This window comes from Streptomyces alfalfae (assembly GCF_004127445.1).
GTDB lineage: Bacteria > Actinomycetota > Actinomycetes > Streptomycetales > Streptomycetaceae > Streptomyces > Streptomyces alfalfae.
Genome location: NZ_QEXM01000033.1, coordinates 113,034 through 167,908 on the forward strand (window position 1 = coordinate 113,034; position 54,875 = coordinate 167,908).

The 54,875-nt window shown below is 73.4% G+C and carries 53 protein-coding genes and 1 pseudogene (2 of these 54 cut by a window edge); 28 read left to right on the forward strand and 26 right to left on the reverse strand.

The genetic code is table 11. The features are described from left to right. A protein-coding gene (locus DCW30_RS13640) for a LacI family DNA-binding transcriptional regulator (protein WP_062771212.1) crosses the window boundary here: on the forward strand, window positions 1–124 show its end. The gene continues 944 nt to the left of window position 1, outside the view; only the last 124 of its 1,068 coding nucleotides appear in the window; the start codon falls outside the window, past its left edge; it ends in the stop codon at window positions 122–124. 15 nt (window positions 125–139) lie between these two features. Here the strand turns inward: DCW30_RS13640 and DCW30_RS13645 are convergent, their stop codons facing one another. Continuing rightward, window positions 140–1,909, reverse strand: coding sequence for a serine/threonine protein kinase (locus DCW30_RS13645; RefSeq protein ID WP_076687300.1), 1,770 nt, complete (start codon window positions 1,907–1,909; stop codon window positions 140–142). A gap of 97 nt (window positions 1,910–2,006) precedes the next feature. Continuing rightward, entirely contained in the window at window positions 2,007–3,293 is a 1,287-nt protein-coding gene (locus tag DCW30_RS13650) for a DUF6986 family protein (protein WP_062771172.1), read from the reverse strand. Window positions 3,294–3,535: 242 nt separating this feature from the next. Here DCW30_RS13650 and DCW30_RS13655 point away from each other — a divergent pair, with 242 nt between their 5' ends. Next, window positions 3,536–4,453 (forward strand): endonuclease/exonuclease/phosphatase family protein, encoded by a 918-nt coding sequence (locus DCW30_RS13655; RefSeq protein WP_076687299.1) that lies wholly within the window; start codon window positions 3,536–3,538, stop codon window positions 4,451–4,453. 60 nt (window positions 4,454–4,513) lie between these two features. Here DCW30_RS13655 and DCW30_RS13660 read toward each other — a convergent pair whose 3' ends face one another. The 4 genes from DCW30_RS13660 to DCW30_RS13675 all read right to left on the reverse strand — a co-directional run bounded on the left by DCW30_RS13660 (window position 4,514) and on the right by DCW30_RS13675 (window position 7,587). Then, window positions 4,514–5,476, reverse strand: coding sequence for an electron transfer flavoprotein subunit alpha/FixB family protein (locus DCW30_RS13660; protein WP_062771170.1), 963 nt, complete (start codon window positions 5,474–5,476; stop codon window positions 4,514–4,516). Between the two features lie 103 nt (window positions 5,477–5,579). Beyond that, window positions 5,580–6,365: an electron transfer flavoprotein subunit beta/FixA family protein gene (locus DCW30_RS13665; protein ID WP_062771169.1), complete on the reverse strand. Its 786-nt coding sequence runs from the start codon at window positions 6,363–6,365 to the stop codon at window positions 5,580–5,582. A gap of 231 nt (window positions 6,366–6,596) precedes the next feature. Next, window positions 6,597–7,103 (reverse strand): flavin reductase family protein, encoded by a 507-nt coding sequence (locus DCW30_RS13670; protein ID WP_076687298.1) that lies wholly within the window; start codon window positions 7,101–7,103, stop codon window positions 6,597–6,599. A gap of 157 nt (window positions 7,104–7,260) precedes the next feature. Continuing rightward, entirely contained in the window at window positions 7,261–7,587 is a 327-nt protein-coding gene (locus tag DCW30_RS13675; protein WP_062771167.1) for a thioredoxin family protein, read from the reverse strand. 228 nt (window positions 7,588–7,815) lie between these two features. Here DCW30_RS13675 and DCW30_RS13680 point away from each other — a divergent pair, with 228 nt between their 5' ends. After that, complete coding sequence (locus DCW30_RS13680; protein ID WP_076687297.1) at window positions 7,816–8,544, forward strand: lysophospholipid acyltransferase family protein; 729 nt, start codon at window positions 7,816–7,818, stop codon at window positions 8,542–8,544. 1 nt (window position 8,545) lies between these two features. On the opposite strand, the gene DCW30_RS13685 is transcribed toward DCW30_RS13680, so the two are convergent. From DCW30_RS13685 to DCW30_RS13705, 5 genes are all read right to left on the reverse strand, one after another. Beyond that, window positions 8,546–9,151 carry a transglutaminase domain-containing protein gene (locus DCW30_RS13685; RefSeq protein WP_076687296.1) on the reverse strand — a complete coding sequence of 202 codons (606 nt, stop codon included), beginning with the start codon at window positions 9,149–9,151 and terminating at the stop codon, window positions 8,546–8,548. A gap of 96 nt (window positions 9,152–9,247) precedes the next feature. After that, window positions 9,248–10,318, reverse strand: coding sequence for a threonine aldolase family protein (locus DCW30_RS13690; protein ID WP_062771211.1), 1,071 nt, complete (start codon window positions 10,316–10,318; stop codon window positions 9,248–9,250). Between the two features lie 32 nt (window positions 10,319–10,350). Continuing rightward, a complete protein-coding gene (locus DCW30_RS13695) occupies window positions 10,351–11,091 on the reverse strand; it encodes an SDR family NAD(P)-dependent oxidoreductase (RefSeq protein ID WP_076687295.1) in 741 nt (246 codons plus the stop codon). Window positions 11,092–11,117: 26 nt separating this feature from the next. Then, window positions 11,118–12,521: a DUF6421 family protein gene (locus DCW30_RS13700; protein WP_076687294.1), complete on the reverse strand. Its 1,404-nt coding sequence runs from the start codon at window positions 12,519–12,521 to the stop codon at window positions 11,118–11,120. Between the two features lie 195 nt (window positions 12,522–12,716). Continuing rightward, a complete protein-coding gene (locus DCW30_RS13705; RefSeq protein WP_079250210.1) occupies window positions 12,717–13,130 on the reverse strand; it encodes an ATP-binding protein in 414 nt (137 codons plus the stop codon). A 260-nt stretch (window positions 13,131–13,390) separates the two neighbouring features. Here DCW30_RS13705 and DCW30_RS13710 point away from each other — a divergent pair, with 260 nt between their 5' ends. Then, window positions 13,391–14,272 carry an RNA polymerase sigma factor SigF gene (locus DCW30_RS13710; protein WP_079250209.1) on the forward strand — a complete coding sequence of 294 codons (882 nt, stop codon included), beginning with the start codon at window positions 13,391–13,393 and terminating at the stop codon, window positions 14,270–14,272. Window positions 14,273–14,294: 22 nt separating this feature from the next. On the opposite strand, the gene DCW30_RS13715 is transcribed toward DCW30_RS13710, so the two are convergent. Next, window positions 14,295–15,461 carry a PP2C family protein-serine/threonine phosphatase gene (locus DCW30_RS13715; RefSeq protein WP_076687293.1) on the reverse strand — a complete coding sequence of 389 codons (1,167 nt, stop codon included), beginning with the start codon at window positions 15,459–15,461 and terminating at the stop codon, window positions 14,295–14,297. A 102-nt stretch (window positions 15,462–15,563) separates the two neighbouring features. On the opposite strand from DCW30_RS13715, the gene DCW30_RS13720 reads away from it, so the two are divergent. From DCW30_RS13720 to DCW30_RS13750, 7 genes are all read left to right on the forward strand, one after another. After that, on the forward strand, window positions 15,564–16,130 hold the full coding sequence (locus DCW30_RS13720) for a MarR family winged helix-turn-helix transcriptional regulator (protein WP_076687292.1): 567 nt from the start codon (window positions 15,564–15,566) through the stop codon (window positions 16,128–16,130). 116 nt (window positions 16,131–16,246) lie between these two features. Then, on the forward strand, window positions 16,247–17,125 hold the full coding sequence (locus DCW30_RS13725) for an STAS domain-containing protein (RefSeq protein WP_076687291.1): 879 nt from the start codon (window positions 16,247–16,249) through the stop codon (window positions 17,123–17,125). Next, window positions 17,122–17,523, forward strand: a complete 402-nt coding sequence (locus DCW30_RS13730; RefSeq protein WP_062771160.1) for an STAS domain-containing protein — start codon at window positions 17,122–17,124, stop codon at window positions 17,521–17,523. The genes DCW30_RS13725 and DCW30_RS13730 overlap by 4 nt, the downstream gene beginning before the upstream one ends. Window positions 17,524–17,525: 2 nt before the next feature. Then, window positions 17,526–17,975 (forward strand): anti-sigma regulatory factor, encoded by a 450-nt coding sequence (locus DCW30_RS13735; RefSeq protein WP_232627098.1) that lies wholly within the window; start codon window positions 17,526–17,528, stop codon window positions 17,973–17,975. Then, window positions 17,972–18,997 (forward strand): SpoIIE family protein phosphatase, encoded by a 1,026-nt coding sequence (locus DCW30_RS13740; RefSeq protein WP_076687290.1) that lies wholly within the window; start codon window positions 17,972–17,974, stop codon window positions 18,995–18,997. Before DCW30_RS13735 ends, DCW30_RS13740 begins: the two co-directional genes overlap by 4 nt. Beyond that, window positions 18,994–20,256 (forward strand): PP2C family protein-serine/threonine phosphatase, encoded by a 1,263-nt coding sequence (locus DCW30_RS13745; protein WP_076687289.1) that lies wholly within the window; start codon window positions 18,994–18,996, stop codon window positions 20,254–20,256. The genes DCW30_RS13740 and DCW30_RS13745 overlap by 4 nt, the downstream gene beginning before the upstream one ends. Before the next feature lie 90 nt (window positions 20,257–20,346). Continuing rightward, window positions 20,347–21,441 carry a baeRF3 domain-containing protein gene (locus tag DCW30_RS13750; protein WP_076687288.1) on the forward strand — a complete coding sequence of 365 codons (1,095 nt, stop codon included), beginning with the start codon at window positions 20,347–20,349 and terminating at the stop codon, window positions 21,439–21,441. Between the two features lie 31 nt (window positions 21,442–21,472). On the opposite strand, the gene DCW30_RS13755 is transcribed toward DCW30_RS13750, so the two are convergent. Beyond that, entirely contained in the window at window positions 21,473–22,024 is a 552-nt protein-coding gene (locus DCW30_RS13755; RefSeq protein WP_076687287.1) for a heme-binding beta-barrel domain-containing protein, read from the reverse strand. A gap of 133 nt (window positions 22,025–22,157) precedes the next feature. Here DCW30_RS13755 and DCW30_RS13760 point away from each other — a divergent pair, with 133 nt between their 5' ends. Then, complete coding sequence (locus DCW30_RS13760) at window positions 22,158–22,658, forward strand: hemerythrin domain-containing protein (protein WP_062771155.1); 501 nt, start codon at window positions 22,158–22,160, stop codon at window positions 22,656–22,658. A gap of 38 nt (window positions 22,659–22,696) precedes the next feature. On the opposite strand, the gene DCW30_RS13765 is transcribed toward DCW30_RS13760, so the two are convergent. The 3 genes from DCW30_RS13765 to DCW30_RS13775 form a co-directional block, all read right to left on the reverse strand. Beyond that, entirely contained in the window at window positions 22,697–23,440 is a 744-nt protein-coding gene (locus DCW30_RS13765; RefSeq protein ID WP_079250207.1) for a helix-turn-helix domain-containing protein, read from the reverse strand. A 75-nt stretch (window positions 23,441–23,515) separates the two neighbouring features. Beyond that, window positions 23,516–24,388 carry a SigB/SigF/SigG family RNA polymerase sigma factor gene (locus tag DCW30_RS13770; RefSeq protein WP_079250206.1) on the reverse strand — a complete coding sequence of 291 codons (873 nt, stop codon included), beginning with the start codon at window positions 24,386–24,388 and terminating at the stop codon, window positions 23,516–23,518. Between the two features lie 115 nt (window positions 24,389–24,503). Next, the gene (locus DCW30_RS13775) at window positions 24,504–24,911 is read right to left on the reverse strand and encodes an STAS domain-containing protein (RefSeq protein ID WP_076687285.1); all 408 of its coding nucleotides are present in this window, start codon (window positions 24,909–24,911) and stop codon (window positions 24,504–24,506) included. Window positions 24,912–25,226: 315 nt separating this feature from the next. Between DCW30_RS13775 and DCW30_RS37905 the strand changes: the two genes are divergently transcribed. The 3 genes from DCW30_RS37905 (at window position 25,227) to DCW30_RS13790 (ending at window position 32,189) form a co-directional block, all read left to right on the forward strand. Next, on the forward strand, window positions 25,227–28,448 hold the full coding sequence (locus tag DCW30_RS37905) for an NACHT domain-containing protein (protein ID WP_076687284.1): 3,222 nt from the start codon (window positions 25,227–25,229) through the stop codon (window positions 28,446–28,448). 96 nt (window positions 28,449–28,544) lie between these two features. Then, window positions 28,545–30,587, forward strand: a complete 2,043-nt coding sequence (locus DCW30_RS13785; RefSeq protein WP_076687283.1) for a P-loop NTPase family protein — start codon at window positions 28,545–28,547, stop codon at window positions 30,585–30,587. Window positions 30,588–30,593: 6 nt separating this feature from the next. Further along, a complete protein-coding gene (locus DCW30_RS13790) occupies window positions 30,594–32,189 on the forward strand; it encodes an ABC transporter substrate-binding protein (protein ID WP_079250205.1) in 1,596 nt (531 codons plus the stop codon). A gap of 16 nt (window positions 32,190–32,205) precedes the next feature. On the opposite strand, the gene DCW30_RS13795 is transcribed toward DCW30_RS13790, so the two are convergent. After that, the gene (locus tag DCW30_RS13795; RefSeq protein WP_076687282.1) at window positions 32,206–33,111 is read right to left on the reverse strand and encodes a bifunctional helix-turn-helix transcriptional regulator/GNAT family N-acetyltransferase; all 906 of its coding nucleotides are present in this window, start codon (window positions 33,109–33,111) and stop codon (window positions 32,206–32,208) included. A gap of 48 nt (window positions 33,112–33,159) precedes the next feature. Then, window positions 33,160–34,884, reverse strand: coding sequence for a dihydroxyacetone kinase subunit DhaK (locus tag DCW30_RS38220; RefSeq protein ID WP_076687281.1), 1,725 nt, complete (start codon window positions 34,882–34,884; stop codon window positions 33,160–33,162). A gap of 279 nt (window positions 34,885–35,163) precedes the next feature. On the opposite strand from DCW30_RS38220, the gene DCW30_RS13805 reads away from it, so the two are divergent. Beyond that, window positions 35,164–35,961 (forward strand): MmyB family transcriptional regulator, encoded by a 798-nt coding sequence (locus DCW30_RS13805; protein ID WP_119271293.1) that lies wholly within the window; start codon window positions 35,164–35,166, stop codon window positions 35,959–35,961. 19 nt (window positions 35,962–35,980) lie between these two features. Here DCW30_RS13805 and DCW30_RS13810 read toward each other — a convergent pair whose 3' ends face one another. The 3 genes from DCW30_RS13810 to DCW30_RS13820 all read right to left on the reverse strand — a co-directional run bounded on the left by DCW30_RS13810 (window position 35,981) and on the right by DCW30_RS13820 (window position 38,978). Continuing rightward, window positions 35,981–37,420, reverse strand: coding sequence for a bifunctional phosphatase PAP2/diacylglycerol kinase family protein (locus DCW30_RS13810; protein WP_079250204.1), 1,440 nt, complete (start codon window positions 37,418–37,420; stop codon window positions 35,981–35,983). Between the two features lie 80 nt (window positions 37,421–37,500). Beyond that, complete coding sequence (locus tag DCW30_RS13815; RefSeq protein ID WP_076687279.1) at window positions 37,501–38,493, reverse strand: alpha/beta fold hydrolase; 993 nt, start codon at window positions 38,491–38,493, stop codon at window positions 37,501–37,503. A 113-nt stretch (window positions 38,494–38,606) separates the two neighbouring features. Then, window positions 38,607–38,978 (reverse strand): DUF488 domain-containing protein, encoded by a 372-nt coding sequence (locus DCW30_RS13820; RefSeq protein WP_076687278.1) that lies wholly within the window; start codon window positions 38,976–38,978, stop codon window positions 38,607–38,609. 122 nt (window positions 38,979–39,100) lie between these two features. Here DCW30_RS13820 and DCW30_RS13825 point away from each other — a divergent pair, with 122 nt between their 5' ends. The 3 genes from DCW30_RS13825 to DCW30_RS13830 all read left to right on the forward strand — a co-directional run bounded on the left by DCW30_RS13825 (window position 39,101) and on the right by DCW30_RS13830 (window position 41,609). After that, window positions 39,101–40,588, forward strand: a complete 1,488-nt coding sequence (locus DCW30_RS13825; protein ID WP_076687277.1) for a bifunctional phosphatase PAP2/diacylglycerol kinase family protein — start codon at window positions 39,101–39,103, stop codon at window positions 40,586–40,588. 147 nt (window positions 40,589–40,735) lie between these two features. Then, a complete protein-coding gene (locus tag DCW30_RS37910) occupies window positions 40,736–40,861 on the forward strand; it encodes a hypothetical protein (protein WP_257788623.1) in 126 nt (41 codons plus the stop codon). Window positions 40,862–40,925: 64 nt separating this feature from the next. Beyond that, entirely contained in the window at window positions 40,926–41,609 is a 684-nt protein-coding gene (locus DCW30_RS13830; RefSeq protein WP_062771144.1) for a glycerophosphodiester phosphodiesterase, read from the forward strand. Here the strand turns inward: DCW30_RS13830 and DCW30_RS13835 are convergent. Further along, window positions 41,606–42,184, reverse strand: coding sequence for a GNAT family N-acetyltransferase (locus tag DCW30_RS13835; RefSeq protein WP_076687276.1), 579 nt, complete (start codon window positions 42,182–42,184; stop codon window positions 41,606–41,608). The genes DCW30_RS13830 and DCW30_RS13835 overlap by 4 nt on opposite strands. Window positions 42,185–42,254: 70 nt before the next feature. Between DCW30_RS13835 and DCW30_RS13840 the strand changes: the two genes are divergently transcribed. Both DCW30_RS13840 and DCW30_RS13845 read left to right on the forward strand, forming a co-directional pair. Beyond that, on the forward strand, window positions 42,255–42,647 hold the full coding sequence (locus DCW30_RS13840; RefSeq protein ID WP_076687275.1) for a VOC family protein: 393 nt from the start codon (window positions 42,255–42,257) through the stop codon (window positions 42,645–42,647). Between the two features lie 203 nt (window positions 42,648–42,850). After that, the gene (locus DCW30_RS13845; protein ID WP_076687274.1) at window positions 42,851–44,197 is read left to right on the forward strand and encodes an NAD(P)/FAD-dependent oxidoreductase; all 1,347 of its coding nucleotides are present in this window, start codon (window positions 42,851–42,853) and stop codon (window positions 44,195–44,197) included. A 19-nt stretch (window positions 44,198–44,216) separates the two neighbouring features. On the opposite strand, the gene DCW30_RS13850 is transcribed toward DCW30_RS13845, so the two are convergent. Continuing rightward, window positions 44,217–44,753: a MarR family winged helix-turn-helix transcriptional regulator gene (locus DCW30_RS13850; RefSeq protein ID WP_076687273.1), complete on the reverse strand. Its 537-nt coding sequence runs from the start codon at window positions 44,751–44,753 to the stop codon at window positions 44,217–44,219. Next, entirely contained in the window at window positions 44,750–46,480 is a 1,731-nt protein-coding gene (locus DCW30_RS13855) for an FUSC family protein (RefSeq protein ID WP_103557534.1), read from the reverse strand. The genes DCW30_RS13850 and DCW30_RS13855 overlap by 4 nt, the downstream gene beginning before the upstream one ends. 192 nt (window positions 46,481–46,672) lie before the next feature. On the opposite strand from DCW30_RS13855, the gene DCW30_RS13860 reads away from it, so the two are divergent. Continuing rightward, window positions 46,673–47,251: a DUF5134 domain-containing protein gene (locus DCW30_RS13860; RefSeq protein WP_076687272.1), complete on the forward strand. Its 579-nt coding sequence runs from the start codon at window positions 46,673–46,675 to the stop codon at window positions 47,249–47,251. On the opposite strand, the gene DCW30_RS13865 is transcribed toward DCW30_RS13860, so the two are convergent. Next, window positions 47,241–47,903 (reverse strand): HAD family hydrolase, encoded by a 663-nt coding sequence (locus DCW30_RS13865; protein WP_062771139.1) that lies wholly within the window; start codon window positions 47,901–47,903, stop codon window positions 47,241–47,243. The two genes, DCW30_RS13860 and DCW30_RS13865, sit on opposite strands and share 11 nt — an antisense overlap. A 214-nt stretch (window positions 47,904–48,117) precedes the next feature. Between DCW30_RS13865 and DCW30_RS13870 the strand changes: the two genes are divergently transcribed. The 4 genes and pseudogenes from DCW30_RS13870 to DCW30_RS13885 all read left to right on the forward strand — a co-directional run bounded on the left by DCW30_RS13870 (window position 48,118) and on the right by DCW30_RS13885 (window position 51,433). Then, complete coding sequence (locus DCW30_RS13870) at window positions 48,118–49,053, forward strand: M56 family metallopeptidase (RefSeq protein ID WP_076687271.1); 936 nt, start codon at window positions 48,118–48,120, stop codon at window positions 49,051–49,053. A gap of 111 nt (window positions 49,054–49,164) precedes the next feature. After that, window positions 49,165–49,851, forward strand: a complete 687-nt coding sequence (locus DCW30_RS13875; RefSeq protein WP_076687270.1) for a phosphatase PAP2 family protein — start codon at window positions 49,165–49,167, stop codon at window positions 49,849–49,851. Window positions 49,852–49,909: 58 nt separating this feature from the next. Further along, window positions 49,910–50,602 (forward strand): annotated as a pseudogene (locus DCW30_RS13880) (HAD family hydrolase); the annotation flags it as partial. Window positions 50,603–50,767: 165 nt separating this feature from the next. After that, window positions 50,768–51,433, forward strand: a complete 666-nt coding sequence (locus DCW30_RS13885; protein WP_062771136.1) for a TetR/AcrR family transcriptional regulator — start codon at window positions 50,768–50,770, stop codon at window positions 51,431–51,433. Here the strand turns inward: DCW30_RS13885 and DCW30_RS13890 are convergent. Further along, a complete protein-coding gene (locus DCW30_RS13890) occupies window positions 51,421–52,926 on the reverse strand; it encodes an LVIVD repeat-containing protein (protein ID WP_076687269.1) in 1,506 nt (501 codons plus the stop codon). The two genes, DCW30_RS13885 and DCW30_RS13890, sit on opposite strands and share 13 nt — an antisense overlap. Window positions 52,927–53,103: 177 nt before the next feature. Between DCW30_RS13890 and DCW30_RS13895 the strand changes: the two genes are divergently transcribed. Then, window positions 53,104–53,754 (forward strand): DUF305 domain-containing protein, encoded by a 651-nt coding sequence (locus DCW30_RS13895; RefSeq protein ID WP_076687268.1) that lies wholly within the window; start codon window positions 53,104–53,106, stop codon window positions 53,752–53,754. Window positions 53,755–53,861: 107 nt separating this feature from the next. Next, window positions 53,862–54,875, forward strand: partial view of an FAD-dependent oxidoreductase gene (locus tag DCW30_RS13900; RefSeq protein ID WP_076687267.1) — the 5' portion only. It continues 357 nt past the right edge of the window; the window shows 1,014 of its 1,371 coding nt (coding positions 1–1,014); it begins with the start codon at window positions 53,862–53,864; its stop codon lies off the right edge, out of view.

The following is a 54,875-nucleotide window of genomic DNA, read 5'->3' on the forward strand; positions in this document are numbered from 1 at the left end:
CGGCAGGACGGCGGCGGAGCGGCTGTTCCGGCAGCTCGACGGCGCGTCCGGGGCTCCGGAGCGGGTCGAGCTGCCGACGCGGCTCATCCAGCGCGGCTCGGGCGAGCTGCCGCCGGCGGGCTGACGGGCCCGGGGGCGGTCAGCAGGTGGGCAGGCCGGGCAGCGGCTCGTCGTTGTCGCCGCCCTTGATGTAGACGTCGCTGACGAAGACGCCGGTGTTGCCGCTGTCGTCGTCGGTCTTGGCCCACCAGACGTTCGTCCACTCGCCGTACGTCTCGCGGCGGCCCAGGTTCTGCTGGCAGTAGAAGTAGTTGGTGCCGGCCTTCAGCGTGCCCGCCGCGGCCCCCGCCGCGGTGTACGACGTCGCGGTGCGCCACACCGCGCAGTGGTACTTGCCGCCGCCCACCGGATGGCAGACAGGGGCCGCGCCGCCGCCGGACCCGTCCTTGTCGTCCCTGTCGTCGGGCCCTGCGGTGGAGCCGTCCTGGCGCGACGCGGGCCCATCCTCGCCCGACCCCTTCTCGCCGCCGCGTTCCTCGCCCTCGCCCGCCGCCTTGTCCCCGTCCTTGCCCTTGTCGCGTCCTGTCACCTCGTCGCCACCGCCGTCGGGGTGCTTCGCGTCCGGTTCGCGCGACTCCTCCTTGTCCCGCTTCGACGCCTCGGTGTCCCTCGCACCGCCGCCCAGCGGACCCCTGCTCCCGTCGTCGGCCACGCCGGAACCGTCCGCGGCCGTGTCCTGCCGCCCCTGGCCGCCGTCGTCCCTGCCGCCCAGGTACGCCGCGGTCGCCCCGGTCGCCGCGAGGACCACCGCGACAGCGGCGGCGGCGAGCAGGGCCCGGCCTCCGCGCGGGCGTCGCGCGCTCCGGGTCTCCGCCCGGCCCGAGGAGGCCGAGGTCACGACGGAAGGCGGTGGCCCGAACCCCTGCGGGGGGCCGTCGGGAATGCTGCGCCGCGTGCTCTCGTACGCCCGCGGCACGGCTTCGCGCTGCCCCTGCGGCCCGCTCCCGGGAGCGCCGCCCGCCGCCACGTCGGCGAGGAGCCGCCCCGCCGCCCCGGCGTCGGGGCGCGCCTGCGGCTCCTTGTGCAGGAGCTGCTTGAGGACGGGCGCCAGCGGGCCCGAGCGCTGCGGCTCGGGCAGCGGGTCGGCGACGATCGCGGTGAGCGTCGACCACGTCGACGTACGGCGGAAGGGCGAGGAGCCCTCGACCGCGGCGTACAGCGTGGCGCCGAGTGCCCAGACGTCGGACGCGGGGCCCGGGTCGTGGCCCTGGGCGCGCTCGGGCGCGAGGTAGTCCAGGGAGCCGACCAGTTCGCCGCTGCGGGTCAGCCGGGTGGCCGAGCCGTCGTTCGGGTCCTCCATCGTGGCGATGCCGAAGTCGGTGAGGACGACGCGTCCGACCGGGACCTCTCCCGCCCCGGCAGAACCGTGGGCCCGAGGCGTCTCCAGGAGGATGTTGCCCGGCTTGACGTCGCGGTGCAGGACGCCGACGCGGTGGGCGGCGGACAGGGCCTCCATGACCTTGGCGCCGATGGCCGCGGCCTCCCGGGGTGTGAGGGCGCCGCGCTCGCGCAGCACATCGTCCAGGGACGGCCCGTCCACCAGCTCCATGACGATGAGGGGCCGCCCCTCGACCTCCGCGACGTCGTGCACGGCGACGACGCCGGGGTGGCGGACCCGGGCCGCCGCGCGCGCCTCGCGCTGCATGCGCAGGCGCAGGTCGTCCAGCTCGGGCCCCGCCGCGTCCGTGTACGTGCGCAGTTCCTTGACCGCGACTTCGCGGTGCAGCACCTCGTCGACGGCGCGCCATACGACGCCCATCCCGCCGCGCCCGAGCTGCGCGGTCACGCGATAGCGCCCCGCGAGGAGTCTGCCCGCGCCGCCCGTATGTCCCTGATCCCCCGACAACACCGCTGCCCCGTCCCTGCGACACCACGCTCTGTGGCGTACAGACTACGGGGCGGCGGTGACAGGAGAGGTCGGCCGTCACCTGTACGGGTCGGCGTGCCTACTTGCCCGTCAGGTCCCCGCGGCGCGGGCCCGCGAAGCCCTGGAGCCGGGCCAGGGTCAGGCCGGTGAGCCGGGTGACCTCGCCCGCGTCGAGGGCGCCGCAGTCCAGGCCGCGCAGCAGGTATCCGGCGAGGGCCTTGGCGGTGGCGGGCTCGTCGGCGACGGCGCCGCCCGCGTGGTGGCCCGCGTAGGCGGCAAGGCGCGCGGCGGCTGCCTCGAAGCCTTCGCGGTAGAAGGCGAACACGGCGGCGTAGCGCGTGGGGATGTGGCCGGGGTGCATGTCCCAGCCCTGGTAGTAGGCGCGGGCCAGGGCGCGCCGGGTGAGGCCGTAGTGCAGCCGCATGGCGTCGTGGACCTGCTCGGTGGTGCCGACGGGCAGGACGTTGGTGGAGCCGTCGGACACGCGCACCCCGGTGCCCGCGGCGGCGACCTGCATGACGGCCTTGGCGTGGTCGGCGGCCGGGTGGTCGCTCGCCTGGTAGGCGGCGCTGACGCCGAGGCAGGCGCTGTAGTCGAAGGTGCCGTAGTGCAGTCCCGTGGCGCGGCCGTCGGCGGCCTGGATCATGCGGGCGACGGCGGCGGTGCCGTCGGTGGCGAGGATGGACTGGCTGGTCTCGATCTGTATCTCGAAGCCGATGCGGCCCTGTTCGAGGCCGCGGGCCTTCTCGAACTCCTCCAGCAGGCGCACCATCGCGGTGACCTGCTCGGGGTAGGTCACCTTGGGCAGCGTGAGGACGAGGCCGTCGGGGAGGCCGCCCGCCTCCATGAGGCCGGAGAGGAAGACGTCGAGCGTGCGGATGGCGCGGTCGCGTACGGCCGCCTCCATGCACTTCATGCGGATGCCCATGTACGGGGCGGCCGTGCCGTTCCGGTAGGCCTCGGCCACCAGGCGGGCCGCGCGGGCGGCGTCCTGGTCCTCGTCGGCGCCCTTGTAGCCGTCCTCGAAGTCGATGCGCAGGTCCTCGACCGGCTCGCGCTCCAGCTTGGCGCGCACGCGCGTGTGGACGGCGTCGGCGAGGTCGTCGTCCAGGCCGAGCACCGAGGCGAAGGCGGCGGCGTCCGGGGCGTGTTCGTCGAGCATGGCGAGGGCCTTCTCGCCCCAGGAGCGGATGGTCCCCGCGGTGAACTGCTCACCGGGGACGTAGACGGTGTGGACGGGCTGGCGGGTGCCGGGGTCTCCGGGGTAGCGGCGGTCGAGCTCCGCGTCCACGGGGGCGAGGGAAGCGCTGATGCCCTCGCTGACCGCGCCGGCGAGGCTCGTCGCGACCTGCTCTTGCTGACCCATTGCTGCATCCTCCACACAGTCGACGCCGCGCCCGGCGTTTCCGCTTCACGGAATCAGTAATCCGTATAGCGAAGTTATCCGTGACCTTCACGCTGGTCAACACCCTTCCGTGTCCTGCATCCGTAGCGGACCACGGCGGTTCACGCGTGTCCCGGGCCGTGCGGGCGGCCCTCTTGGTCAGTGTGGGCCCATCCCCGCGCGCCCACGCCCCGGACCGCGCGGCCCCGACCGAAGGAGACCGTGTGCCGATCGACTCCCGCTTCTCGCGCCGTACCGGCCTGCGCGCCGCGCTCGCCGCGACGGCGGCGCTGCCCGTGTTCGGCGGGGCCCTGTCCGGCGGTCCGGCGTACGCGGCGCCGGCACGGCCCGGCGCCCGGGCGCCGGAGGCCCGCCTGGAGGTCATGACGTTCAACCTCCGCTTCGCGAGCGACAAGCCGCCGCACACCTGGGCCCAGCGCCGCCCGGTGACCAAGGAGCTGCTGCTCCGCGCCAAGCCGCACGTCATCGGCACCCAGGAGGGCCTGTACTCGCAGCTGCGGGACATCGAGTCCGACCTCGGCGCGGACTACGACTGGATCGGCACGGGCAGCGGAGGCGGCAGCCGCGACGAGTTCATGGCCGTCTTCTACGACACCAAGCGGCTCGCCCCGCTGGAGTACGACCACTTCTGGCTCTCGGACACCCCGGACGTCATCGCGTCCAACACCTGGGGCGCCCGCTCGATCCGCATGGCCACCTGGGTCCGCTTCAAGGACCTGGACACCGGCGGCGAGCTGTACGTCCTCGACACGCACCTGGACCACATCAGCCAGAACGCGCGGGCCCGCTCGGCGACGCTGATCGCCGAGCGCGTCGGCCGCCTCGACAAGGCCAAGCCGCTCGTCGTCACGGGCGACTTCAACGCCACCGCCCACAAGAACGTCGTCTACGACACGCTCCTGGGCGCCGGTCTCGTCGACACCTGGGACGCGGCGGAGCGGCGCGGCAAGGCGTACGCCACGTACCACGGGTACAAGCCGCTCACGCCGGACGGCAACCGCATCGACTGGATCCTGACGCGGCCCACGGCGCGGGTCCACGCGGCCTCGATGAACACGTTCTCGCTCGGCGGCCAGTACCCGAGCGATCACCTGCCGGTGCAGGCGACCCTGACGCTGTGACGCACGAAGGCCCCCGTACCGCCACACGGGCGGCACGGGGGCCTCGTACGCACGACGGGGTCAGCCCTTGCGGGCCTTGACCTCTTCGGTGAGCGCGGGGACGACCTCGAAGAGGTCGCCGACCACGCCGTAGTCGACCAGGTCGAAGATCGGGGCCTCGGCGTCCTTGTTGATGGCCACGATGGTCTTCGACGTCTGCATGCCCGCGCGGTGCTGGATCGCGCCGGAGATGCCGGAGGCGATGTAGAGCTGCGGGGAGACCGACTTGCCGGTCTGGCCCACCTGGTTGGAGTGCGGGTACCAGCCGGCGTCGACGGCGGCGCGGGAGGCGCCGACGGCGGCGCCGAGCGAGTCGGCGAGGTTCTCGATGATCGAGAAGTTCTCGGCGCCGTTGACGCCGCGGCCGCCGGAGACCACGATCGCGGCCTCGGTCAGCTCCGGGCGGCCCGTCGACTCGCGCGGCGTGCGCGAGACGACCTTGGTGCCGGTGGCCTTCTCGGAGAACGAGACGCTGAGCGCCTCGACGGCGCCCGCGGCGGGGGCGGCCTCCACGGCGGCCGAGTTCGGCTTGACCGTGATGACCGGGGTGCCCTGCGAGATGCGGGACTTGGTGGTGTACGAGGCGGCGAACACGGACTGCGTGGCCACCGGGCCCTCGTCGCCGGCCTCGATGTCGACGGCGTCGGTGATGATGCCGGACTTGATGCGGACCGCGAGGCGGGCCGCGATCTCCTTGGCCTCGGCCGAGGAGGGCACGAGCACGGCGACCGGGGAGACGGCCTCGTACGCGGCCTGGAGCGCGTCCACCTTCGGCACGACGAGGTAGTCGGCGAACTCGGGGGCGTCGGCAGTGAGGACCTTGACCGCGCCGTGCTCGGCGAGCGTGGCGGCGGTGGCCTCGGCGCCGGCGCCCAGGGCGACGGCGACGGGCTCGCCGACGCGGCGGGCCAGGGTCAGCAGCTCAAGGGTGGGCTTGCGGACGGCGCCGTCCACGTGGTCGACGTAGACGAGAACTTCAGCCATGGGACTTCAATCTCCTGCGAGTGCGAAGAATCTGGGAGGCGGTTGCGGGGCTCTTCGAGCCTCTGGGCGGCCCCGGGACGCTCCCCCGGGCCCGCCGGTGGGGCTAGATGAACTTCTGGCCCGCGAGGTACTCGGCGAGCTGCTTGCCGCCCTCGCCCTCGTCCTTGACGATCGTGCCGGCCGTGCGGGCCGGACGCTCGGTGGCGGACTCGACCTTGGTCCAGGCGCCCTCGAGGCCGACCTCTTCGGCCTCGATGTCCAGGTCGCCGAGGTCCAGCGACTCCACCGGCTTCTTCTTGGCGGCCATGATGCCCTTGAAGGACGGGTAGCGGGCCTCGCCCGACTGGTCCGTCACGGACACGACGGCCGGCAAGGACGCCTCCAGCTGCTCGGAGGCGGCGTCGCCGTCCCGGCGGCCCTTCACGACGCCGTCCTCGACGGAGACCTCGGAGAGCAGGGTGACCTGCGGGACGCCCAGGCGCTCGGCGAGGATCGCCGGCAGCACGCCCATGGTGCCGTCGGTCGAGGCCATACCGGTGATGACCAGGTCGTAACCGGTCTTCTCGATCGCCTTGGCGAGCACCAGCGAGGTGCCCATGACGTCGGTGCCGTGCAGGTCGTCGTCCTCGACGTGGACGGCCTTGTCGGCGCCCATGGAGAGCGCCTTGCGCAGCGCGTCCTTGGCGTCCTCCGGGCCGACGGTCAGCACGGTGATCTCCGCGTCGTCCGCCTCGTCGGCGATCTGCAGCGCCTGCTCGACGGCGTACTCGTCCAGCTCCGACAGCAGGCCGTCGACGTCGTCGCGGTCGACGGTCAGGTCATCGGCGAAGTGCCGGTCGCCGGTGGCGTCGGGCACGTACTTCACACAGACAACGATCCTCAAGCTCACGCCGGCTCTCCTACTGCATCGTCTTTACTGGGCTGCTGCCTTGGCTTCGGCCACTGCCTTCTTGCAGGCAGCATAGGCGCCTGAAGCGGTGGACCCCGGTCGGGGATGCCCCCGCTCCGATCGAAATATTACTCATGAGTACACCCAGTTCATTCCCCCTGAGCAAGCGCTTTGAACTGTGACCTTCCCAACGCTGTGTGATCGGCCCGCCAGGCCCTTCACCGGGAACTCTCAGTCGCGCAGCGCGTTGAAGCGTCCGCCCTGGTAGAGCAGCGGCCGCCCCTCGCCGCCCGGGTCCCCCGCGACGGCCTCCGCGAGGACGAGCCGGTGGTCGCCCGCGGGCACCCGCGCCACGATCCGGCAGACCATCCAGGCGAGCGTGCCGTCCAGCACGGGCACCCCTTCGGGCCCCTCGTGCCACGCGGTCGGCGCGCCGAAGCGGTCGGCGCCGCTGCGCGCGAACGTGGCGGCCAGCTCCCGCTGGTGCTCGCCGAGTATGTGGACGCCGACATGGCCGGTCTCACGGATGGCGGGCCAGCTCGACGCTCCGGCGCCGATACCGAAGGAGACCATCGGGGGTTCGGCGGAGACCGAGGTGAGCGAGGTGGCGGTGAAGCCGACGGGGCGGCCGCCCCGGGCCGCGGTGATCACGGCGACCCCCGCCGCGTGGCGCCGGAAGACCGAGCGCAGCAGGTCGGGGCCGGCGGTGCGGGCGCCGATGGCGGGCGTGGCCGTCACTGAGTCGTCCTTGGGGAAGGGGATCCGGGGGCATGCGGGGAGAGGGGTCCCGGGGCATGTGAGCAGGCTCGCGACAGTTGGCCCATACAGTCAAGCCGAACCCCGCGGATGAAAGAAGCGTCACTGTCCGGCGACACGCCGTAGGGACGGGGGAGGATCACACGGCCTCCCCGAGCGCGGCGATCACATCGGCCCTGCGGGGTTGTCCGGCGGCGCGGCGCACCACGCGCCCCGACGCGTCGAGGACCAGCACGGTGGGCGTCTTCTCGACCCGCAGTTCCCGTACGAGCGCGAGGTGCTCCTCGGCGTCGATCTCCACGTGGGCCACGCCGGGAACCATCCCGGCCACGTCCGCGAGGATGCGGCGGGTCGCCCGGCAGGGCTGGCAGAACGCGCTGGAGAACTGCACGAGCGTGGCCCGCTCCCCCAGTCCCTCCCCGATGTCCGCCGCGCCGAGCCGCCGCCCGGTGTCGCGTCCTGACACGTACTGCCTCCCACCCGCGCGAAATCCTTGATCCGGTTCCTTCCCAGTTCAGCACTTGTGCGGCCGTCAGAATTCCGACGTGATGAGAATCTCCCGGTTCGAGGGCACCAAGACTGGTCACTCGTCCGTTCTTGGGGCACGATCTGCGCAACGCCGAAAAACCTACGGCTGCGTAACCTCCCGCCGGGAGCCCCCTCCCCAGGCAGACACGAAGGGCCCTCCCCACCCATGGCAGAGCTTGTCTACCGTCCGGTCATCGGTGCCGCCAAAACGCTGTTCAAGGCATGGGACCTGAAGATCGACTGCAAGGGCTCGGAGAACATCCCACGCACCGGCGGCGCGGTCCTCGTCAGCAACCACATCAGCTATCTCGACTTCATCTTCGACGGCCTCGCCGCCCTGCCGCAGAAGCGTCTCGTGCGCTTCATGGCCAAGGAGTCGGTGTTCCGGCACAAGATCTCCGGACCGCTGATGCGCGGCATGAAGCACATCCCCGTGGACCGCAAGCAGGGCGAGACGGCGTACGCGCAGGCGCTCGAATCGCTGCGCTCCGGGGAGATCATCGGCGTCTTCCCCGAGGCGACGATCTCGCAGTCCTTCACCCTGAAGTCCTTCAAGTCGGGTGCCGCGCGCATGGCCCAGGAGGCGGGCGTCCCGCTCATCCCCATGGCGCTGTGGGGCACCCAGCGGCTGTGGACCAAGGGCCATCCGCGCAACTTCAAGCGCAGCCACACGCCGATCACGATCCGGGTGGGCGAGCCCCTCGAAGCGCCCAAGGACCAGTACGCGGGCGCGATCACGCGGCGGCTGCGCGAGCGCTGCCAGGAGCTGCTCGAAGCCGCCCAGCGCGCCTACCCCGTGCGCCCCAAGGGCCCCGACGACACATGGTGGATGCCGGCGCACCTCGGCGGCACGGCGCCGACCCCCGCCGAGGTGAAGGCCCTCGAAGCCGGCTGAGTCACCGGGCCGCCCGGAGCGTGTCGGGCAGGTCCTCCCACAGGCGTGACCTGTCGGGGGCGTTCCGCATGACCTCGACGATGCCCGGGTCCGGTGCGGCGTACAGACCCGGCAGGTCCGCCTCGCCCGCGCCGGCGTCCGGCGCCCAGGCCAGCCGCTCCCCCTCCAGGGAGAACCGCGCGTCGACGCCCGGCTTGTTGCCCCGGCAGTCCTGGCGGTGCCAGGCGCCCCGGAAGCGCACGGCGACCAGGCCGTGCAGGCAGTGTCCGGCGCCGGTGTCGTGGGCCAGCCGCTGGTAGCAGAGCGCGGTCGGGATGTCCTCGGCCCGCAGCAGCGCGGCCAGGGCGTGCGCCTTGGCGTGGCAGATGCCGGTGCGCTGTTCGAGGACGTCCGAGGCCCGCCAGGTCACCCGCGGATCTCCGCTGTCCGCGGAGTGCGGCACGGTGTCGCGCACGTGGAGGTAGGCGGCGCGGGCGTACGCGTAGGAGTCCGCGGCCTCGTGCGCGAGACGCGCGGCGGTCTCGCGCACGACGGGGTGATGGTGGTCGATGACCTCGTCGGCGGCCACGTACGCGGACAGGTCCGGGTCCTGCTGGATGAGCTGCATGGCACGCGAGCATAGGAACACGACCCACCGCCGGTCAATGGAATTACGGTGGGTCGTATATCTATGCAGCGCGGGAGACGGGCCGCGCGGCCGCGGTCAGCGCGCCAGCTCCTCCTTGAGCGCGGCGAGGAACCCGTCGACGTCCTCCTCACGGGTGTCGAAGGCGCACATCCAGCGCACGTCCCCGGCCGCCTCGTCCCAGAAGTAGAAGCGGTAACGCTTCTGCAGCCGCTCGCTCACGTCGTGCGGCAGCCGGGCGAAGACGGCGTTCGCCTGCACGGGGTAGAGGATCTCCACGCCGTGCAGCGATCGGACGCCCTCGGCGAGGCGCTGCGCCATCTCGTTGGCGTGCCGGGCGTTGCGCAGCCACAGGTCCTTGGCGAGCAGCGCCTCCAGCTGCACGGAGACGAAGCGCATCTTCGAGGCGAGCTGCATCGACATCTTGCGCAGGTGCTTCATGTGGCGCACCGCGTCCTGGTTGATGACGACGACGGCCTCACCGAACAGCGCGCCGTTCTTCGTGCCGCCGAGCGAGAGGATGTCGACGCCGACCGCGTTCGTGAACGTCCGCATGGGGACGTCGAGGGCCGCCGCGGCGTTGGCTATCCGGGAGCCGTCGAGGTGCACCTTCATGCCGAGCCGGTGCGCGTGGTCGCAGATCGCGCGGATCTCGTCCGGGGTGTAGAGCGTGCCCAGCTCGGTGTTCTGCGCGATCGAGACGACCTGCGGCATGGCCCGGTGCTCGTCGTCCCAGCCGAACGCCTGCTTGTCGATCAGCTCGGGCGTGAGCTTGCCGTCCGGCGTCGGCACGGTGAGCAGCTTGAGCCCCGCCATGCGCTCGGGGGCGCCGCCCTCGTCCACGTTGATGTGCGCGGACTCGGCGCAGATCACCGCGCCCCAGCGGTCGGCGACCGCCTGGAGCGCCACGACGTTGGCCCCCGTGCCGTTGAACACCGGGAACGCCTCGGCCGTGGGACCGAAGTGACCACGGATCACCTGCTGGAGGTGGGCCGTGTAGTCGTCCTCGCCGTACGCGATCTGGTGGCCGCCGTTGGCCAGCGCCAGGGCGGCCATGACCTCGGGGTGCGCGCCCGCGTAGTTGTCGCTCGCGAAGCCCCGCACGCCGGCGTCGTGGTGACGCCGGGCGTCGGTCTTCGGAGGATTCACGGCTTCCCTCGTGGTGGCTCGGTCGCGTTCGGTCACGGCTTCTCTGTCAGCCACAGGCGGTTTCCGTTCACTTCACCGGCGGGCCGCTCCCAGACGTCGGCGATGGCATCGGCCAGCTCCGTGACGTCCGTGAAGCCCGCGAACTTCGCGTGGGGCCGCTCCGCGCGCATCGCGTCGTGCACCAGCGCCTTGACCACCAGGATGGCAGCCGCCGCGCGCGGTCCCTCCTCGCCCCCCGCCTTGCGGAAGGCGTCGCCAAGGGCGAGCGTCCAGGCCTCGGCCGCCGCCTTGGAGGCCGCGTACGCCGCGTTGCCCGCGGTCGGCTTGGACGCGCCGGCCGCGCTGATGAGCAGGTAGCGCCCGCGGTCGCTGCGGCGCAGCCCGTCCTCGAAGGCGAGGGTGGTGTGCTGGACCGTGCGGATCAGGAGCTTCTCCAGGAAGTCCCAGTCGGCGAGGTCGGTCTCCGCGAAGCTCTTGCTGCCGCGCCAGCCGCCGACGAGGTGGACCAGGCCGTCGATCCGCCCGAACTCCTTCTCCGTGCGCGTGGCCCACTCCCGGGTCGCGTCCAGGTCGAGGAGGTCGACCGTGTCTCCGATGACGGTGGCTCCGCCGTGCGCGTACCGGGCGGCGTCGACCGCCTCGGCGAGGCGCACGGGATCGGCGTCGGAGGCCACCACCGTGGCCCCCGCCTCCGCGAGCCTCAACAGGGCGACCCGTCCCGCGGGCCCCGCGGCTCCGGCGACCGCGACCACGGCTCCATCAAGTGCGGACATGTTCCTCGCCTCCCTCTGGCGGCCGCTCACGCGGCGGCCTTCTCGGCGTTCGAGGAAGCGGTGATCCCCTTGGTGGAGGCGATCACGTGCTTCAGCTTCTTGGAGAGCGCCTCATAGAACATGCTGAGCGGAAACTCGTCCGGAAGCACCTCGTCGACCAGTTTGCGCGGCGGCAGCGAGGTGTCCAGGGCGTCCGGGCCCTTGGCCCAGCGCGATCCCGGGTGCGGGGCGAGGTAGGTCGAGACCAGGTCGTACGCGGCGAACCAGTGGACCAGCTTCGGGCGGTCGATGCCGGCGCGGTAGAGGTCCTCGATCTCCTTGCACAGCTGGTTGGTGACCTGCGGCGCGCGCTCCCAGTCGATCGTGAGCTTGTTGTCGGTCCAGCGGACCACGTCGTGCTTGTGGAGGTACGCGAAGAGGAGCTGGCCGCCGAGCCCGTCGTAGTTGCGTACGCGCTCGCCGGTGACCGGGAAGCGGAACATCCGGTCGAAGAGCACCGCGTACTGCACGTCGCGGCCCTGCCGGACGCCGTCGCCCTCCAGCTTCACGGCCTCCTTGAAGGCGGTGAGGTCGCAGCGCAGCTCTTCGAGGCCGTACATCCAGAACGGCTGGCGCTGCTTGATCATGAAGGGGTCGAAGGGCAGGTCGCCGTGGCTGTGGGTGCGGTCGTGGACCATGTCCCACAGGACGAACGCCTGCTGGCAGCGGTCCTGGTCGCCGACCATCGCGCGGATGTCCTCGGGCAGTTCCAGGCCGAGCAGGTCCACGGCGGCCTCGGTGACGCGGCGGAAGCGGGCCGCCTCGCGGTCACAGAAGATGCCGCCCCAGGAGAAGCGCTCGGGCGCCTCGCGGACCGCGATGGTCTCGGGGAAGAGGACGGCCGAGTTCGTGTCGTACCCGGCGGTGAAGTCCTCGAAGGTGATGCCGCAGAACAGCGGGTTGTCGTAGCGCGTGCGCTCCAGCTCGGCCAGCCACTCGGGCCAGACCATGCGCAGCACGACCGCTTCGAGATTGCGGTCGGGGTTGCCGTTCTGCGTGTACATCGGGAAGACCACGAGGTGCTGGAGGCCGTCTTCGCGGTGCGCCGCGGGCTGGAAGGCCAGCAGCGAGTCGAGGAAGTCCGGCACCTGGAATCCGCCGTCCGCCCAGCGGCGCAGATCGGCCACGAGGGCCTCGTGGTACGCGGCGTCGTGCGGCAGCAGCGGAGCGAGCTGCTCGACCGCGGCGACGACGCGGTCCACCGCCAGCTCGGCGGCGTCCTTCGCCGGGGCGCCCTCCGCGCCGAAGTCGATGGAGCCGTCCTGCGACTGCCAGGGCCTGATCTCTTCCACGGCGTCCTTGAGCACCGGCCACGCCGGGTGGTCCACCACCCGCCCCTCAGCGGAAGGAACCGCACCCTCCGTACCCGCCTGCACAAGAATTTCCGTCATGACCCACCTTCCACGGGAGAACCTCGCGTATGGACACCGTATGCGTCCACGGTTCTCCGGGACAAGAGGGTTCCGGGAAAGTATCCTGTGCGACCCCCTGGTGGACCGCTGTTTTTCCTGTAATGGCGGGCTGGGGCGCGTGCTTCTGCGGGAGCGGGGGGCGGCCGGCCGGTCAGGGCCGACAGAGTTGCGCCGCTAGCGCGGCAGGTGTGCCCGCACCGTCTTCCCTTGGGGCCCCGCGGTCACCGACACCGCCTTGGCCAGGCCGCGGACCATGGGCCAGCCGAAGCCGCCCGTGCCGCCCGCCAGGTCCGGGGTGCGTTCTCGCGGGGGGCGTGGGTCCGCGTCGGTGACCGCCACCGTCACCGTCTTCCGGCGGGCCGTGAGCCGCAGGGAGCACGAGGTGCCGTGGGCGTGCCGCACCGAGTTCGTGACCAGTTCGGACACGGTGAGCTCCACGCTCGCCGCCGCCTGCTCCTCCAGGGCCGGACTGAGCCCGTCGAGGAAGTGCCGGGTGAAGTCCCGCGCCTCGGCCACGACTTCCGGCCGGTTGTCGAAGACCATGCGGTCGAATGGCTTGGCGCTGTCCTGTGTATGGTCCGTCCGCATACGCCCCTCCTAAGTTCAGGGGTGGACTGTACGAATGGCTCTCTTGCCCGCGATACCGGGTCTTATACGCGTACGCCGGCCCGCCCGCGCCCCGCCGCGCACGCCGTCCGCGCCACCCGACGGGCCGCACGCCCCCTCTGGATGTGGCCCGCATCACGTACATCATTTCCCCTGACGGGGACATGAAGCGCGGAAGGCGGGGTAACCGGGGGCCACCAGCCCGTAGGAGAGGACGCCGGCTGGCGAACTGGGAGGTTGACATGACGATGACCATCGGAACACAGGCGGACACGGGCGTCGGGGAGGCGTCGCAGGTCACGGGCGTGCCGGAGGTCGCGGAGCTGCCGGAGATCGCGGACCCGCAGGCGGTGTCGCCGAAGGACGCCCGCGCCCTGTCCCAGTTGTTCTTCGACCAGCTCGCCGTGCTGGAGGAGGGGACGCACGAGTACCAGTACGTGCGCAACACGCTCATCGAACTGAACATGTCCCTGGTCCGTTACGCCGCCGGGCGGTTCCGCAACCGCAGCGACGAGATGGAGGACGTGGTCCAGGTCGGCATGATCGGCCTCATCAAGGCCATCGACCGTTTCGAGCTCTCCCGCGAGGTCCAGTTCGCCACGTTCGCGGTCCCCTACATCGTCGGTGAGATCAAGCGCTTCTTCCGTGACACGTCCTGGGCCGTGCACGTGCCCCGCCGCCTCCAGGAGGCCCGGGTCGAACTCGCCAAGGCCACCGAGGAGCTGAGCAGCCGCCTCGGCCGCTCCCCCACGGTCGACGAGCTGGCCGCCCTGATGAACCTGACGCCCGAAGAGGTCATCGAGGCGCGCCTGGCCTCCAACGGGTACAACTCCGCCTCCCTCGACGCGGCCCTGAGCGGCGACTCCACCGACGAGACGCCGCTGGCCGACTTCATCGGCGCGGTCGACCCCTCCCTGGAGCTCGTGGAGGACTTCCACGCGCTCGCGCCCCTCATCGCGGAGCTGCCCGAGCGTGACCGGGAGATCCTGCGTCTGCGCTTCGCGGAGGAGTTGACGCAGTCCCAGATCGGCGAGCGCCTCGGCGTCTCCCAGATGCAGGTGTCCCGGCTGCTCTCCCGGACCCTGGGGAGCCTGCGCGAGGGCATGCTCACCACCACCGACTGAGGGCGGTCGGCCAAAGGGCCGTTCACGGCCTTCCGTGCCAGTCCAGGCAGACGATCATGGCGTCGTCATCGGCGTCGATGGCGCCCCGGTGCCCCGCGAGTTCGTGCAGCACGGCCCGCGGCACCTGTGAGGGCGGCAGCAGCCGCGTACTGGTGATCGCCCGGGTGAGCGCTCGTTCGCTGTAGCGCTCACCCGCGGGCGAGGCCACGTCGTAGACGCCGTCGCTGATGAAGAGCAGCCGGTCCGCCGGCTCCACCCGGAAGTGCTGCACGGTGTAGAGCGTGTCCTCGAACATGCCGAGCGGCAGCTGCGCGTCGAGTTCCACGGCCTCGGGTCTGCCGTGCCGCACCCGCCACATCTTCGGCGAGCCGGCGTCGATGACCTCCGCCTCCCCGGTCGCCAGGTCGAAGCGGAGCAGCAGCATGGAGAGGTGGACGGCGCCGCGGTAGTGGCCGTAGACGGCCTGGTCGGCAAGGCACGCCTGGTCCGCGAGGGAGAGACCGGCCCGGCGCGCGTTGCGCAGCGCGTTGATCGCGAGGTTGGTCAGGAGCGCGGCCTCGATGCCCTCTCCCATGCCGTTGGTCACGGTGAGCGTGAGGTGGCTCGCCGACGTCGTCCAGTCGAAGTTGTCGCCGTAGATCGCGTACGCGGGTTCGAGCTGGGCCCCGAGGTCGTACTCGGGACGGGAGCAGGAGCGGCCCGGCAGCAGCTGCCACTGCATCTCGGCGGCCAGGGTCAGCCGGTCGGCGCGGCGGGCCTGGAGGTAGAGGTCGGTGTCGCGTTCGGCGACGACTATCTCGTGCCCGAGGATCTCCGCGATCTCCTGGAGTTCGACGGCGGTGTCCTCGTCGTAGGCCTCCACGGGGAGGCGGACGCTCAGGACGCCGATCCGGTCGCCGCGGACGCTGACCGGGAGGTGCACGACGACGGGGTCTGCTCCCTGGCCCCGCTCCACGTGGGGCTGCTGGGCGCCGAAGGCGCGGCCGGGGGCGCTGGCGTGGACGGACACCGGGTCGGCGGTACAGGGCAGCGCGTGGACCGGCTGCAGTATGGTCATCGCGTAGTCGGCCATCAGCAGATCGACCGAAACGGCGGCGTAGTGGGCGACCAGCGCCCCCTGCACCGCTTCGACGAGAGCGTGCGGTGCGGCCTTGCGCAGGGCGCGTTCGACGACCCTGAATCTGTCCACCTGTCGTTTACCGCCTATCTGGAATGACATGACAAGAAGGAGCGAGCGGCCCTGATGTCCCAGCGACTGACAAGGCCATTGCGAAGTGTCACAGTTGAGGGCATGAATCCCGACCTCTCCGGCAATGGCGGCCAGGACGCCACCGCCCCGACGGTCAGGGATGTCATCGAACTGCTCGAGGTGCTGTGGAACAAAGGCCGCGACATCACGTCGCCGGCCCCCGTCTCCTCCTCACAACTGCGGGTGCTGTACGTCCTGGACGGCGCCCAGGGGATCAACCTCCGCACCCTGGGCGAGGTGCTCGGGTCGGCCCCGTCGTCGGTCAGTCGTATGTGTGACCGTCTTCACGCGTTGGGGTTCATCGAGCGCTCCCTGAGTTCAACCAGCCGCCGCGAGCTTGAGCTGCGCCTGTCGAGCCAGGGAGAAAGCTACCTCAAAGAATTGCGGACACGTCGTGAAAGTGCCCTGTCCGATGTCATCTCCGGCATGACGGGGACAGATCGGGCAGCCCTCGTGCGGGGCCTGCACGGGTTCCGCGCCGCCGTCGAGCCCTCCGACGGGTCCTCCGCCGAGCTTTCCGCCGGGGCCTCCGTCCGGCCCGCCATCGGCTCCGCCGACGGGACGGCACGCGAGAGCGGCCGTCGGGACGACGCGGCAGAGAGCGCCTGACCTCCGGCTCCACCCCTCTCGCCGTCCGTCGGCGAGGTCACCCATCAGCGGGGTTTCGCCGCGGAACACCCTCGTCTAACGTTTGCCGTACGGCAACAGTTGCTAAGGTGGATCTAATGAACTCCAGTGAACCAGAGGCCCGGCTCAGCGTGGCGACCGCCCTCCGCGAGCAGGGAGAGAAGGTGGCCGACCGCTGGGTGCAGCTTCAGCTGGAGCGCGCCGTCCTCGGCAGCGGCATCAGCGAGGCGGAGCTCCGCGAGGAGGCCGACGCCTTTGTGAGTGCCTTGCGGGCGGCACTTGAAACCGACCGGCCGGTGGAAAGTCTCGCCACCTCCTGCCCCGAGCTGCGTCAGGCGGTCACCGAACTGTCCCTGCGCAGGGCCCGCGGCGGCGCCTCCCCCACGGCCACCTCGCTCGCCGTCCTCGCCCTGAAGGAGGCGCTGCTCGAAGCGGTGCGGGAGCAGGCGGGCGACACCCCCGCCCTCTACCACTCGGCCGTCTGCGTCAACCGGCTCCTCGACACCGCGGGCGCCCTGTCCTTCGCCACCTACGTGGAGGGGCGCGAGGAGATCATCCGCCGCCAGAGCAGGCAGCTCCTCGAAGTCTCCACGCCGGTGGTCCGCCTCTGGGACAAGGTCCTCGCCGTCCCGCTGATCGGCACGCTCGACACCACCCGCACGCAGGTGGTCATGGAGAACCTGCTCCAGTCCATCGAACGCCACGAGGCGGAGGTGGCGATCATCGACATCACGGGCGTGCCCACCGTGGACACGGCCGTCGCGCACCACCTGATGCAGACGGTCAACGCCGTACGGCTCATGGGCGCCGACTGCGTCATCAGCGGCATCCGCCCGCCGATCGCGCAGATCATCGCCCAGCTCGGCATCGATCTCTCGGCCATCCTGACCCGCGCCACCCTGGCCGACGCCCTTGCCGCCGCGATCCGGCTCACCGACCGGGCGACGCCTCCGGCCGACCCCATGAGCGTGCGATGAACGGCGGCACGCGCGGCGGTGTGCCGATCCTGCGCCTCGGCGACGTACTCGTCACCGGGCTGCTCAACGAGCTCGACGACAAGGGCGCCCTCGCGTTCACCGAGGAGCTGACCGAACGCATCGTCGCCGACCGAGCCCGCGGGGTCGTCATCGACATCTCGCGCCTGGAGATCATCGACTCCTTCGTCGCGCGCACGCTGATGGAGCTGACCACGACCTCCCGGCTCCTGGGCTCCCGGGTCATCGTGGCGGGCATGCGGCCCGCCGTGGCCATCACCCTCGTGGAGCTGGGGCTGCGGCTCTCGGGCGTGGAGACCACGCTCAACGCCGAGCAGGGGCTGCGGGCCCTGGGCTGGGAGCAGACGCTCGTCCCGCCCGCCGAGAGGGGCGCGCGTTGACCGTGTACGGCGACATCGACGAAGTCCCCACACGCCCGGCGGGCGACGGCACCCGCCTCACCCACGAGATCCGCGCCGAGGAGGATCTGCTCTCCGCTCGCCACACGGTCCGCGAGGCCACCCTGCGCGCCGGGTTCGGCCTGGTGGACCAGACCCGCATCGTCACCGCGGCCAGCGAACTGGCCCGCAACGCCTATGTGCACGGCGGTGGCGGCATCCTCGTCATCGAACCAGTCCAGCGCGACGGCCGGCACGGGCTGCGGCTGCGGGTCAGCGACGACGGCCCCGGCATCGCCGACCTCGACGCGGCGTTCACCGACGGCTACACCACCGGGGCCGGCCTCGGGCACGGGCTCGGCGGGGCGCGCCGCCTCATGGACGAGTTCGAGGTGCGCAGCGCCCCCGGCCAGGGGACGACGGTGACCGCCATCCGCTGGAACGGGCCCCGATGAGCGCTTGGGCCGCCCCCGAGACGCTGCACGTGCCCATCGACCACCACAGCGCCGTCCAGACCGCGGCCGACCGCGCCCGCGAACTGGCGCGGGCCTGCCGGATGTCCGGCGCCCTGCCGGACCGGGCCGCCGTACTCGCCAGCGAACTCGCCAGCAACATCAGCAAGCACGCCCGCAACGGCGCGCTCTTCCTCCAGCAGTCGCCCGGGGGCACGGCGTTCTCGGAGGTCGCGCTCGACATCGTGGCGGTGGACAACGGTCCGGGCATCCCGGACATCGGCCTCTCCCTCACCGACGGCTTCAGCACCACCAGGACCATGGGCGCCGGGCTCGGCGCGGTGCGGCGCATCGCCTCCGACCTCACCCTGCGCTCCGCCGCGGGACGCGGGACGCTCGCGCACGCCAGGCTCGCGGCCCCCGGCGGCGCCAGGCCGCTCGCGGACATCGGCGCGCTCTGCCTGCCCGCCGACGGCCAGCAGACGTGCGGCGACGCGTACGCGGTCGTCGAGGACGACGAGGGCCTGACCGGCCTCGTGGTCGACGGGCTCGGCCACGGCCCGGACGCGGCGGCTGCCAGCCGGCGGGCGGTGCGCACCTTCCTGGCCCGCCCGGACGCCCCGCTCCCCGAGGTGTTCGACGCCCTGCACAGCGCGCTGCGGCACACCCGCGGCGCCGCGGCCGCCGCGGTGCGGATCGGCGCGGGCCGCGCCGAGTACTGCGGGGTCGGCAACATCCGCGCGGCGGCCCTGTCCCCGCACGGCATCACCCAGCAGTTCACCGGGCAGGCCGGCATCGTCGGCTACAACCTGCCCGCGCCACGGAGCCGGTGCCTCGACATGTCCGACCACACCGGTCTGGTCCTCTACACCGACGGCATCGACCACCGGTGGACACGCGACCCGGACCCGGCCGAACTGAGCCTGCCGCCGACCCTGCTGGCGGCCTCCCTGGCCCACACCCACCGCCGGCGCCGCGACGACGCCACCGTCCTCGCCGTCGGCAGTCCTCTGGGGATCGGATGACCAGCACCACCTTCCGCACGCCCGCCGCACTGCGGCGCACCGTCCGCGGCATCGCGCTGAACTACCGGCTCTCCGCCGAGGACAGGGCCCGCATCGTGCTGTCCCTGAGCGAGACGGCCGCCACCGCGCTGAACGCCGGACGCCCCGTCACCCTGACGGCCACCGACGAGGCGGGCGAGGACGGGGCCGCCCGGCTGACCCTCGCCCTCGGCCTGCCCCGCCAGGACCGCCCCGCGGCGACGGACGGCCTGCCGCTGCCCGGCGAGGCCGGCGCCGACGGCACGGTGGTGTGGCGGGTGCCGCTGCCCCCGCCCCGCGCCCCGCTCACCACCGTGTTCCCGCAGGCCACGCGGGCGGCGTCGGCCACGCCTCGTACCGGTGAGGCCGACATCGCCCTCCTGGAGGAGGAGTTGCGGGCCGCGCTCGCCAGGGCCGACCACCTCGCCGACGAACACCGCAAGCTCAAGCACGAACTGGCCGAGACCAACAGCGGAGTCCTCGCGCTGTACGTGCAGTTGGAGAAGCGGGACGAGGAGCTGCGCACGGCGCACGGCCGTACCCTGCGCGCCCTGGAGGACGCGCTGCGCCCGCGCCCGCTGCACGTGGACGGCCTCGACCTGGCCGTCCACTACGCCCCGGCCAGTGACGAGACGCCCACGGGCGGGGACCTGTACGACTGGTTCGTCCTGCCGGACGGCACCGTCCACATCACCATCGTCGACGCGCTCGGCCACGGCATCACCAGCACGCGCACCGCCCTGACCGTCACGCACGCCGTCCGTACGCTGGCGCTGGAGGGCCACCCCCTGGAGTCCATCGTGGCCCGCACGGACCAGATCCTCTCCCCCTTCGACCAGAGCGTGATGGCCACGCTGCTCCTGGTGCGCCTGGACCCGGCGACCGGCCGCCTCTCCCTGGCCAACGGCAGCCACCCGCCCGCCCTGCGTCTGCGGGCCGACGGGACGGCCACGTATCTGGAGGTGCGGGGCCGTGGCATCGGCTTCCCGCTGCCCGGCAGCGAGCGAGTCCTGACCACCACGCTCGGCCCCGAGGACCTGCTGCTCCTGTACACCGACGGCCTCACCGAGAGCCGCAGGGACCCCCGGGAGGGTGAACAGCGCCTGGTGTCGGTCGCGCGCGCCCACCGGTCCCGGCCCACTGTGGACCTGCCGGGCGCGATCGCCAGGGACATGCTCGCGGAGGCGCTCCACGAGGACGACACCCTCGCCCTGGCCATACGGTTCCGGGCCTCCGAGTAGGCCCTCCCGGTCCGCCCGCCGCCCGGGAAGCGGGGGCGCCTTGTCCGGCATAGGGTGCTTTCATCGCCGCCCCCGTTCCGGAAGGCCGCCATGCACCCCTGTCTCACCCCGGACACGCTCGCCGGTCTGCGCAGGCCGCGCCCCTACCCGGCTGTCACGGTGCTGCTGCCCACCCACCGCACGGGGCCGGAGGCCGCGCAGGACGCCGTGCGGCTGCGCGGCCTGGTGGCCGAGGCCGAGCAGCGGCTCCGGGCCGACCCCGCCGTCACCGGTGAGCGCCGCGCCGAGGTCATGGCGGCCCTGGACCGGGCGGTGGCGGAGGTCGACCCGGCGCGCGCCGAGGACGGCCTCGCGCTCTTCGCCGCGCCGGGCGAGCACCAGGTGTGGACGCTGGCCCGGCCGGTGCCCGCGCGCGTGGTGCTCTCCGACACCTTCGTGACCCGCAACCTCGTCGCGGCCCACGCCGCCGAGCACCCCTACTGGCTCCTCGCGGTCGCCGCCGACCGCGTCACGCTGTGGGACGGCAGGGCGGCGGACGTCACCGAACACACGGCGGACGACTTCCCGCTGACCCGTGACCTCGACGACCCCGACGTCGAGCGCAAGGAGCGGATCGGCGATGTGCCGAGCACTTTCCGCTCCGAGCGCACCCGCGGTTTCCTGCGCGAGGCGGCGCGGGCGATGAGCGGCATCCTCGCCGTCCACCCCCGGCCCGTGTATGTCGCCGGGGAGGCCGCCGCCCTCTCCCTCCTCGACGAACTCGGCATGTTCACCGAAGGGGCCACGCCGGTCCCGCACGGCGGGCTCGCCGGGGGCACGGCGGCGCGGGTGCGGCAGGCGATGGTCCCCCTGCTCGCCGCGCGCGAGGAGGCGCAGCTCGACACCACGCTCCGCGACCTGGACGACGCCCGCGGCCACCAGCGGTTCGCCGCGGGGCTCGACGAGGTCTGGCGGCACGCCGTGGAGGGACGGGTGCGGCTGCTGGCCGTGGAGGACACCTACCGGGCGACCGTACGGGAGGCGGGCGGGCATCTCGTACCGGCGGCGGCGGACGATCTCGACGCGCACGAGGACATCGTCGACGAAGTGGTGGAGCACGCCCTGGAGACGGGCGCGGGGGTCCGCTTCGTGCCGCCGGACGCCCTCGCCGGCCACGGCCGGATCGCCGCCGCGCTGCGGTACTGACCGCGGCGTGCGCCCGCGCCGCGGGGAGCGGTCAGGGCTTGGCCCCGCCGCGGACCAGCCGTGCCGCCAGATGGTGGCGCAGCGGCACCCCGACCGCCGCGAGGTCGTGCGCGAAGGTGAGCGTGCCGGGCCCGGCCAGGGTGTAGCGGCGGCGCGTGGCGTCCACCTGTTTGGCCGTGGGGGTGAGGGCCACCTCGTGGGTGGCGAGGTCGACCGTGCCGTCCGCCGCGTGGCCGACCGCGATCTCCGCGATGCCGGTGGGCTGCGTGATCAGCGCCTCCACCCGGCCGTCGGGCTGCAGCCGCCACCAGCCGCTCTCCCGGGCCGACGGCCGCAGCGGGCGTCCCTCGGCGTCGGTCAGCCAGGCCCGGGACTCGTACCGCAGGAAGGGCCGCCCGTCGTGGCTGAAGGTGACCTTCTGCTCGTAGGCGAAGTCCTCGTCGAGGGTCGGGTACTCGCCGCGGCCCGTGCCGCGCCAGGTGCCGATGAGGCCGAGCACGGGTGCCAGCAGGGCGTGCGGGGCGGGTGTCCCGTCCGCGTCGTGGCCGTCGGGATAGGGGTGCCCGGATGCGGGGTCGAACACGGTGCGCTCCTGAATTCGGGGTAGTCGGGGGCAGGACAGGAAGCCTAGGGCCGCGTTGGGGGTACCCATCGCTCGGAGCACCACCGCGCCAGGCGCGTCATCGCACCACCGCACAGACCGAAGGAGCACAGCCATGGCGAAGAAGGCCGAGTCGGGCGACGTCGTTGAACTGATCCTGCGCGACCACCGGCGGATGGAGGACCTCTTCCGTCTCATGCGCAGCGTGGAGGCGGACCGGGCGGCGGCGCTGCGCGAGTTCGCCGACCTGCTCATCGCGCACGCGCTCGCCGAGGAGGCCGAGGTCTACCCCGCGCTGAAGCGGTACCGGGACATCGAGAACGATGAGGTCGAGCACGGCGTGGAGGAGCACGAGGAGGGCAACGAGGCGCTGCTCGCCCTCCTGGAGGTCGACGAGGTGGGCTCCGACGAGTGGGACGAGAAGCTGGAGAAGCTCGTCGAGGCGGTGACCCACCACGCCGACGAGGAGGAGCGGACGATCCTCAACGGCGCGCGCGAGAACGTCGCGACGGAGCGCCGCGAGGAGCTGGGCGCCGCCTTCTCCCGGGAGCGCGCCAAGCAGCTCGAACAGAACTGCGGTCGCGTCGAGAACGTCCGCAGTGTCGTGAAGTCCTGAGCACGCCCGAAGCCTGTGGCTCCCTGGTCCTGTGCCGCTCAGGCCAGGGAGCGCAGCACGTCCTCCGTACGCGCCTTGAGCCAGGCCGTCATGCTGCCCAGTTCGCCGGAGCGTTCCATGCGGACCGAGAAGGCCACGGCCGCGTGGAGCGCCCCGAAGGAGACGGGCACCGCGGCGGACGCGTAGCCGACGGCCAGCTCCTGCAGCTCCACCACCGGGGAGAACGGCGGGATACGGGCCAGCTTGCGCAGGGCCGTCTCGGTGTCGGGCGCCGTGTGGGGCGTGAGCGGCTCCACCGGGTGGCGCGCCAGGTGCGCCCGCTGCTCCTCCTCCCCCAGGCGGGCCAGCAGGCTCTGTCCGGCGGCGTGCGCGTAGGCGGTGGCGGAGAGGCGTTCCGGGTCGGCGGGTAAGCCGCAGAGCGGATGCCAGGAGACGGCGGTGATCTCGACGTCGCCGGCCCGGTACACCGCGAGGTAGGTGACGGTGTGCAGGTCCCTGCCGATGCTGTCCAGCCAGGTCTGCGTGAACTCCCTGCGCGGGGCGGACGTGACCACCGGAGGGGGCAGGAGGTAGTGCCCGTATTCGTTGAACACGGCTCCCTCGTGCTGCAGCGTGCGCAGCAGGTGGTACGCGGTGGCCAGCGGCAGCCGGGTGTCGCGGGCCAGCTGTTTGGCCGTGGCCCGGCCCCCGTGGTGCTCCAGCGCCGAGAGCAGCCGCAGGGCGCGCTGGACCGAACCGATGAGCGTGGGTCCGTTGGTGGACTTCCGCGTCGAGTCCTGCAAGATCTCTCCTCACGGTTGTCCCGGGGCGGCGCCCGGTGAGGATCTTGGAAGTGCTCCGCCGGGGGACCGGAAGGCCTAGCGCAGCGTGGTGAGCTTCGCCCGTAGCCTCGCGAGCGTACGGGTCAGGATGCGGGAGACGTGCATCTGGGAGATGCCCAGCTCCTCGCCGATGGCGCTCTGGGTCATCTCCGCCGAGTACCGCATCGCGAGGATGTGCCGGTCGCGGGCGGGGAGTTCGGCGATGAGCGGTTTGAGCGCGTGCAGGTCCTCGACCTTCTCCAGGCCGGCGTCCGGGCGTCCGATGTGGTCGGAGAAGGCGCTCTCGGCGTCGGCCGGCTGGTCCAGGGATGAGCTGGCGTAGCCGTTGGCGGCGAGCAGGCCCTCGGCCACCGTGTCCCCGTCGACGTCCAGGTACCGGGCGATCTCGGCGGAGGTCGGCGCCCTGCCGTGCTCCTGTTCGAGCTGAGCGGTGGCCCTGGCCAGGTCGGAGCGCAGCTCCTGGAGGCGGCGCGGGACGTGGACGGCCCAGGTCGTGTCGCGGAAGTACCTCTTGATCTCGCCCATGACCGTCGGCATGGCGAAGGTGGGGAACTCGATGCCGCGCCCCGGGTCGAACCGGTTGATCGCCTTGATGAGCCCGATGGTGCCGACCTGCACGACGTCCTCGTACGACTCCCCGCGCACGCCCACGCGGCGGACGGCGTGGCGCACGAGGGCGAGGTTGAGCTCCACCAGGGAGTTGCGCACGTAGGAGTACTCGGGTGAGCCCTCCCGCAAGGCGTCGAGCCGTGCGAAGAGGACCCTGGAGAGCTCCTTGGCGTCGGCGGCGTCCACGGACGCGAACGCGGGGAGTTCCGGCAGCCGCGCCGCGCCGCCCGCGCGCGGGCCCGCCGTCTCCGGCTCGGCGCAGACCGCGCCGCCGGGACCCGCACCGGTCGTTGTCGTCATCGTCGCTCCTGATGCGCTCAAGGACACTTCCCTGGCAAGGAAGCGCGTGGTGGACTGCCAGGTACCCCCGATCGTCCGTCACATTCACTCGATTTCACGCTAGGTGACACGCCGATCACGCTTCGCACGCCGGTGTGGCGGGCGGCCAGACCGGGCGGTGCGACTCCGGCAGCTCGCCCAGGGCGAGGCCGACGGTCCGGTGACTGGGGATCAGCTCGGCGCTGCCGGTCCGGGCGAGGAGCTCGGTCAGCCGCCGGCCCGCGCCCGCGAGCAGCAGCTTGCCGCCGCGGCGCTGGAGCAGCCACCGCATGGCGAGCAGGCAGTTGAGGCCCCGCGAGTCGCAGAACGACAGGGCCGTGGCGTCCAGGACCAGATGCCGGTGGCCCGCGTCGACGCAGGCGCCCAGTGTGCCCATGAACAGTTCCTCGCCGCCCCGGTCGAGTTCGCCGGTGATCCGCAGGACAGCGCAGTCGTCGCAGCTCGCGAGCTGCGTGATGCTCAGGCGGTGCGCCTGCGTGGACATCGGCGCCTCCCTGCTCCCCGCGGGCGCCACACCGCTCGCGGAGTCCGGTGACGGTCACACTCCTACGACTCCTACGGGGAATTGTGCCCCGCATCGCGCCGGACAGCGGAGCGATTGCGGTTTCTCGCGCCCGTCCCGCCCCCGGCGGTCCGCCCCGCCACCCACGGCGCGTCCTGCCCGCGGCGCCCGCCCTCCCCAACCGCGTTGAACGATCACGCCGTTCGAATCGTCCGGCGGCTCCCGCGGCTACGCTTGTCCCGGCTACGGCCCGTGGACGGCGCGGAGTTCGGGGGCGAAGCGGCGAAAGGGGACCGCGTGGACGGCGGCACGGTAGGGCTGCGCATCGCTTCGGCAGTGATCGCCCCACTGCTCAAACGGCTGCTGCTGCCGCCCGCGAAGGCGCCGGGCGCGGAGTTCGGCGAACGGCCCGTCCCCGTCCGGCGCCTCATGGCCTTCTCCCGCGAGCACCGCACCCTCACCGAGGACGATCTGCACCGCATCGCGCGCGAGCTGGTGCGCAGGGCGGTGCGGTCGGCCGGTCCGCACGACCCGCCGGTCGGCGCCGACGAGAAGGACGCCGTCGGCCTCGCGCTGGCGCGTACGCTGCACGCCCTCGGCGACCTCGACATGAGCGACGTGCAGGCTTTCGCGCTCGGGCCCGAGAAGCTGGCCGAGGAGCTGTCGCGGCGGGCCGGCCCGGAGACCCGCAGGCTCCTCAGCGACGACGCGGCCCTCTTCCACGACCGGCTCCTGGAGACGGCCTGCGCGCACGTGGTGCGGTTCTTCAGCGAACAGCCCGGGTTCGCGGCGCGCACCCAGGTCGAGCAGAGCAGGGAGATCCGCGAGCAGAGCGAACGGCTCCGGCGGATCCAGGAGCGCCTGCCCGAGATCGCGCTCCAGGACAGCCGCTTCGAGGAGGAGTACGCGCGCTACGTGGTCCAGAGCCACGGCAGGCTGACCATCCACGGCGTCGACCTGCATGAACCCGAGGGCCAGGAGTGGCCGCTGGAGAGCGCCTACCTCAGCCTGGAGGCCGTGCCGTACCGCGGCCCCGGCGAGGGAGCCGCGACGGCCGACGGCGAACCGGGCGCCGACCGCGAGTCCCCCGAGCGCGCGGCCGTTCCGGTGGAGGCCGCCCTCGCCACGCACGACCGGGTCCTGCTGCGCGGCGTGGCGGGGACCGGCAAGACGACGCTCGTCCAGTGGCTCGCCCTCACCACCGCCCGGCAGGACCGGGTGCCCGGCGGCCTGTCCCAGCTCGTGGGGCGCGTGCCGTTCGTGATGCCGCTGCGCGCCCTGACCCGCAAGGGCTCCGAACTGCCGGTGCCGCAGGACTTCCTGCGCTGGATCGACTGCCCGCTGCTCGGCACCGAACCGGACGGCTGGGCCGCGCGCGTCCTGCGGCACGGCCGCGCGGTGATGCTCATCGACGGGGCGGACGAGATCCCCAAGGGCGAGCGCAACCGGGTCAAGGCCTGGCTGAAGAAGCTCCTCGCGGTCTTCCCCGGCAACCTGTGGCTGCTGACCTCGCGCCCCTCCGCCCTCGAACAGGGCTGGCTGGAGCGCGAGGGCTTCCGGGAGTTCACGCTGAGCGAGATGCGCCCCGCCGACATGCGGCGCTTCATCGAGCGCTGGCACGCGGCGGCCGGGGCGCCCGCCCGGCTCGGCGCATCGCTGACGCTCGCCCTGCGCAGCAGGCCCGAGCTGAGCCGCCTGGCGACGAACCCGCTGATGTGCGGGCTGATCTGCGCCCTGCACCGGGAGCGCCGGGGCTTCCTGCCCCGCGGCCGCGCCTCGCTCTACGAAGCCGCCCTCGCCATGCTCCTGGAGCGGCGGGACGTCGAGCGCGAGGTCTACGGCACCAGCGGCGACACCCCGCAGCTGGACCAGAAGTCCGCCACGGAACCGCTGCGGCGCCTCGCCTACTGGCTGATCCGCAACGAGCGGACCCAGCTCGACCGGGCGGACGCCGTGGACGTCGTACGCCGCCTGATGCCCTCGGTCGAACGGCTGACGGAACTGGGCGAGGCGGAGGACGTCCTCCAGTTGCTGCTCGAACGCTCGGGCCTGCTCCGCGAACCGAGCCCGGGGGCCGTCGACTTCATCCACCGCACCTTCCAGGACTTCCTGGGCGCCCAGGCCGTGCTCGAAGAGCGCGACATGGGGATGCTGGTGAACAACGCGCACCTGGAGCAGTGGGAGGACGTCGTGCAGATGGTCGTCGCCCAGGCCCGCCACCACGAGCGCGGCGAACTGCTCACCCGGCTGCGCGAGCGGGGCGAGCGGGAGAAGGACCCGGCCGTCCGGGCGCGGCTGCGGCTGCTCGCGCTCGCCTCGCTGGAGCAGGCCACCAGCGTCGCGCCCGCCGTGCGCGAGGCCATCGAGAGCCAGGCCGCGCGGCTGGTGCCGCCCCGCAGTCTGCGCGAGGCCAGGGCCCTGGCCGGGACGGGGCCGCTGCTATTCGGTCTGCTGCCGGACGCGGACGCCGTGACGGGCGACGAGGAGCTGGCCACCGTGCACGCGATCTGCCAGATCGGCGGGGACGCCGCCATCCCCCGCCTGCGGCAGTTCCTGCGCACGGGCCAGCCCGCCGTGCGCGCGCAACTGCTCGGCCACTGGGACCGGTTCGACACCGCGACGTACGCGGAGGAGGTCGTCGGGCCGCTCCTGGAGATCGCGCCGGACGACCGGGTCACCGTGCGTTCGCACGAGCAGCTCCAGGCGCTGCGGTCGATGCGGACCTGTCGCCGCGTCAGCCTTCAGGGTGACTTCTCCGCGGCCGACATCCGTTCCGCGCTCGACCCCGGGCGGCTGCGGGAGCTGCTGCTGCGCGACTCCCTCTCCCTGGACTCCCTCGACGCCCTCGACGGCTTCACCGAGCTGGAGTCGCTGGGGCTGCGCGGCTGCCGCAACGTCCAGGACCCCCTGCCGCTCACCCGGCTGCCTGGCCTGCTCCGCCTCGAACTGCGGGACCTGCCCCGCTTCGAGCCACTGCACGCGCTGGCCGGGTGCCCGCGGCTCGACACGCTGGTCGTCGGCGCCGACGTGCCGTGGCGCGGCCTCGCCGACCTGCCGTGTCCCGACCGGCTGCGGGTGCTCTCGCTGCCGCCGACCGCGACGCGCCTCGCGGACATCGTGGCCTGCCGCGACCTGCGGGAACTGCGCCTCCAGGAAGCCAGCGAGCGCCTCGCGCCCGACTCCTGGGGAGCCCTGCTCGGCGAGCTGGCCGAGCTGCGCACGATCGCGCTGACCGCCGCCCAGCTCAGCGCCCTGCTGTTCGCGCCGCGCACGCGGCTGCCGCAGGTGACCCGCCTGAACGTGCACGCGGGGCCCGGAACGGCCGTGCCGCTGCGCAAGATCGCCCTGCGTCTGCCCGGCCTGGAGGAGGTCCATATCGCGGAGGCCGCCGACGTCGACCTCGCCTCGCTCGCCCCGCTCCCCCAGCTGCGGAAGGTCCGCCTGACGTACCCGAGCGAGGTGCGGGGCGCCGAGGCACTGCCGGGCCACGTCGAGCTCTCCCGGTATCCACAGGCCTGATCAACGAACTGGAAACGGTCCGTCGCTCACGGTAAGTTCGTTGCTCCCATGCGAGGTTGACAACAGGAGCGGCACCACGAGGCGGGAACCAGGCGGATGAGCAGAGCGGAAGAGACCCCGCTGTACGGCAGGGACCCTCTCCTGCGCGCGCTCGTCCCCCGGCTCACCGGTCTGAAGTACGACGAGCGCGCCCGTGCGGCCAGGGAGTTCCAGCACGACCTGCCCGTCGTGCTCGTGACGGGACGTCACGGCATGGGGCGCACCGCGGTCCTGCGGGCACTGGCGGCGCGCTACCGCAACCGGCTCCCCCTCGCCCACGTCCGGGTCGAACCGCCCGGGCTCCCGGCGTTCCCACCGACCGCGCCGGACGCGGACGCCGCCGTCGCCGCCGACCTGGTCGGTGTCCTGACCGAGCTGGCACGGCAGCTCGCGCCCTCCTACCGGCGTCCCTTTCCCGTCCTCCTGCCCGGCCTGTTCGCCGTGTCGAGCTGGGAGCCGGGCGACGACTCCACGCGGGACGCCGTGTGCCTGCGCCTCGCCCGGCTGCTCATCGCCTGCCGGCTGGCCGAGGGGCCCGAGCAGGAGCTGCGGCAGACGTGGGCCGGCGCGGCAGAGGCGCGGATCGGCTCCCGAGCGGCGGGAGCGGTGGCCGTCTCGCGGGCCCTGCACGACGCCTACGCCGACCAGTACCGGGCCGGTCCCGAGCGCGACTGGTACCGCGGGCGCTTCCCGCGGTTCGACGACGGCACCGACCCGCTGGAGCTGCTCGGCGAGTGGTACCACCAGGGCGGGGACTACCGCCGCGCGGTCGAGCAGACGCTGATGGCGGCGCTGCGGCACGACGTCGCGGGTTCGTACGGCCGGCTCCAGCGGTGGAACCGCGAGCCCTGGCCGCTGGTGCTCCTCGACGACGTGCACCTGCCCGCGGGGCGGCGCTTCCTCGACCTGCTCCTGGAACACCGCGCGCACAGCGAGTCCCCCGAGCGCGAGGAGCTGGTCGTGGTGGCCACCCGGCTCGGCGAGGCGCCCCGCAGCGACCCCGGCCCCGTCCGGCGCGAACTGGCGGACCTGACCGCCGCCTCCGGCTGGGAGCGCGCCGGCACCTCGCCGTCGGCGGGGCTGCTCACCGTCCCACTGACGCCCCTGACCCGCGACGACGTGCTGCCGCTGCTCGCCGCCGGATCGGCGGGCGCCCCGCTGCACCCCTATCTCGCCTCGGCCCTGCACACCCTGACCGGCGGCCACCCCGCCGCCACGACCACACTGTGCTCCGCGGTCCGTGCCGCCACCCGCGAGGGCCGCGCGGTCGCCCCGCGGGACCTCCTCGAACTGCTCACCGAGGACGGCCGCCCGGTCGGCGAGGCGCTGCTCGAACGGCTGCTGCCCGACCGCCGGCAGCGCGACCGGCTCACCCTGCTCTCCCTCGCCAGGGACAGCACGGCCGCCGAGGCCCTGGCGAGCCGGCTGCGGCTGGAGGGGCCCGAGCAACTGCCCGCGAACGCCGTCACCGACTACCTGGAACAGCAGCACTGGCAGCGCCTGACGCCTCCCGAGAGCCCGCTGGTGACCGATCCCCTGCTGCGGACGCTCCTCGTGCACGAGGCGCGCAGGCTCTCGCCGGGGCCCGACGACAGCCGCGGCTGGCAGGAGATCCACCGCTTCCTGCAGAACCACCACGCCCAGCGCGGCGAGGACGGAGAGGCCGACGCCCTGCGGCACATGCTCGCCGCCGGAGGCGTGGAGACGGTGGTGGCCTCGCTCGCGGAGGAGTTCCAGTCCGAGCAGGACGAGCGGGGCGCCGGACACTGGCTGCTGTGTCTGCGGTATGCCGCGACCGCGCCGACGCCGCCCGCCCGCGACTGGCAGGACGACCGCCTGCGAACGGCGCTCGGCGCGCTCGACGGCCGTTACGCCCACCTCGACGACGTGGAGCGCTGCGTCAACCGCCTGCTGCACGCCCTGTGGTATCTCTCGGAGCCGCACACCGAACCGGACCCCGACACGTGCGCGGCCATCGAACACGAGTTGGCCTACCTCTCGCTGCGTCACCCTTCCTGGCGCGTCGCGCTCGGCCAGGCGGCCCGAAGATGGCCCGCCGCCGCGCGCGACAAGCGCCCCCTCCCGATACCAGGACAGTGAGGAAGCATGCTGTTCCGTCGCCATCCCCGCGAGTGGGGACCGATCGAGTGGGCCGCCGTTCTCGGCCTTGCCGTGGTGGCCGGAGTGGTGACCGTCCTTCTCGCCCTGGGGGCGCGGGGACCGGGCAGGTGCGGGGACGACCTGGCCGAGATCGGCGGGGACTGCGTCGGGGTCACCGAGCACGCCTTCGACGTCGATCCGCGCCTGGGGAGCCTGGTCGAGGCGATCGAGGACGAGAACAGGGAGGTGCGCGAGCAAGCCGACTCCCCCTCCGACAACGGCGCCAGGATCCCGTACGTGCGTATCGCGCTGATGATGCCCTTCTCCGCGGACGAGTCCAGCGCGATGACGACGGACATGATCCGCAGGGCGCTCGCCGGGGCGCTCGCGGCGCAGCAGGAGGCCAACAACGCCGGCGGGCCGCACTACCAGCTGCTGCTCGCCCCCGACGGGCGCAACCTCGACCAGTGGGAGCCGGTCGTCGAGCGGCTCGGTGAGCTGGCCGCCGACAAGAAGGCCCCGCTGGTGGGGGTCACCGGCATCCCCAGCAGCACGCCCGAGACGCGGCAGGCCATAAAGGCGCTCAGCAGGGCGGGGATCCCGACCGTCGGGCCCGTCATCACCGCGGCGGACATGAACGCCGAGCAGTTCTTCAAGACCTCACCGAACAACGAGCAGTTCGCCGGCGCCCTGAAGCAGTACCTGCGGGAGAAGCCGCAGGCCGAGAAGGGGTTCCTGGTCTGGGACAACCGCAGTGAGGACGTCTACTCGCAGAACCTGCGCAAGGTCTTCGAGAAGCACTTCGACGAGGAGTACGACTTCAAGGGCCGCAACTCCAACTTCACCGGCTCCTCCGGTACGGACAAGGGGATTCCCCGGCGGTTCACCGACGCCGCGCAGAAGATCTGCGCGGCCCGGTCGGACACCGTCTTCTTCGCCGGGCGCGACCAGGACCTCCCCGCTTTCGTCAAACGCCTCGCGCAGGAGGGCGACTGCGGGCGGAGCGGACGGCTGCGGCTGCTCAAGGTGGGCATCGGGCTCGAACCGACCCTCACCACGCCCGAGACCGACCGCTGGCTCAAGGAGGCGCGGGCGACGATCGTCGCCGCGTCGTCGGTCGACCCCGCCTGGTGGAAGGGCGAGCACGACCCGCCGCGCGCGCTCGGCCGCTTCATGGGCGTCTACGAGAAGCTGAAGGCGGAGCACGGCTTCGACGAGGAGTTCCTGGACGACGGTTACGCGGTGATGTACCACGACGCGTTCACGCTCCTCGCCGACGCCGTCGACCGCACGTACACCGAGCTGAACGAGGGCCGGGGCGGCTCCGGCGACAATGACGGCAAGGGCGGCGGGGCTCCGCTGAAGCTGACGAAGAACGACGTCTACAACACGCTGATCATGCCGAGCATCACCGCGACCGGTTGCAGCGACTGCCTGCGGGGAGCGGCGGGTGCGTACGGCTTCGAGGGGCCGGACGTGAACGACCAGTGGGCGGTGTGCAAGCCGGTGCCGGTCGTCGAACACCCGGCTGTCGAAGACGACCGCCGCTCGCCGGTGTACCGGACGTTCCGCGGCGCGGGGAAGGACGATTGCCCGGCCTGAGAGCCCGCCGCGGCGCTCAGCGGCGCGGTGCGGGGCGCTTCCCGAGGCGCTTCTCGAACCAGTGGTGGGCGTAGGGCTCGTCGTTGAAGGCGGGGACCTCGCGGTAGCCGTGGGAGCGGTACAGGGCGATCGCCGCGGTGAGCGCCTTGTTGGTGTCCAGGCGCAGGACGTCACGGCCGTGTCCGGCCGCCCGCTCCTCCAGCTCGGTCAGGAGGCGGCGGGCGAGGCCGAGGCCGCGGGCCCGGGGCGCGATCCACATGCGCTTGATCTCGGCCGGGGCGTCGGCCGGCAGCTTCAGGCCCGCGCAGCCGACGGGCTCGCCCCGCTGCCGGGCGACGAGGAACAGGCCGAACGGCGGACGGAGTTCTCCCGGGTCGGGCAGCAGGCTGCGCGCGGGGTCGAAGCCGGTGTCGAAGGCGGCCCGCAGTTCGGTGGCGTAGGCGCGCAGGCAGCTCTGGGCGTCGGGGTGGCCGGGGTCGACGACGTCCAGCGTGACGGTCGCGGCGGTCAGCAGCCGGCCGACCTCGTCCATGGCGTCGACGAGCCGGGCGCGCTGCCCTTCGTCGAGCGGCGCGAGGAGGGACCCGGCGAGGTCGTCGCTGCGGGCGTCGAGCAGCGCCCGCTCCGCGCGGCCCGCCTCGGTGAGCCTGACGGTGCGCACCCGCCGGTCCTCCGGCAGCGGTTCCACCGTCACCAGGCCGTCGGCCTCCAGGGCGCGGAGCAGGCGGCTGACGTAGCCGGAGTCGAGGCCGAGGCGCTCGCGCAGCCGGCGGACGTCCTGGCCCGCTTCGCCGATCTGCCAGAGCAGCCGGGCCTCGCCGACGGGCCGGTCGCCGCCGAGGTAGTGGTCGTGGAGCACGCCCACGCGTTCGGTGACGGTGCGGTTGAACCGCCGTACCCGCTCGATCTGCGCCTCGTCCATTCCCTGACTTTAGTCAGAGAATGGACGGGGCGGCGGCCAGTCTTTCGCTCAGGGCAGGGTGATGTGGCCCGGGGCGGGCAGCCGGGGGGCCGTGGCGGGCTCGTGGATGTCGGCCAGGGCCATGAACAGCAGGGCCACGGCGAGCGCGCCGGGGTCGGGGACGCCGAGGGCGTGGTCGCCCACGTAGCTGGCCCGGCCGCGCCGGGGCCGCAGGGACGCGGTGGCCAGCGCGCCGCGGATGGCGGCCTGGGCCGCTTCCGTGAGCGGGGCCTCGGCTCCGGCGTCCCCGGCGGACGCGGTCAGCGACTCGGCGGCGGGCGCGAGGGCGTCGACCAGCGTGCAGTCGCCGGGGTTCGCGCCGCCGACCCGGTGGATCGCGGCGAAGCCCGCCTCCGCGGCCTCGGCGAGGGCCCCGACCCCCGGCGCCCCGCCGTCCGCGGGCACGGCGGAGGCCAGGTGCTGGAAGAGCAGGCCGAAGAGGGGGCCGCTGGTGCCGCCGACGTCGTCGAGGAAGGCCTCGGCGAGGGCCGTCGTGCCGTCGAGGCCGCGCTCGTCGGCGAGCTTCACCGCGCGCCGCACTCCGCCGGTCAGGTTGTCGCCGAAGTCCCCGTCGCCGACGAGCTGGTCGAGCTTGGTGAGGTTGTCGCGCACCTGGGTGACGGTGGCCGCGTAGCGGTCGAGGAGGGCGCGGTCGCCCGCGGCCCCCTCGGCGGGGGCCGTCCGCGCGGCCTCGGCGGGGACGCCGACGGTGGCCTCGCCGGCGGTCTCGCCGCCGTTCAGCGGGCGGGGCAGGACGAGCGGGGTGCGGGTGGACGCCGTCCAGAGGTCGGCCCAGCCGTCCTCCAGGCGCGTCAGGGTGAGGGAGAAGCCCGCCATGTCGAGGGCGGCGGTGAAGGTGCCGGGGACGACGAAGACCGGGGTGAGGCCGCGGCCGGTCAGCTCATCGCGGAGCAGGACGCCGATGGCGTTCAGTTCCAGTTCCGTGGTGGCGCCGAGGCCGTTGACCAGGGCGAGCACCTCGCCGGGGCCCTCGGGCAGGGCGTCGAGGAGGTCGTCGGTCATCCGCCGGACGAGGTCGCCGACGGCGGGGCGGGCGATGGTGCGGATGCCCCGCTCGCCGTGGATGCCCACGCCGTAGTCCAGGGTCCCCTCATCCAGGGTGAACGCCGGGCTCACCGTCGTGGGCGAGGTCTGGGCGCGGGCGGCCACCGCGATGCTGCGCGACCGGGCCACGACGCGCCGTCCGAGCTCGGCCAGCTCCTCCAGGGAGGCGCCCCGGTCGGCCGCCGCGCCGAGCAGCTTCTCGACGACGACGGTGGCGGCGGTCCCCCTGCGGCCGGTCGCGCTGTCGGCGCTGTCGGTGGCCAGGTCGTCCTCGACCAGGACGGTGGCCACGGGGACGCCGTCGTGCCGCAGCCGCTCGGCGGCGATCTGGAAGTTGATGACGTCGCCGGTGTAGTTCTTGACGATGTGCAGGACACCGCCGCTCCTTGCCGCGGCGGCGCTGGCCTCGTAGATCTGCCGGTTGTGCGGCGAGGCGAAGATCTCGCCGGGGCAGACGGCGTCCAGGCCGCCGCGCCCGAGCAGCCCGGTGTGCAGGGGCTCGTGTCCGGAGCCGCCGCCGGAGACCAGCGCGACCGTGCGGTCGGGGTGCGGATCGCGGGCGCGCAGGTACAGCGGTGCGCCGTTCACCTCGATCATGCCGGGGTGGGCGAGCGTCAGGCCGCGGGCTGCGGTCAGCACGGGGGCGTTCTCCGGGAGGAAGTAGCTCATGCGCGTTCTCCGTGGTGTGCGGGGCTGCGGGTGTCGCGGGGTGCGGGGCCGCGGGTGTCGCGGGGTGCGGGCCCGCGTCGCCGGCCTGGGGCGCGCCGACCGGCTCACCCTGGCTCCCGGGCGGCCCCGAAGAACGGCACGCACGCGTACCGGCACTCCGCGGTTCCGGTCCTCGCGGCCGTGTGCGACGCTGTCAACCTGCACCCGCCCGGCCGCCGTAACGCGCAGGGCACGCGGCAGCCACCGGCAGGACACCCCATCTTTGCGAGGTCTTTACCCGTGCCCGACCCGCGTCGCGAGGACCTCGGCCGGATGCTGCGCGCCTGGCGGATGGCGCGCGACCCCCGTGACCTGCCGGGACCCGTGCCGTTCCGGGGCCACCGCAGCTACGTCACCCAGCTCGACATGGCGCTGCTGCTCGGCGTCTCCGAGCGCTGGTACCGCGCCCTGGAGCGCGGCGAGGACCGCGCCCACGCGCCCGAGCTGATCGCCGGTGTCGTCCGCGTCCTCGCCCTCGGGCCGGCCGAGGCGGACGCCCTGTACCGCGGCGCCGGGCTCCGGTCGCCGGCGCGCCCCGCCGGTTCGGCGCCGCCGCCCGACGCGGCCATGCTCGACCTGCTGCACCAGCAGCGGCGGGTGAGCTGGATCTGCGATCAGGCCTGGGACGTGGTCGCCGCCAACACTGTGGCCGCGCGCCACTGCCCCTGGCTGATGCACCCCGGCGCCAACGTCATGACCTGGGCGTTCTCACCCGAGGCCCGCTATCAGCTCCGGCAGTGGGAGACCCGGTGGGCAGGGCCGCTGCTCGGCCTGCTGCGCCTCGCCTGGCAGCGCTGGCCGGAGAACGAGCGCCTGACCGAGGTGGTGGCCGCCGTGCGCGCGGAGCCCGGCGTCGCCGCGCTGTGGGACACCGCCACCGACCTCACGCCGCTCGAAGCCGAACCCCGGCCGATGTACTTCCCGCTGGTCGCGCCCGACCCGGTGGACGTCCACGTCATGGCCTACGGGCGCTTCGACGACACGGCGCACCGCTGGCTCGTCCTGTCGCCCGCCGACCCGGCGGTCACCTTCCCCTAGCCGCACATGGCCGCGGAGGTCAGTCGGCCGTCGGGCGGTACACGGTGAGCGCCTCGGGGAGCTTGTCGATCAGGAGCGCGGGCGGAGCGGGCGTGACCTCGCCGTCGTACGCCATGTGGGTGCCTTCCGGCAGTCCGGAGATGACCAGGCGCTGCGGCTTGGCGGCGGCGTAGACGCGGGTGCGGGTGAGCTGGCCCGCGAGGGCCGCGGCGAGCAGCCGGCTGCGGGCGAAGCGGCCCGCGTGGGCGATGCGGACGTCGAGCAGCCCGTCGGCCAGGTCGTGCCGGCGCACCGGGGCGATGCCGACGCTGCGGTAAGCGCCGTTGCCCGCGAAGAGGAGCCACATGGAGCGGCGGCGGCCGTTCACCACGGCGCGCAGCGGACGGCCCGTGCGCAGGATCTGCAGGACACCGAGGAGCGTGGCGGGCGGGCCGCCGATCTTCGGGGACCAGTGTTCCCTGCTGCGGACCAGCTCGGGGTAGCTGCCGAGGCTGAAGGTGTTGAGGAAGTGGGCCTCCTCGGCGTGGACCCTGCCGCCGGGGCCGAGGCCGGACAGCGGCTTGATCCGCCCCACGTCGGCGCGGACCGCGCTGCCCCGGCCCACCGCGACGCAGGCGTCCGCGATCGTGTCGACGCCCAGGTCGGCGGCGAAGTGATTGAACGTGCCGCCGGGCAGCACCATCAGCGGCACGTCGAACCGCAGGGCGGGCGCGACGGCGGCGTTGACCGTGCCGTCGCCCCCGCACACCCCGAGGACGCCGCCGCGCCGGGCCGCTTCCCTGGCCGCCTCTTCGAGGACCTTGGGCAGGGCGCCCGCCTCCTCCTCGTAGAGGACCACCTCGGCGCGCGGCAGCGCGGTCTTGATCTGCCGTACGGGGTCGGCGAGTTGCGGCTGCGCGCCCGACGAGGGGTTGACGACCACGATCAGGCCGTCGCCCTCCGGCAGCGCGGGCGCGTCGACGCGCGGCCGTGCGGGCGGCGGGAGCTGGGCGCGGGTGGGCACCATGCCGCGCACCGCGTAGGCGGCGCCCACGCCGAGGGCCGCGCCCACCAGGACGTCCCGGGGGTCGCGCGCGCCGCCGTGGATCCGGGAGTACGCCACCGAGGCCGCGACCGGGGCCAGGGCCGCTCCCCAGCCGGGCGCCTCCAGGGCCGCGCCCGCCGCGAAGGCCGCCGCCGAGGCGGTGTGGCCCGAGGGGTAGGGGCCGGTGAGCGGCTTGCGGGGCAGGTGCCGCAGAAGGGGGGCGGCCTCGTGGACCGGGCGTGAACGGCTCACCGCGCTCCTGCTCAGGGTGTTGACGGTGGCCGACGCGAGGCCCATGGACGTGAGGCCGCGCACCGCGGCGCGCCGCCCCCGCACTCCGCCGAACACCCACATGCCGGCGGCGACCCCGCAGAACAGCAGCCGGTGATCGACGCCGAGCAGCCGCCGGGCGCGATGCCTCAAGAGATCCTTCATGCTCCCCGCCTACCCCGGAAGCCGCGCGGAAGGCCGGCCGGGGCGAAGCAGTGCGCGAGATCACTCGGGGAGGCGGTGGTTCAGGCGGGCAGGGCGGCGAGCCAGTCCGTCAGGAGCCGGTTCACCTCGGCGGGCCGCTCCTGCTGGACCCAGTGGCCGCAGCCGTCGAGGAGGTGCGTGCCGCTCAGGCCCGGCAGGGTGTCGGGGAACGCCTTGATCGCATCCGCCAGCCAGGTCGTGGAGGCGTCGAGGGCTCCGCCGATGAACAGGCTCGGCACGGTGAGCGGCGCCCCGGCGAAGCGGGCCAGGTCCTCCCAGTCGCGGTCCATGTTCCGGTAGCGGTTGAGCGCTCCGGTCAGGCCGGTCCGCTCGAACTCCCCCGCGTAGACGTCGAGTCCGGCCTCGTCGAGCCAGCCGGGCAGGGCTCCGGCGGGGAACCGCTCGCGCAGGGTGCCGCCGGGGCCCGTGAAGTGCGGGCCGGGGTCGCCGGGGCCGGGCATGGCGTCGGCGGAGAGCGCGGCGTAGAAGCCCGCGAGCCAGCCGCGCACGTCCGGCTCGATCTCGGCCTCGGCACGGCCGGGCTCCTGGAAGTACGAGACGTAGAACTCGTCCCTCCCCTCACCGCCCATGCCCGCGAACACCTCGCTGGGGCGCGGGCCGCCGGGCGGGGTGTACGGGACGCCCAGCAGGGCGGCGGCGCGGAAGACGTCCGGCCTGACGAGCGCGGAGTGGGCGGCGATGGTCGCGCCCCAGTCGTGCCCGACGACCACCGCGCTCTCCTCGCCGAGGGCGCGGACCACGGCGGCGTTGTCCTCGACGAGGTCGAGCATCCGGTACGCCGCCACGTCGGCGGGCCGGCTGGAGCGCCCGTAGCCGCGGACGTCGACGGCGACGGCCCGGTACCCGGCCGCGGCCAGCGCGGGCAACTGGTGCCGCCAGGAGTACCAGGACTCGGGAAAGCCGTGCACCAGCAGGACCAGGGGCCCCGTGCCCTGCTCCACCAGGTGGACGCGGCCCGCGGGCGAGGGGACGAGGCGGTGCGTGCGCTGGGCGGCGGTCGTGGACTGCGGCATGGGCCCTCCAGGGGCGCTCGACGGACCGGTGACGTGCGCACGAGCATGCGACGGACGCCACGCGGCGGACGAGATGTGTTGCCGGTCCGGCAAAGTCTCCGCCCCCGGTGGGTTCACCCCGACCGCAGCACGTCGGCCAGGACCCGCACATGGCCGTGCGGCAGGTCCTTGGTCGCCGTGAGCAGGGTCAGCCGGTCCGAGCGCGCGAGGCCGCGCAGCCGGTCGAGGTCCGCCGCGCGGTCGGCGTCGTCGAGTTCCCGCCGGTAGCGCTCGGCGAACGCGTCGAACTTGGCCGGGTCGTGGCCGTACCACTGGCGCAGTTCGGTGGAGGGCGCGAGCTCCTTCTCCCAGGCGTCGAGCGCGGCGCGGTCCTTGGAGATGCCGCGCGGCCACAGCCGGTCGACGAGGACGCGGGAGCCGTCGTCCGGTTCCGCGGCGTCATGGACCCGCTTGACCTGGATGTCGAGAGAGCGTCCTGTCGTCATATCGGCATTCTCCCCGGTGTGGTGGGGTCGGCATTCCGGGTCCGGCGGCGGTCTCGTCCGCGCTTGACCCGTTCGGGCGAGCAGCGCGGGCCCCGTTCCGCCTGCCCTGTTGCAGTGAGGCCATGACGGGACGCATCGGCAGGACCGACCGACGGTGGTTCGCACGGGTGGCCGCGGCGAGGCCGACCGGCGCCGACCGGGTGCTGCCGCCGCTGAGCACCGCCGCGAACCACGGCCGGCTGTGGCTCGGCTCGGCCGCCGCGCTGGCCCTCGCCGGCGGCCCCGTGGCCGGGCGTGCCGCGCTCCGGGGCGTGGGCGCGCTCGCCCTGGCGTCGCTGACCGCCAACGCGGCCGCCAAGCACGCCGTGCGCCGCGGCCGCCCCGGGCTCGACGCGGTCCCGCTGGTGCGGCGGCCGGCGAAGACGCCGTGGACGTCGTCGTTCCCCTCGGGGCACGCGGCCTCGGCGGCGGCCTTCGCGACGGGCCTCGCCCTGGAGTCGTCGCGGTACGGCCTCATGGCCGCGCCGGTCGCGGCGGCCGTGGCGTTCTCCCGGGTCTACGTGGGGGTCCACTACCCCTCGGACGTGCTCGCGGGCTGTGCGCTCGGCGTGGCCGCCGCCGCGGTGACCTGCTACTGGTGGCCGCCGCGGCCGAGCACGGAGCCGGACGGGCGGACCCGCGTGGCGGCGCCCGCGCTGCCCGGGGGCGAGGGCCTGGTGGTCGTCCTCAACTCGGGGTCGGGCAGCGACATGCCGGGCCGGACGCCCGCCCGGCAGCGTCTGGAGCAGTTGCTGCCGAGGGCCGAGATCCTCGCGTGCGGCCCTGGCGGCGATCTGGACGAGCTCTTGGACGAGGGGGCCGCGCTCGCCGCCGGGAGGGGCGGGGTGCTCGGCGTCTGCGGCGGCGACGGCACGGTCAACGCCGCCGCGCGCCGGGCCGCGGCGGCGGGGCTCGCCCTCGCGGTCTTTCCCGGCGGCACCCTGAACCACTTCGCCCAGGACGTGGGGGCGGCCACCTTCGAGGACACGGCGGGCGCCGTGGAGCGCGGCGAGGCCGTGCGGGTGGACCTGGCCAGGGTGCACGACGGGGACGGCACGGTCGTCGCGGGGTTCGTGAACACCTTCAGCATCGGCCTCTACCCCGAACTGGTGCGCAGGCGCGAGAAGCTGGAGGGCCGCATCGGCAAGTGGCCCGCGGCGGCCGTGTCCCTCCTCGCCGTGCTCCGTGACGCGACGCCGCTGCGGGTCGGGATCGACGGCCACGACCGCGTCCTGTGGCTGCTCTTCGCGGGCAACGGCCGCTACGTCCCCGACGGCCTCGCCCCCTCGCACCGGCCCCGCCCCGACGACGGGCTCCTGGACGTCCGCACGGTCGACGCCGAGGCGCCGCTGGCCCGTACCCGGCTGGCCCTGTCCTCCCTCGGCGGGGCGTTGCGGCGCTCGCGGGTCTTCACCGCCGAGCGGGTCGAGCGGCTGCGGATCAGCGGCCTGGAGGACGTCCGCGACCTCGCGTACGACGGTGAGATCGCGTCGGCCCCGGCGACCCTGTTCCTGGACAAGCAGCGGGGCGCGCTGACGGTCTACGCCCCGCCGGGCGCCACCGCGGGGTGAACGGCGCGCTCGCGCGAGGGGCGTCACACCCGGAGGTCAACCTCTGGAGGACGCGCCCACCTGCGGGTGAAGCGGCTCGCGGCGACGGGCGCCCGAGCGGTAGGACGAGCGGGGTCAGCCGTCCCCGCCACAGGGAGCAGCGCACCCGTGAGCACCCGTGCAGTCCTTGTCGCAGCCCTCGTCACCGGCCTCGTCCTCGGCATCGTGGGCACCAGGGCGGACGCCGTCACCCACCCCCGTAAGACTGGTTCCCTCGCCGAGACGGGCCGTTAGGCTGCGACATTGCCGCGCCGTTGCCGTGCGGCCACCAGCCGCCGTCGACGGAAGCGAGCGAACCTTGAACTTCCTCACCATCGGTCATCGCGGGGTCATGGGTGTCGAACCCGAGAACACCCTTCGCTCCTTCATCGCCGCCCAAGCCGCGGGCCTCGACCTCATCGAGCTGGATCTGCACCTGAGCAAGGACGGCGCCCTCGTCGTCATGCACGACGCCGACGTCGCCCGGACGACCGACGGCAAGGGGCCGATCGCCGAGAAGACGCTCGCCGAGCTGCGCGAGCTCGACGCGGGCCGCGGTGAGCGCGTCCCCGTCTTCGAAGAAGTGCTCGACGCGGTGCGCGCGCCGCTCCAGGCCGAGATCAAGGACGTGGCCGCCGCGCGCGCCCTCGCCGAGGTCATGCACCGCCGCGACCTGGTCTCCCGGGTGGAGGTCATCTCCTTCCACGACGAGGCGATCGCGGAGATCGCGCGCCTGGTGCCGGGGGTGCGCACCGCGCTCGTCGCCAGCCGCTACGGCGCCGACGTCGTGGAGCGCGCCACGGCCGTCGGCGCCACCACCCTCGTGCTCAACATCCGGCGCCTCACCCTGGAGATCGTCGAGCACGCCAGGAAGGCCGATCTGCGGATCATCGGCTGGGTCGTGAACACGCAGGACGACCTGCGCCTGGTGCGCGCCCTCCAGCTCGACGGCGCGACCACGGACTACCCCGAGATCAAGCGCACCGGCCGCTTCACGGCCTAGCCGCGCCCCGGTCCGGCCGTTGTGTCGACGAGGTCCTTGACGAGCAGCTCGAACCGCAGGTCGTCGCGTTGCGGGATGCCGAAGCGCTCGTCGCCGTACGGGAAGGGCGTCATCTCTCCCGTACGGCGGTAGCCGCGCCGCTCGTACCAGGCGATGAGGTCCTCGCGTACGGAGATCACCGTCATGTGCATCTCGCGGGCGCCCCACTCCTCGCGGGCCACGCGCTCCGCCTCGGCGATGATGACCTTGCCGAGGCCCGCGCCCTGCTGGGCGGGGCTCACCGCGAACATCCCGAAGTAGGCGTGCCCGCCGCGGTGTTCGAGCTGGCAGCAGGCGACCAGTTCGCCGTCCCGCTCGACCGTCATCAAGCGGCTGCCCGGCGCGTCGATGACCTCGGCGACGCCCTGGGGGTCGGTGCGCTGCCCCTGGAGGATGTCCGCCTCGGTGGTCCACCCGGCGCGGCTGGAATCGCCGCGGTACGCCGACTCGATGAGCGTCACGAGCGCGTCGACGTCGGCGGGTTCCGCGTCGCGGAAGGCCAGTTCTCCGGTACGCGGACGCGGGGCGGTGTCCATCGGTTCTTCTCCGATTCTCGGCGCGGCACAGTGCACCGCCGAGCCTAACCCGCGGCTAGGGTGCGGCCGCATGGTGCATGTACTGAGCAGCAGGACCCTCCTCCACCCCGGCGATCCCGAGCGTTCGCGCGCTTTCTACGGCGAGGCGCTGGGCCTCGCCGTGTACCGCGAGTTCGGCACGGGCCCCGAGCGCGGCACGGTCTACTTCCTCGGCGGCGGCTTCCTCGAACTCTCCGGGCGCTCAAAGACGCCGCCCCCGCCCGAGCTGCGGCTCTGGCTCCAGGTCCCCGACGTCCACGCGGCGCACGAGGAGCTGGCCGAGCGCGGCGTCGAGGTGGTCAGGCCGCCGGTGAAGGAGCCGTGGGGGCTGATCGAGATGTGGATCGAGGACCCCGACGGGCTCAGGATCGTCCTCGTGGAGGTCCCGCACGACCACCCGATCCGCTACCGCCCCGGGATCTGAGCGCGCGGCGCTCCGGTCATCCGTTCCGCACGTGGGTGGCGAGGTCCACCGTCTCCGCCACCCACGTGAGCCACGTCACACGACTAATCCATCCGGGATGCAGGGGTACACGGCCACAGGTACGGTCCAGAAGATCCATGACGACTCCTGACGGCCCCCCACGGCCCTGAAGACGATCTCCCACTCCCTTGGAGAGACATCACATGGCAGCTCCCCGGATCCTCATCGTCGGCGGCGGATTCGCCGGCATGGAGTGCGCTCACAAGCTGGAGAAGACGCTCGCCCCCCACGAGGCCGAGCTGCGGCTGATCAGCCCCATGGATCACCAGCTCTACCTCCCCCTCCTCCCCCACGTCGCCGCCGGCGTGCTCACCCCGCAGTCGGTCGCGGTGCCGCTGCGCCGGATGCTGCGCCGCACGGCCATCGTGCCGGGCGGCGCCATCGGCATCGACACGAAGACCAAGACCGTGTTCGTGCGGAAGATCAACGGCGAGGAGGTCGTGGAGCGCTACGACTATCTCGTCCTGACGCCCGGCAGCGTCACACGGCAGTTCGACATCCCCGGCGTCGACAAGTACGCGGTGGGCGTCAAGACGCTCGCCGAGGCCGCCTGGATCCGTGACCACGTCATCTCCCAGCTGGACCTGGCCTCGGCAAGCTCCTCCCGCGAGGAGCGCGAGCAGCGCCTGCAGTTCGTCGTGGTCGGCGGCGGCTACGCGGGCACCGAGACCGCCGCCTACCTCCAGCGCCTGACGTGCGCCGCGGTCAAGCGCTACCCGCGCCTGGACGTCTCGCAGATCAAGTGGCACCTGGTCGACATCGCGCCGAAGCTCATGCCCGAGCTGGGCGGACCGCTCGGCGACAAGGCCATGGAGATCATGCGGCGCCGGGGCGTGAACGTCTCGCTCGGCGTGTCCGTCGCCAAGGTGACCGAGGACACCGTCACGCTCACCGACGACCGGGTCCTGCCGTGCCGCACGCTGATCTGGACCGCGGGGGTGGCCCCGAGCCCGCTCATCGCGACGCTCGGCGCCGACACCAACCGCGGCCGGCTCGTCGTCAGGCCGGACCTGACGGTGCCCGACCTCGACGGGGTCTTCGCGCTCGGCGACGCGGCGGCCGTGCCGGACGTCGTCAAGGGCGGCGACGCGATCTGCCCGCCGACCGCGCAGCACGCCATGCGCCAGGGCTGGACCGCCGCGAAGAACGTCCTCGCCTCGCTGCGCGGCACCCCGCTCACCGACTACCGGCACAAGGACCTGGGTCTGGTGGTGGACCTCGGCGGCATCCAGGCGGTGTCGAAGCCGCTGGGCGTGCAGCTCTCGGGGCTGCCCGCGCAGGTCGTGGCGCGCGGGTACCACCTGGGCGCGCTGCGCACCGTCACGGCCCGCTTCCGCACGGCCGCCAACTGGGGCCTCAACGCGATCGCCGGCGACGACTACGTCCGCACCGGATTCCAGGCCCAGCGCCCGGCCACCCTCAAGGACTTCGAGATGACGGACGCCTACCTGTCGCCGGAGGAGATCGAGCAGCGCGTGGCGGCGGCGTGACCGGCCGGACGCGGGCGGCTCAGCCCCTGCCCGGCCCGAGCCGCCCTTCGAGCCGCGCGAGCAGGCCGCCCAGAAGATCGCTCAGCCGCTCCTGGTCCCCGCCGTCGAGCACGGACAGCACGACCGTCTCGTAGGAGAGCTGCTCCGGCAGGATCGTGTCGACGAGGCCGCGCCCCGCGTCGGTGAGCCGCACGTGCGCGACCCGGCGGTCCCGCGCGTCGGCCCTGCGCTCGACGAGCGCGCGCTCCTGGAGCTGCTTGAGCCGCTTGGTGACCGCGGCCCCCGAGGAGAACGTCTCGCGGGCCAGCTCCCCGGGCGTCAGCTCGTGCCCGGTGCGGCGCAACGCGCCGAGCAGGTCGAACTCCGCCCGCGTCAGGCCCGCCCGGCGCAGCGGCGCGTCCTCGGCCTGCTGGAGGAGGGCCGCGCAGCGGTTGATGCGGCCGATCACCTCCATCGGCCCGGTGTCGATGTCGGGGCGCACCGCCTGCCACTGCCGCACCACCGCGGCCACGGTGTCGCCGCCGGCCTCCGCCGCCGGGCCGTTCTCTGCTCTCATGCTGGTGCGCCCTCCCAGGCGTCGGCGGCCCCTTCGCGGACCCGCGTGGCCGGTCCGTTCTCGCGGCTCCTTCGTACCGTCGCCGCGAGCGTACGGTGTCCGGCGCGCTCGGCGGCGACCACCCGCTGTTCGGGCAGCGCGCGCTGCCACCATTCGCCCGCCGCGGCGTCGGCCGCGGCGCGCAGTTCGACCAGGGCCGCGGTGAGCCGGCGCCGCGCGGGCTCGACCGGTCCCGAGCCGGCCGCGAGGCCCGCCTCGGCCCGCTCCGTCGCCCGCTCGGCGGCGGCGAGTGCCCGCTCGATGTGGTCGGTGGCGCGCCGGTTGGTGACGAGGATCGCGGCGGCGACGCCGAGCACGGCCCCGACGAGGGTGTCCACGACGCGGTCGAGGATCAGTTCCCCCGGCCGCTGGAACCGCGCGAACTCGGTGACGAGCAGCGCCATGGGCGTCACGCAGACGCTGCCCATCCAGTAGTTCCGGCTGATCAGCGCCTCCGCGCCGAAGGCGAGCGCGAGGCAGCTCACGATGAGTTCCGCGTGGCCGAGGTGGGCGAAGGGCGCGATGGCGGCGAAGGCGAGCACCCCGACGAGGTTGCCGACCACGCGCTGCACGCCGCGGTTCCAGGTGAGGGTGAGGTTCGCCTGGTAGAGGGAGGCGGCGGTGACCAGGGCCCAGTAGGGGCGGCCGACGCCGAGGGCGAGTGAGGCGTAGCCGGCGAGGGCGCAGCCGACCGCGGTGCGCAGCGTGATGGGCAGCAGCGGGGAACCGGGCCCGAGCCTGCGCCACAGCGGCACGGCGGGGCCCGCGAGTTCGGCCTCGACGCCGAGCAGCTCGTCCCGCTCACCGGGGCGTACGTCGGCGGGGCGCGGCACGGCGCCCGTGCCGCGCAGCTTCGCCGCCCAGGCGCGCAGCGCGCCGGGGTCCGCGGCGTCGGGCGCGGCGAGGGCCTCTTCGGCGCGGACGACGAGGCAGCCCAGGGCGCGGCGGGCCGCGGTGCGGCTGCCGGTGGCGAGCAGGGCCTGCCAGGCGGCGTGCACGGCTCCCGCGGCGGCGGAGCGGGCGCGCTCGGCGGCGGCCCCCTCGCCCCCGGCCCGCGCGGCGTCCGCGTACGCGGCGGCGGCACGCAGGGCGCGGGCGGTGGCCCGGCGCTCGGGGCCGTGCGGGCGCAGGAGCGCGGGCGCCATGCCGACGAGCCACGCCACGGCGCCCCCGGCGAGGGTGAGCGCGAGGTGCGCGGGGACCTGGCCGAGGGTGCTGGGCGCGAAGAGCGTCGCCGAGCTGATGAAGGTGAAGATCAGGTGCCCCGGCGGCCCGATGCGGGTCGCGTCGCACAGCGTCTTCTGCAGGGCGGCGAGCACCGCGCCGACGGCGACGAGGACCGCGGCGGAGCCGGTCAGCGAGGCGGTGACGAGGGCGGCGGCCACGCTCGCCGTCATTCCGGCGACGACCCAGGCCAGGGCGCGCGCCCTGGCGGCGTACGGGAGGTGGTGCGTGTACAGGGCGCAGAACGACCCGGCCATCGTGTACATCACCAGGTCGAGCCGGCCGAGGGCCAGCAGCGTGAGGTCGGGGATCGCGGTGGCGACGACGACGCTGCAGGCCGGCTTGAACCAGGTGTCGGACGGCTTGTTGGGGCGGAGCACCCCGGCGAGCGGCAGCCGCCGGACGCGGGCGGGGCGGTGGGGCGCGGCGGATGTGGGCGGGGTGGACGACGACGGACTGCTCATACCTAAAACCTTAGCAAGTGTTTTACCTGCAAAATATCGACCCTCGCGGTGGCCCTCCCGCACCCCCGAGGGCGCCCCACCCTGAGCGGGCCACACCCCCCGTGCGCTCCCGGTGCACCCCCTTGCGCCCGCATACGGCCCGGCGGACCCGGGCATCGACCCGACGACACCGTCGACAGGGGGAGGTGCGCGGTGCACGGACCGGTGCAGGCCGCCTGGCTGCTCGTGGCACTGTGCGCGGCGACCGGGGCCTACTGCCTGCTGCGGATGCGCAGCCGTATCGAGGAACAGCGCCGCACTGCGGGCGGTGAGGCGCTCATGGGCTTCGGTATGGCGGTGATGGCCGCGCCCGCGGCGGTCGTCGCCCTGCCGCGCTGGACCTGGGCCGTCAGCGCGGCGGTGTTCGCCGCCGCGACGCTGCACGGGCTGTGGCTCTCCCTGGGCCCCGCGCGCTCGGACCGCCACCACGTCCACCATCTGATCGGCGCCCTGGCCATGGTGTACATGTCGGTGGCGATGATCGCGGCGCCGGGCGGTCACGCGGGCCACGGCGGCACGGGCCTCCCGCCGCTGACCGGGGCCCTGCTGCTCTACTTCGCCGGATACGTCTTGTGGTCCGGGGCACGGCTCGCCCCCGCCAGGACGGTCGCGGCGGGGGAAGGCGCCGTCGGCGGAGCGCCGGTGCTCGGGTGGGGGGACAGACCCGAGCTGGCGCTCGCGTGCAGGCTCTCGATGGGCATGGGAATGCTGGCGATGCTGCTCACGCTCTGACCGCGGCGGCCCTCTGGGAGATCATCGCGGCGAGCACGGTGAGACTGTCGAGCTGGCAGTCCGCCGCCTCGGCGACGGCCGGGTCGTTCGCCCACAGGTGCCCCCACGGGCCCCGGCGCAGATGGGCGGTGCGGAGGCCGGCCTGCCGGGCGGGGAAGATGTCGTGGGCCGGGTGGTCCCCCACGTAGAGCGTCTCGGCGGGCCCCGCCTGGGAGACTTCGAGCACCTTCGCGAAGAACGCGGGGTCCGGCTTCGCCACGCCCCACTCCCCCGAGGTGGCGACCGCGTCGGCGGGCAGATCGAGGTCGCGCAACAGCTCGGCGGCGCGCGCGGTCCCGTTGCCCGCGATGACGACACGGATGCCGAGCTTGTGCAGGGCGCCGAGGGCGGGCCGCACGTCCGGATAGAGATCGGCCTCGCCGATGTGCTCGCCCCGGCCCGCGCCCTCGCGCGCACGCTCCGCCGACTCGACGTCCATGTCGGGACTGACGAGCTTGAGGGCGTCCTTGCCGTCCCTGCCCTGGGCGACGACGGCGCCCACGAGCACGGAGAGGGTATGGCTCGGGACCTTCAGCCAGTTCGCCCATGAGGTCCAGTAGCGGTCGTCTTTGGTGAGGGTCTCCCCCACGTCGAACACAATGGTCTCGATCATCGTCCGGACGCTACGGTGCCCCACGGCCACCGGCGCGTACGCCACTCGACGCCGCGCGACCGCGACCCGATCGGGGAATCGGCGCTACTGCTTTCGGACCTGCCGGCCCGACCCGTGCCCGGGACCGCTGTCATGGCGCCGCCCACCGTGGCGTGCGTCACTTGCCGAGGCAGGCCATACCCTCCGGTGGCCCCGCCCTCATAGGCTGGGCGGCATGATGGTCCCCGTCGCGTTGTTGCTGCTGGGCGCCCTGACCGCCGTCGTCGCACCGCGCATGCTCGCGCGGGCCGACTGGCCGGAGCGCGAACCCGTGGTCGCGCTGTGGGCCTGGCAGTGCGTCGTCGCGGCCGTCCTGCTCTGCTGCGCGCTCTCGATGATCCTGAGCGCCGCCGCCGCGTGGCAGGCCGTGCGCGGCCACGTCTTCGCCCCCGCCCCGCACGCCGTCGTCGAGGCCTACGCCCTCCAGGCCCCCGGCCCCTGGGCCGCGGCCACCGCCGTCCTGCTCGCCTGCGGCGGGGTGTGGAGCGCCGCGATGCTGACCCGTGAGATCACCCTCGCGCGGCTCCGGCGCACGGCGCGCCGCACCGAACTGCGCGACCGCGCCCCGCTGTTGCCCGGCGAGGAGCCGGGCGCGGACCGCCTCGTCGTCCTGGAGGGCGAGCGCCCCGACGCCTGGTGGCTGCCGGGCCAGGCCCCGCAGCTCGTCGTCACCACGGCCGCCCTGCGCCGGCTGAAGGGCCGTCAGCTCGATGCCGTGCTCGCCCATGAGCAGGGCCACGCGCAGGCCCGGCACGACTGGCTGCTGCACTGCTCGGGCGCGCTGGCCGCCGGGTTCCCGCAGGTGGGGGTGTTCGCGGCGTTCCGTGACGAGATGCACCGCCTCGTGGAGCTCGCCGCCGACGACGTGGCCTCGCGCCGCTTCGGCCGGCTGACCATCGCGCTCGCCCTGGTCGAGCTGAACGAGGACCGCGGGGTGTTCGGCCCCTGCCCCACCCCGCACGCCCATGTCCCGCAGCGCGTCCACCGGCTGCTCTCCGCCCGCCCGCGCCTGACCGCGGGGCGCCGGCTGCGGCTGACGGCGACCGCGGCGCTCGTCCCGGTGATCCCGGTCCTCGTGGCCTTCGGCCCGGGGCTGCGGGCCCTGGGCTAGGCCGGACCGCCCGCGGCATCACGCCCCGGCCGCCCGCGGTCGCGGCCCCCGAACCGCCCCGCGCCCTCACCGGGAGGGAATACGCCCCGCCTCGTCGGCAAGGATCACTGCATGCACCCCGCGTCGACCGACTCCCCGCCCCGCCCGCCCTGCCGCCGGGCCACGCTCGTCGCCGCGCTGTTCGGCGTCCCCGGACTCCTGCTGCTGCTCCTGGTGGAGCTGGAGTGGGGTCCGCTGACCGCCCTGGACAAGGACATCGCGCGCACGACGCACCGCTGGGCGGTGGCCGATCCCGACGCCACCCAGGCGAGCCGCATCCTCACCGACTGGGTCTGGGACCCCTGGACGATGCGCGCCCTGTGCGCGGCGGCGGTGCTCTGGCTGGTGGCGCGCGGCGCCCGGCGGCTCGCGCTCTGGGTCGCGGGCTCCTGCCTGGTGGCCTCGGTGGTGCAGCAGGCGCTGAAGGCGGCGGTCGACCGCCCGCGCCCGGTGTGGTCCGACCCGGTGGACTCCGCGCACTACGCGGCGTTCCCCTCCGGCCACGCGATGACGGCGGCCGTCGTCTGCGGCCTCCTCCTGTGGCTGCTGCGCCTGCACGGCGCGGGCCCCGCCCTGTGGCGCACGGCCCTCGCCCTGGCCGTGCTCTCCGTCGCCGGAGTGGGCCTGACCCGCGTCTGGCTCGGTGTCCACTGGCCGACGGACGTCCTCGGCGGCTGGCTGTTCGGCGCTCTCGTGGTGGTCCTCACCGTCACGACGTACGCACGCGGGACCGCGCGCCGGGACGTGGCCGGCACCTGACCGGTGGCCCGGGGGACGCTCTTGACCGCCGGCCGGCCGCTGCCCGAGCACGCGGCTCATGACGATCAAGGGCGTGCTCTTCGACTTCTCCGGGACCCTCTTCCGCGTCGAGTCCACCGAGGATTGGCTGCGCGCCGGGCTCGACGGCCTCGGACTGGCCTGGTCCGGGGCCGAGGTGACGCGGACCGCCGCGGCCCTCGAACGGGCGGGCGCGCTGCCGGGCGGGGCGTCTCCGGCCGAGGTGCCGGGCCACCTGGCCACGGCGTGGGCGGTGCGCGACCACAGCGCCGAGCGGCACAGGGCCGCGTACACGGGGCTCGCACGTGAGGTGCCGCTGCCGGACCCGCGCCTGTACGACGCGCTGTACGCCCGGCACATGCACCCGCGGGCCTGGCGTCCGTACGCCGACGCCGCCGAGGTGCTCGCCGGGCTCCGCGAGCGGGGCGTCGGCGTCGCGGTGGTCAGCAACATCGGGTGGGACCTGCGGCCCGTCTTCCGCGCCCACGGCCTCGACCGCCACATCGACGCGTACGTCCTGTCGTACGAGCACGGCATCCAGAAACCCGACCCGCGGCTCTTCGCGGTGGCCTGCGAGGCGTTGGGGGCCGACCCGCGCGAGGTGCTCATGGTCGGCGACGACCGGCGGGCCGACGGCGGGGCCGCGGACCTGGGGTGCGCGGTGCGCTTCGTCGACCATCTGCCGGCGGACGAGCGGCCCGACGCGCTGCGCGCCGTGCTCGGCCTCGTCGGCGCCGACGACGGCCGCGCGGCCGTGGAACCGCCTGTGAGCAGGCAACACTCCCCCGCGGTGTTGCCTGCCCCAGGCCGGTCCGGACCGTACGGAACCCCAACGGGCCCCGCGACCGGCATGCGCTGAGTATATTGGCTCGGAGCCAGTCAACGCAGGAGTTACAGAATGTCCCCGCGGAGCCCCTCGGTCAATGAAGAGCTCCGCAGGCGTTCGCGCGAGCGGTTGCTGCAGGCGACGGTGGAGCTGGTGGCCGAGCGGGGGTACGAGGCGACGACGCTCGGGGCCATCGCCGACCGCGCGGGCGCCGCCCGCGGCCTGGTGTCCTACTACTTCCCCGGCAAGCGCCAGCTCCTCCAGTCGGCCGTGCACCGCCTGATGCACCGCACGCTGGAAGCCGCCCTCGAACGCACGCCAGGCGCGCCCGACGGTCGGGAGCGCCTGGCCCGCGCGGTCGACGCGATCCTCGGCCTGGCGCGCGACGAGCCGCTCCTCATGCGCACGCACATGGCGGGCATCCTCCAGGCGGAGGGCTTCGTGCAGTGCGCCGAGCAGCAGCGCCTCGCGGAGCTGCTGCGCGACACCGTCGAGCGCTACGGCTCGCGCGACGTCGACCGCGACTATCCCTTGCTGCGCGCCCTGCTGATGGGCGCGGTCTTCGCCCTGCTCATCCCGGGCGCCCCGATGCCGCTCGCGACGCTGCGGGCCGAGCTCTTCCAGCGGTACGGCCTGGAGTGGGAGCTCGGCGTCCCGCCGGGCGGGCGGCCGCCCGGCGGGACACCTCCTCAGTTGTCGTTCCGTCCCCAGCGGCCCGCGGGGCCTCAGTCGAAGTAGTCGGGCTGCGTCTGGACGTTGAGCTCACCGAGCCGGACGCGTTCCGCGGCCTTGACCCGCTTGTCGTCGATCTTCAGGACGTCGAGTCCCATCGCCATGTCGTTCGAGTAGACCCGGCCGTTGTAGTAGTACGCCGACCAGGAGCCGGCGGTCGTGATCTTGTCGGTGGCGTGCGGACCGCGCTCGAAGTAGCCGATCTCCCTGGGCCTGCTGGAGTCGGTGAAGTCCCAGACGGAGACGCCGCCCTGGTACCAGGCCTGGACCATGAGGTCCTTGCCCTTGACGGGGATCAGCGAGCCGTTGTGCGCCACGCAGTTCTCCGTGGCGGCCTGGTGGCGCGGGATCTTGAAGTAGCTCCGGAAGACGAGCTTGCGCTTGTCGCCCTTGCCCTGGACGTCGTAGATGCCGTTGGCGCCGCGCTTCGGTCCGGTGGCCTCGTCACAGGTGGCGCCGGAGCCGCCGCCGAGCTCGTCGGTGAAGACGATCTTGTCCGCCTTCTGGTTGAAGGTCGCCGAGTGCCAGAACGCGAAGTTCTCGTTGTCCTGCACCTGGTCGATGATCTTCGGGTTCTCCGGGTCCTTGATGGAGAACAGCAGGCCGTCGCCCATGCAGGCGCCCGCCGCGAGGTCCTTCGATGGCAGCACCGTGATGTCGTGGCAGCCGGTGGTCTTGGAGACGCCCGGGTGGGTGGGCCCGCCCGGGTTGCCGCCGCCGTCGGGTCCCTCACCGGGGAAAAGCACGGGGAAGTTCACGACCGCGGCCTTCTGCGGGGCCTTGCGCGGCACCTTGATGACGGAGATCCCGTCGTGCGGCGGTCGGCAGTCCGGGAAGGCGGCGTTCGGTGAGTACGAGGAGACGTACACGTAGACGTCGCGCTTCTTCGGCACCAGCGTGTGCGTGTGGGAGCCGCAGGCGGTCTCGACGGCCGCGACGTACCGCGGGTTCTTCTTGTCGCTGATGTCGAAGACCTTCATGCCCTCCCAGGAGGACTTCTCCGTCGCGGGCTGGGAGGTGCTGTTGCAGGAGTTGTCGCTGCGCGAGGAGTCGGTGGACAGGAAGAGCAGGTTCCCCGAGACGGAGACGTCGTTCTGCCCGCCGGGGCAGAGCACTTGGGAGACCGTTTTCGGTGAATCCGGGTCGCTGATGTCGAAGATGCGGAAGCCGTCGTAGTTGCCGGCGAACGCGTACCTGCCCTGGAAGGCGATGTCGGTGTTCAAGCCCGGCAGGGCGTCCTTCGGGACGTTGGCGAGGTGCTCGATGTTGGCCGAGTGGACGACCTCGCCCGGCCCGGGTATCTCACCGCGCTCGACGGCCTCGCGCGCCGCTGCGGCGTCGCTCTTGGAGACGCTCCTCGGGGCCGCCGCGTCGGGGTCACCGGGATCGGGGGTCGCGCCGGCGGGCGCCACGGTGAGCAGCGTGGCGAGGAGACCGGCCGCCACGGCTCCGACTCCCAGGCGTCTGCGCCGCGTTCGAGGGCTGTTCAACAGGGTCACTGCGTCCTCCCTTGTCGCCGTTCGGAGGTGAACGGTTCACGGACACCCGCAGTATCTGCCTCATCATGCACAGATCAAAAGAGAGGAAACATACTCGTCATGGAAGTTGCCGATCACTGGTGCTCCTCACCGTGCTAGGGCAGACTCCGACTCGTCTCCTCGCCACCGGAGGTCGCCGTGCACCCCGACTGCCGTCGTACGTACGCCCTCGCCACGCTCGTGACCGCCGTTCTCGTCCTGGGGGGCTGCGACTCCGGCCCGGACGCGGACGCCGGCGGCGAGGCGTCGCCGGGGCCGTCGGTGATAGCCCCGGGCAAGCCCGGCGAGAGCGCCGCCACGCTGTCGGCAAAGGACGCGGCGGAGCGGCGGGCCGACGACGACACCCCCAACTCGGCCGACTTCGCGTACACGCAGATGATGATCGAGCACCACGGCCAGGCGTTGACGATGACCGGACTCGCCCCGGAGCGGGCCTCGTCGGCCGAGGTGAAGCGGCTGGCGTCCCGCATCGGCGCCGCCCAGAAACCGGAGATCGGCGCGATGAAGCGCTGGCTGAAGAGCCACGGCGGGCCGCGCGAGCAGCACGGGCACGACCACGCGACGATGCCGGGCATGGCCAGTGAGGCGCAGCTGAGGCAGTTGCGCGCCGCGCGGGGCGAGACGTTCGACCAGCTCTTCCTGAAGCTGATGATCACGCACCACAGCGGGGCGGTCACGATGGCGGCCGACGCGCTCTCCGAGGGCAACAACATCCAGGTCGAGGAGATGGCGAACGACGTGATCGCCCAGCAGACGAGCGAGATCGGCCGGATGCGGAAGATGGGCTGACCGCGTGCCCGCCGGACCCACGCCGCGCCGCGCACACTCCTGACAGGGCGCACCCCGGGTGCGATCCTGAAACCGTCCCGGGGTCGCCTCGCGGAGGGAGCACCGCCGTGCTGCAGGTCGCCGTCGTCGGATCGGGCCCCAGCGGGGTGTACGCCGCGCAGTCGCTCGTCCAGCAGGACCGGGTGCCGGACGTGCGGGTCGATGTGCTGGACCGGCTGCCCTGCCCGTACGGCCTGGTGCGCTACGGGGTCGCGCCCGACCACGAGAAGATCAAGTCCCTGCAGAACAACCTGCGCGCGGTCCTCGAACACGAGCGCGTCCGCTTCCTCGGCGGCGTCGAGATCGGGCCGGAGACCCTGCCCCCGGCCCGGCTCCTGGGTCTCTACCACGCGGTGGTGTACTGCGTCGGCGCGGCGGCGGACCGCAGGCTGGGGGTGCCGGGCGAGGAGCTGCCGGGCAGTCACTCCGCGACGGAGTTCGTCTCCTGGTACAGCGCGCACCCCGATGCCCTGCCGGCCGGTTTCGCCCCGGACGGCTTCATCAGGGGCGTGGAGTCGGCCCTGGTCATCGGCGTGGGGAACGTCGCGGTGGACGTCGCCCGCATCCTCGCCCGCGGCGTCGCCGAGCTGCTGCCCACCGACATGCCGGACGCGGCCCTCGGCGTCCTCGCGGGCAGCCGGGTCCGGGAGGTGCACATGGTGGGCAGGCGCGGGCCCTCGCAGGCCAGGTTCACCACCAAGGAGCTGCGGGAGCTGGGCTCGCTGCCAGAGACCGAGGTCGTCGTGGACCCGGCGGAGCTGGCGCTCGACCCCGCGTACCTCGACCCCTCGGGGCTTCCCGCGGCGAGCCGTCGCAACGTGGAGGTGCTGCGCGGCTGGGCGGAGCGACCGCCGAGCGGCCTCGCGCGCCGGATCAGGCTGCGGTTCTTCCTGCGCCCGGTCGCCCTGACCGCCGGGGTATCCGGACGGGTCGCCGGGGCGCGGTTCGAGCGCACGCTGCCGGACGGCCGGGGCGGGGTCACGGGGGCGGGGCGGTACGAGGACATCCCCGCCCAGCTGGTCCTGCGCTCGGTGGGCTATCGGGGGGTGCCGCTCGCGGGGCTGCCGTTCGACCCGGATCGG

Excerpts from the sequence above, each read along its gene's own strand:
- DCW30_RS13650 (WP_062771172.1), bottom strand. The coding sequence starts at position 3,293 with ATGGGTCAGCAAGAGCAGGTCGCGACGAGCCTCGCCGGCGCGGTCAGC.
- DCW30_RS13660 (WP_062771170.1), bottom strand. The coding sequence starts at position 5,476 with ATGGCTGAAGTTCTCGTCTACGTCGACCACGTGGACGGCGCCGTCCGC.
- DCW30_RS13680 (WP_076687297.1), top strand. The coding sequence starts at position 7,816 with ATGGCAGAGCTTGTCTACCGTCCGGTCATCGGTGCCGCCAAAACGCTG.
- DCW30_RS13685 (WP_076687296.1), bottom strand. The coding sequence starts at position 9,151 with ATGCAGCTCATCCAGCAGGACCCGGACCTGTCCGCGTACGTGGCCGCC.
- DCW30_RS13695 (WP_076687295.1), bottom strand. The coding sequence starts at position 11,091 with ATGTCCGCACTTGATGGAGCCGTGGTCGCGGTCGCCGGAGCCGCGGGG.
- DCW30_RS13700 (WP_076687294.1), bottom strand. The coding sequence starts at position 12,521 with ATGACGGAAATTCTTGTGCAGGCGGGTACGGAGGGTGCGGTTCCTTCC.
- DCW30_RS13705 (WP_079250210.1), bottom strand. The coding sequence starts at position 13,130 with ATGCGGACGGACCATACACAGGACAGCGCCAAGCCATTCGACCGCATG.
- DCW30_RS13710 (WP_079250209.1), top strand. The coding sequence starts at position 13,391 with ATGACGATGACCATCGGAACACAGGCGGACACGGGCGTCGGGGAGGCG.
- DCW30_RS13720 (WP_076687292.1), top strand. The coding sequence starts at position 15,564 with ATGAATCCCGACCTCTCCGGCAATGGCGGCCAGGACGCCACCGCCCCG.
- DCW30_RS13725 (WP_076687291.1), top strand. The coding sequence starts at position 16,247 with ATGAACTCCAGTGAACCAGAGGCCCGGCTCAGCGTGGCGACCGCCCTC.
- DCW30_RS13730 (WP_062771160.1), top strand. The coding sequence starts at position 17,122 with ATGAACGGCGGCACGCGCGGCGGTGTGCCGATCCTGCGCCTCGGCGAC.
- DCW30_RS13740 (WP_076687290.1), top strand. The coding sequence starts at position 17,972 with ATGAGCGCTTGGGCCGCCCCCGAGACGCTGCACGTGCCCATCGACCAC.
- DCW30_RS13745 (WP_076687289.1), top strand. The coding sequence starts at position 18,994 with ATGACCAGCACCACCTTCCGCACGCCCGCCGCACTGCGGCGCACCGTC.
- DCW30_RS13750 (WP_076687288.1), top strand. The coding sequence starts at position 20,347 with ATGCACCCCTGTCTCACCCCGGACACGCTCGCCGGTCTGCGCAGGCCG.
- DCW30_RS13760 (WP_062771155.1), top strand. The coding sequence starts at position 22,158 with ATGGCGAAGAAGGCCGAGTCGGGCGACGTCGTTGAACTGATCCTGCGC.
- DCW30_RS13770 (WP_079250206.1), bottom strand. The coding sequence starts at position 24,388 with ATGACGACAACGACCGGTGCGGGTCCCGGCGGCGCGGTCTGCGCCGAG.
- DCW30_RS13775 (WP_076687285.1), bottom strand. The coding sequence starts at position 24,911 with ATGTCCACGCAGGCGCACCGCCTGAGCATCACGCAGCTCGCGAGCTGC.
- DCW30_RS13785 (WP_076687283.1), top strand. The coding sequence starts at position 28,545 with ATGAGCAGAGCGGAAGAGACCCCGCTGTACGGCAGGGACCCTCTCCTG.
- DCW30_RS13790 (WP_079250205.1), top strand. The coding sequence starts at position 30,594 with ATGCTGTTCCGTCGCCATCCCCGCGAGTGGGGACCGATCGAGTGGGCC.
- DCW30_RS13795 (WP_076687282.1), bottom strand. The coding sequence starts at position 33,111 with ATGGACGAGGCGCAGATCGAGCGGGTACGGCGGTTCAACCGCACCGTC.
- DCW30_RS38220 (WP_076687281.1), bottom strand. The coding sequence starts at position 34,884 with ATGAGCTACTTCCTCCCGGAGAACGCCCCCGTGCTGACCGCAGCCCGC.
- DCW30_RS13810 (WP_079250204.1), bottom strand. The coding sequence starts at position 37,420 with ATGAAGGATCTCTTGAGGCATCGCGCCCGGCGGCTGCTCGGCGTCGAT.
- DCW30_RS13815 (WP_076687279.1), bottom strand. The coding sequence starts at position 38,493 with ATGCCGCAGTCCACGACCGCCGCCCAGCGCACGCACCGCCTCGTCCCC.
- DCW30_RS13820 (WP_076687278.1), bottom strand. The coding sequence starts at position 38,978 with ATGACGACAGGACGCTCTCTCGACATCCAGGTCAAGCGGGTCCATGAC.
- DCW30_RS13825 (WP_076687277.1), top strand. The coding sequence starts at position 39,101 with ATGACGGGACGCATCGGCAGGACCGACCGACGGTGGTTCGCACGGGTG.
- DCW30_RS13835 (WP_076687276.1), bottom strand. The coding sequence starts at position 42,184 with ATGGACACCGCCCCGCGTCCGCGTACCGGAGAACTGGCCTTCCGCGAC.
- DCW30_RS13840 (WP_076687275.1), top strand. The coding sequence starts at position 42,255 with ATGGTGCATGTACTGAGCAGCAGGACCCTCCTCCACCCCGGCGATCCC.
- DCW30_RS13845 (WP_076687274.1), top strand. The coding sequence starts at position 42,851 with ATGGCAGCTCCCCGGATCCTCATCGTCGGCGGCGGATTCGCCGGCATG.
- DCW30_RS13850 (WP_076687273.1), bottom strand. The coding sequence starts at position 44,753 with ATGAGAGCAGAGAACGGCCCGGCGGCGGAGGCCGGCGGCGACACCGTG.
- DCW30_RS13855 (WP_103557534.1), bottom strand. The coding sequence starts at position 46,480 with ATGAGCAGTCCGTCGTCGTCCACCCCGCCCACATCCGCCGCGCCCCAC.
- DCW30_RS13865 (WP_062771139.1), bottom strand. The coding sequence starts at position 47,903 with ATGATCGAGACCATTGTGTTCGACGTGGGGGAGACCCTCACCAAAGAC.
- DCW30_RS13870 (WP_076687271.1), top strand. The coding sequence starts at position 48,118 with ATGATGGTCCCCGTCGCGTTGTTGCTGCTGGGCGCCCTGACCGCCGTC.
- DCW30_RS13875 (WP_076687270.1), top strand. The coding sequence starts at position 49,165 with ATGCACCCCGCGTCGACCGACTCCCCGCCCCGCCCGCCCTGCCGCCGG.
- DCW30_RS13885 (WP_062771136.1), top strand. The coding sequence starts at position 50,768 with ATGTCCCCGCGGAGCCCCTCGGTCAATGAAGAGCTCCGCAGGCGTTCG.